The sequence below is a fragment of the Plastoroseomonas hellenica genome (assembly GCF_018129085.1).
GTDB lineage: Bacteria > Pseudomonadota > Alphaproteobacteria > Acetobacterales > Acetobacteraceae > Plastoroseomonas > Plastoroseomonas hellenica.
This window is the reverse complement of the sequence record NZ_JAAGBB010000035.1, coordinates 1-54341: the sequence shown is the minus strand read 5'-3', so window position 1 is coordinate 54341 and position 54341 is coordinate 1. Positions and strand designations below refer to the sequence as shown.

General features: G+C 70.4%; 55 protein-coding genes and 1 tRNA gene (1 of these 56 running past the window's edge). 28 read left to right on the top strand and 28 right to left on the bottom strand.

The window, feature by feature from the left end; translation table 11 throughout:
* The 5 genes in view from GXW71_RS24205 to GXW71_RS24185 are tightly spaced (at most 31 nt apart) and all read left to right on the top strand, a layout consistent with a single transcriptional unit that may run on beyond the window.
* Positions 1 to 855, top strand: the final stretch of a protein-coding gene (locus GXW71_RS24205) for a TonB-dependent receptor family protein (protein ID WP_211855262.1). 1215 nt of this gene lie to the left of the window's left edge; the window shows 855 of its 2070 coding nt (coding positions 1216–2070); its start codon lies beyond the left edge, outside the window; the stop codon is at positions 853 to 855.
* A 13-nt stretch (positions 856 to 868) separates the two neighbouring features.
* The gene (locus tag GXW71_RS24200) at positions 869 to 1396 is read left to right on the top strand and encodes a YcnI family protein (RefSeq protein ID WP_211855261.1); all 528 of its coding nucleotides are present in this window, start codon (positions 869 to 871) and stop codon (positions 1394 to 1396) included.
* A gap of 1 nt (position 1397) precedes the next feature.
* Positions 1398 to 1742 carry a hypothetical protein gene (locus GXW71_RS24195; RefSeq protein WP_211855260.1) on the top strand — a complete coding sequence of 115 codons (345 nt, stop codon included), beginning with the start codon at positions 1398 to 1400 and terminating at the stop codon, positions 1740 to 1742.
* Between the two features lie 23 nt (positions 1743 to 1765).
* Positions 1766 to 2233: a copper chaperone PCu(A)C gene (locus GXW71_RS24190; protein ID WP_211855259.1), complete on the top strand. Its 468-nt coding sequence runs from the start codon at positions 1766 to 1768 to the stop codon at positions 2231 to 2233.
* Between the two features lie 31 nt (positions 2234 to 2264).
* Entirely contained in the window at positions 2265 to 2984 is a 720-nt protein-coding gene (locus GXW71_RS24185; RefSeq protein WP_211855258.1) for an NAD-dependent deacylase, read from the top strand.
* Here GXW71_RS24185 and GXW71_RS24180 read toward each other — a convergent pair.
* The 4 genes from GXW71_RS24180 to GXW71_RS24165 all read right to left on the bottom strand — a co-directional run bounded on the left by GXW71_RS24180 (position 2965) and on the right by GXW71_RS24165 (position 7334).
* On the bottom strand, positions 2965 to 3396 hold the full coding sequence (locus GXW71_RS24180; protein ID WP_211855257.1) for a hypothetical protein: 432 nt from the start codon (positions 3394 to 3396) through the stop codon (positions 2965 to 2967). The genes GXW71_RS24185 and GXW71_RS24180 overlap by 20 nt on opposite strands.
* Before the next feature lie 2 nt (positions 3397 to 3398).
* Positions 3399 to 5012 (bottom strand): ABC transporter substrate-binding protein, encoded by a 1614-nt coding sequence (locus tag GXW71_RS24175; RefSeq protein ID WP_211855256.1) that lies wholly within the window; start codon positions 5010 to 5012, stop codon positions 3399 to 3401.
* 21 nt (positions 5013 to 5033) lie between these two features.
* Complete coding sequence (locus GXW71_RS24170) at positions 5034 to 6575, bottom strand: serine hydrolase domain-containing protein (protein ID WP_211855255.1); 1542 nt, start codon at positions 6573 to 6575, stop codon at positions 5034 to 5036.
* A gap of 366 nt (positions 6576 to 6941) precedes the next feature.
* On the bottom strand, positions 6942 to 7334 hold the full coding sequence (locus tag GXW71_RS24165) for a metallopeptidase family protein (RefSeq protein ID WP_211855254.1): 393 nt from the start codon (positions 7332 to 7334) through the stop codon (positions 6942 to 6944).
* A 50-nt stretch (positions 7335 to 7384) separates the two neighbouring features.
* On the opposite strand from GXW71_RS24165, the gene GXW71_RS24160 reads away from it, so the two are divergent.
* Entirely contained in the window at positions 7385 to 7672 is a 288-nt protein-coding gene (locus tag GXW71_RS24160) for a 4a-hydroxytetrahydrobiopterin dehydratase (protein ID WP_211855253.1), read from the top strand.
* Positions 7673 to 7681: 9 nt separating this feature from the next.
* On the opposite strand, the gene GXW71_RS24155 is transcribed toward GXW71_RS24160, so the two are convergent.
* Together GXW71_RS24155 and GXW71_RS24150 are read right to left on the bottom strand one after the other, a co-directional pair.
* Entirely contained in the window at positions 7682 to 8368 is a 687-nt protein-coding gene (locus GXW71_RS24155) for an extensin-like domain-containing protein (RefSeq protein WP_211855252.1), read from the bottom strand.
* 198 nt (positions 8369 to 8566) lie between these two features.
* Positions 8567 to 8740, bottom strand: coding sequence for a hypothetical protein (locus GXW71_RS24150; protein ID WP_211855251.1), 174 nt, complete (start codon positions 8738 to 8740; stop codon positions 8567 to 8569).
* Positions 8741 to 9168: 428 nt separating this feature from the next.
* On the opposite strand from GXW71_RS24150, the gene GXW71_RS24145 reads away from it, so the two are divergent.
* The 7 genes from GXW71_RS24145 (at position 9169) to GXW71_RS24115 (ending at position 17395) form a co-directional block, all read left to right on the top strand.
* Positions 9169 to 10254 carry a methionine ABC transporter ATP-binding protein gene (locus GXW71_RS24145; RefSeq protein ID WP_211855250.1) on the top strand — a complete coding sequence of 362 codons (1086 nt, stop codon included), beginning with the start codon at positions 9169 to 9171 and terminating at the stop codon, positions 10252 to 10254.
* Positions 10255 to 10257: 3 nt separating this feature from the next.
* Complete coding sequence (locus GXW71_RS24140; protein WP_211855249.1) at positions 10258 to 10923, top strand: methionine ABC transporter permease; 666 nt, start codon at positions 10258 to 10260, stop codon at positions 10921 to 10923.
* Between the two features lie 14 nt (positions 10924 to 10937).
* Positions 10938 to 11762, top strand: a complete 825-nt coding sequence (locus GXW71_RS24135; RefSeq protein ID WP_211855248.1) for a MetQ/NlpA family ABC transporter substrate-binding protein — start codon at positions 10938 to 10940, stop codon at positions 11760 to 11762.
* Between the two features lie 58 nt (positions 11763 to 11820).
* The gene (locus GXW71_RS24130; RefSeq protein ID WP_211855247.1) at positions 11821 to 12621 is read left to right on the top strand and encodes a MetQ/NlpA family ABC transporter substrate-binding protein; all 801 of its coding nucleotides are present in this window, start codon (positions 11821 to 11823) and stop codon (positions 12619 to 12621) included.
* An 82-nt stretch (positions 12622 to 12703) separates the two neighbouring features.
* Positions 12704 to 14116 (top strand): LLM class flavin-dependent oxidoreductase, encoded by a 1413-nt coding sequence (locus tag GXW71_RS24125; RefSeq protein WP_246526848.1) that lies wholly within the window; start codon positions 12704 to 12706, stop codon positions 14114 to 14116.
* Between the two features lie 91 nt (positions 14117 to 14207).
* Positions 14208 to 15815, top strand: a complete 1608-nt coding sequence (locus GXW71_RS24120) for an ABC transporter substrate-binding protein (RefSeq protein WP_211855246.1) — start codon at positions 14208 to 14210, stop codon at positions 15813 to 15815.
* Entirely contained in the window at positions 15812 to 17395 is a 1584-nt protein-coding gene (locus GXW71_RS24115) for an ABC transporter substrate-binding protein (RefSeq protein WP_211855245.1), read from the top strand. Before GXW71_RS24120 ends, GXW71_RS24115 begins: the two co-directional genes overlap by 4 nt.
* 66 nt (positions 17396 to 17461) lie before the next feature.
* Here GXW71_RS24115 and GXW71_RS24110 read toward each other — a convergent pair whose 3' ends face one another.
* The 4 genes from GXW71_RS24110 to GXW71_RS24100 are packed head-to-tail and all read right to left on the bottom strand — an operon-like array spanning position 17462 to position 20917.
* On the bottom strand, positions 17462 to 18190 hold the full coding sequence (locus GXW71_RS24110; protein WP_367617361.1) for an ABC transporter ATP-binding protein: 729 nt from the start codon (positions 18188 to 18190) through the stop codon (positions 17462 to 17464).
* Between the two features lie 35 nt (positions 18191 to 18225).
* Positions 18226 to 19269, bottom strand: a complete 1044-nt coding sequence (locus GXW71_RS34960; protein ID WP_246526846.1) for an ABC transporter permease — start codon at positions 19267 to 19269, stop codon at positions 18226 to 18228.
* The gene (locus tag GXW71_RS24105) at positions 19266 to 20351 is read right to left on the bottom strand and encodes an ABC transporter substrate-binding protein (RefSeq protein WP_246526845.1); all 1086 of its coding nucleotides are present in this window, start codon (positions 20349 to 20351) and stop codon (positions 19266 to 19268) included. Before GXW71_RS24105 ends, GXW71_RS34960 begins: the two co-directional genes overlap by 4 nt.
* A gap of 2 nt (positions 20352 to 20353) precedes the next feature.
* A complete protein-coding gene (locus GXW71_RS24100; protein WP_211855243.1) occupies positions 20354 to 20917 on the bottom strand; it encodes an OsmC family protein in 564 nt (187 codons plus the stop codon).
* Positions 20918 to 21431: 514 nt separating this feature from the next.
* Between GXW71_RS24100 and GXW71_RS24095 the strand changes: the two genes are divergently transcribed.
* The 11 genes from GXW71_RS24095 (at position 21432) to GXW71_RS24045 (ending at position 33719) form a co-directional block, all read left to right on the top strand.
* A complete protein-coding gene (locus GXW71_RS24095) occupies positions 21432 to 22277 on the top strand; it encodes an ABC transporter permease subunit (protein ID WP_211855242.1) in 846 nt (281 codons plus the stop codon).
* 2 nt (positions 22278 to 22279) lie between these two features.
* Complete coding sequence (locus GXW71_RS24090; RefSeq protein WP_211855241.1) at positions 22280 to 23017, top strand: ABC transporter ATP-binding protein; 738 nt, start codon at positions 22280 to 22282, stop codon at positions 23015 to 23017.
* Between the two features lie 83 nt (positions 23018 to 23100).
* On the top strand, positions 23101 to 24207 hold the full coding sequence (locus tag GXW71_RS24085) for an LLM class flavin-dependent oxidoreductase (protein ID WP_211855240.1): 1107 nt from the start codon (positions 23101 to 23103) through the stop codon (positions 24205 to 24207).
* A gap of 72 nt (positions 24208 to 24279) precedes the next feature.
* Complete coding sequence (locus GXW71_RS24080) at positions 24280 to 25233, top strand: ABC transporter substrate-binding protein (RefSeq protein WP_211855239.1); 954 nt, start codon at positions 24280 to 24282, stop codon at positions 25231 to 25233.
* Positions 25234 to 25237: 4 nt separating this feature from the next.
* Positions 25238 to 26188 carry an ABC transporter substrate-binding protein gene (locus GXW71_RS24075; RefSeq protein ID WP_211855238.1) on the top strand — a complete coding sequence of 317 codons (951 nt, stop codon included), beginning with the start codon at positions 25238 to 25240 and terminating at the stop codon, positions 26186 to 26188.
* 12 nt (positions 26189 to 26200) lie between these two features.
* Complete coding sequence (locus tag GXW71_RS24070; protein WP_211855237.1) at positions 26201 to 27505, top strand: O-acetylhomoserine aminocarboxypropyltransferase/cysteine synthase family protein; 1305 nt, start codon at positions 26201 to 26203, stop codon at positions 27503 to 27505.
* A gap of 14 nt (positions 27506 to 27519) precedes the next feature.
* Positions 27520 to 28545, top strand: a complete 1026-nt coding sequence (locus tag GXW71_RS24065; protein ID WP_211855236.1) for an isopenicillin N synthase family dioxygenase — start codon at positions 27520 to 27522, stop codon at positions 28543 to 28545.
* A 227-nt stretch (positions 28546 to 28772) separates the two neighbouring features.
* The gene (locus GXW71_RS24060) at positions 28773 to 30440 is read left to right on the top strand and encodes a hypothetical protein (protein WP_211855235.1); all 1668 of its coding nucleotides are present in this window, start codon (positions 28773 to 28775) and stop codon (positions 30438 to 30440) included.
* Positions 30441 to 30560: 120 nt separating this feature from the next.
* Positions 30561 to 32033, top strand: coding sequence for a UbiA family prenyltransferase (locus GXW71_RS24055; protein ID WP_211855234.1), 1473 nt, complete (start codon positions 30561 to 30563; stop codon positions 32031 to 32033).
* Positions 32034 to 32044: 11 nt separating this feature from the next.
* Entirely contained in the window at positions 32045 to 32413 is a 369-nt protein-coding gene (locus GXW71_RS24050; RefSeq protein ID WP_211855233.1) for an SMR family transporter, read from the top strand.
* Entirely contained in the window at positions 32397 to 33719 is a 1323-nt protein-coding gene (locus GXW71_RS24045; RefSeq protein WP_211855232.1) for a glycosyltransferase family 87 protein, read from the top strand. Before GXW71_RS24050 ends, GXW71_RS24045 begins: the two co-directional genes overlap by 17 nt.
* A gap of 16 nt (positions 33720 to 33735) precedes the next feature.
* Here GXW71_RS24045 and GXW71_RS24040 read toward each other — a convergent pair whose 3' ends face one another.
* From GXW71_RS24040 to GXW71_RS24030, 3 genes are read right to left on the bottom strand one after another with little or no spacing between them, the layout of a single operon-like run.
* Complete coding sequence (locus GXW71_RS24040) at positions 33736 to 34422, bottom strand: ABC transporter ATP-binding protein (protein ID WP_211855231.1); 687 nt, start codon at positions 34420 to 34422, stop codon at positions 33736 to 33738.
* A complete protein-coding gene (locus GXW71_RS24035; protein ID WP_211855230.1) occupies positions 34419 to 35663 on the bottom strand; it encodes an ABC transporter permease in 1245 nt (414 codons plus the stop codon). Before GXW71_RS24035 ends, GXW71_RS24040 begins: the two co-directional genes overlap by 4 nt.
* Positions 35660 to 36682 (bottom strand): efflux RND transporter periplasmic adaptor subunit, encoded by a 1023-nt coding sequence (locus GXW71_RS24030; RefSeq protein WP_211855229.1) that lies wholly within the window; start codon positions 36680 to 36682, stop codon positions 35660 to 35662. Before GXW71_RS24030 ends, GXW71_RS24035 begins: the two co-directional genes overlap by 4 nt.
* A 135-nt stretch (positions 36683 to 36817) precedes the next feature.
* On the opposite strand from GXW71_RS24030, the gene GXW71_RS24025 reads away from it, so the two are divergent.
* Positions 36818 to 36889, top strand: a tRNA-Thr gene (locus GXW71_RS24025).
* 106 nt (positions 36890 to 36995) lie between these two features.
* Here GXW71_RS24025 and soxA read toward each other — a convergent pair.
* The 9 genes from soxA to GXW71_RS23980 form a co-directional block, all read right to left on the bottom strand.
* Positions 36996 to 37754 carry a sulfur oxidation c-type cytochrome SoxA gene (gene soxA, locus GXW71_RS24020; RefSeq protein ID WP_367617360.1) on the bottom strand — a complete coding sequence of 253 codons (759 nt, stop codon included), beginning with the start codon at positions 37752 to 37754 and terminating at the stop codon, positions 36996 to 36998.
* Complete coding sequence (locus GXW71_RS24015) at positions 37751 to 38074, bottom strand: thiosulfate oxidation carrier complex protein SoxZ (RefSeq protein ID WP_211855228.1); 324 nt, start codon at positions 38072 to 38074, stop codon at positions 37751 to 37753. The genes soxA and GXW71_RS24015 overlap by 4 nt, the downstream gene beginning before the upstream one ends.
* Before the next feature lie 166 nt (positions 38075 to 38240).
* On the bottom strand, positions 38241 to 38678 hold the full coding sequence (locus tag GXW71_RS24010) for a SoxY-related AACIE arm protein (protein ID WP_211855227.1): 438 nt from the start codon (positions 38676 to 38678) through the stop codon (positions 38241 to 38243).
* Entirely contained in the window at positions 38675 to 39103 is a 429-nt protein-coding gene (gene soxX / locus GXW71_RS24005; RefSeq protein WP_246526844.1) for a sulfur oxidation c-type cytochrome SoxX, read from the bottom strand. Before soxX ends, GXW71_RS24010 begins: the two co-directional genes overlap by 4 nt.
* Entirely contained in the window at positions 39090 to 40325 is a 1236-nt protein-coding gene (locus GXW71_RS24000; protein WP_211855225.1) for an NAD(P)/FAD-dependent oxidoreductase, read from the bottom strand. The genes soxX and GXW71_RS24000 overlap by 14 nt, the downstream gene beginning before the upstream one ends.
* Entirely contained in the window at positions 40322 to 40591 is a 270-nt protein-coding gene (locus GXW71_RS23995) for a c-type cytochrome (RefSeq protein ID WP_211855224.1), read from the bottom strand. The genes GXW71_RS24000 and GXW71_RS23995 overlap by 4 nt, the downstream gene beginning before the upstream one ends.
* 5 nt (positions 40592 to 40596) lie before the next feature.
* Complete coding sequence (locus GXW71_RS23990; protein ID WP_211855223.1) at positions 40597 to 42792, bottom strand: xanthine dehydrogenase family protein molybdopterin-binding subunit; 2196 nt, start codon at positions 42790 to 42792, stop codon at positions 40597 to 40599.
* Positions 42793 to 42805: 13 nt separating this feature from the next.
* On the bottom strand, positions 42806 to 43267 hold the full coding sequence (locus GXW71_RS23985; protein ID WP_211855222.1) for a (2Fe-2S)-binding protein: 462 nt from the start codon (positions 43265 to 43267) through the stop codon (positions 42806 to 42808).
* A 231-nt stretch (positions 43268 to 43498) separates the two neighbouring features.
* On the bottom strand, positions 43499 to 43972 hold the full coding sequence (locus GXW71_RS23980; RefSeq protein ID WP_211855221.1) for a glutathione peroxidase: 474 nt from the start codon (positions 43970 to 43972) through the stop codon (positions 43499 to 43501).
* 155 nt (positions 43973 to 44127) lie between these two features.
* On the opposite strand from GXW71_RS23980, the gene GXW71_RS35260 reads away from it, so the two are divergent.
* Positions 44128 to 44253, top strand: coding sequence for a hypothetical protein (locus GXW71_RS35260; RefSeq protein WP_281417409.1), 126 nt, complete (start codon positions 44128 to 44130; stop codon positions 44251 to 44253).
* Positions 44254 to 44268: 15 nt separating this feature from the next.
* Here GXW71_RS35260 and GXW71_RS23975 read toward each other — a convergent pair whose 3' ends face one another.
* Both GXW71_RS23975 and GXW71_RS23970 read right to left on the bottom strand, forming a co-directional pair.
* Positions 44269 to 45510 (bottom strand): CaiB/BaiF CoA transferase family protein, encoded by a 1242-nt coding sequence (locus GXW71_RS23975; RefSeq protein WP_211855220.1) that lies wholly within the window; start codon positions 45508 to 45510, stop codon positions 44269 to 44271.
* Positions 45511 to 45514: 4 nt separating this feature from the next.
* Positions 45515 to 46516 (bottom strand): Bug family tripartite tricarboxylate transporter substrate binding protein, encoded by a 1002-nt coding sequence (locus GXW71_RS23970; RefSeq protein WP_246526843.1) that lies wholly within the window; start codon positions 46514 to 46516, stop codon positions 45515 to 45517.
* A 202-nt stretch (positions 46517 to 46718) separates the two neighbouring features.
* Between GXW71_RS23970 and GXW71_RS23965 the strand changes: the two genes are divergently transcribed.
* Positions 46719 to 47615: a LysR family transcriptional regulator gene (locus GXW71_RS23965; RefSeq protein WP_211855218.1), complete on the top strand. Its 897-nt coding sequence runs from the start codon at positions 46719 to 46721 to the stop codon at positions 47613 to 47615.
* A 375-nt stretch (positions 47616 to 47990) separates the two neighbouring features.
* On the top strand, positions 47991 to 48746 hold the full coding sequence (locus GXW71_RS23960) for a response regulator transcription factor (RefSeq protein WP_211855217.1): 756 nt from the start codon (positions 47991 to 47993) through the stop codon (positions 48744 to 48746).
* Positions 48747 to 48764: 18 nt separating this feature from the next.
* Here the strand turns inward: GXW71_RS23960 and GXW71_RS23955 are convergent, their stop codons facing one another.
* The 4 genes from GXW71_RS23955 to GXW71_RS23940 all read right to left on the bottom strand — a co-directional run.
* Positions 48765 to 49439, bottom strand: a complete 675-nt coding sequence (locus GXW71_RS23955; protein WP_211855216.1) for an ankyrin repeat domain-containing protein — start codon at positions 49437 to 49439, stop codon at positions 48765 to 48767.
* A 65-nt stretch (positions 49440 to 49504) separates the two neighbouring features.
* Positions 49505 to 49852: a hypothetical protein gene (locus GXW71_RS23950; RefSeq protein ID WP_211855215.1), complete on the bottom strand. Its 348-nt coding sequence runs from the start codon at positions 49850 to 49852 to the stop codon at positions 49505 to 49507.
* Between the two features lie 66 nt (positions 49853 to 49918).
* Positions 49919 to 51997 carry a hypothetical protein gene (locus GXW71_RS23945; protein WP_211855214.1) on the bottom strand — a complete coding sequence of 693 codons (2079 nt, stop codon included), beginning with the start codon at positions 51995 to 51997 and terminating at the stop codon, positions 49919 to 49921.
* 73 nt (positions 51998 to 52070) lie between these two features.
* Positions 52071 to 54341 (bottom strand): DUF4159 domain-containing protein (locus tag GXW71_RS23940; RefSeq protein WP_211855213.1); only part of this gene is annotated, 2271 nt, incomplete at its 5' end.

The following is a 54341-nucleotide window of genomic DNA, read 5'->3' as shown; positions in this document are numbered from 1 at the left end:
CAGGCGGGCGAGGCCTATCGCGCCAGCCGCGACCGGCTGCTGACCGATAGGGACGGGCGGCCGGACGATAGCGGCAGCGGACGCTGGCAATGGGTGAACCCACGCATCGGCCTGCTCTGGGACACCACGCCTTCCACGCAGCTCTTCGCCAACCTCTCCTGGAGCACGGAGCCGCCGACACTCTCGGACCTGACGCCGCTGGTGGTCGCGGGCGGCTTCACCCGACTGAAGGCGCAGCGCGCGACGACGCTCGAACTGGGCACCCGCGGCAGCATCGGGGACCTCCGCTTCGAGGCCGCGATCTACCGCGCCTGGCTGCGCGACGAGATCCAGCTCATCAGCACCGGGCCTTCGACCTCGCTGGCGCTGAACACCGACCGCACCATCCATCAGGGGCTGGAGCTCGGTGTCGATTGGACGGCGGCGCGCAACGCAATCACGGAGGGCGACAGCCTGACCTTGCGCGGCGCCTACACCTTCAGCGATTTCCGCTTCGACGGCGATGCCGTCTACGGCAACAACCAATTGCCCGGCGCACCGCGCCACTTGCTGCGCGCCGAGCTGCGCTATGCGCATCCGGCGGGCGGCTGGATCGCACCCAATCTCGAATGGGTACCGCAGGCCTTCTATGTCGATAATGCAAACACCACCCGCACCAGCGGCTACGCCTTGCTCGGGCTGCGCGCCGGATGGAATTTCGACCGCGGCATCAGTGTCTTCGTCGACGCCCGCAACCTGACCGACAAGCGTTACATCGCGAGCGCCAGCGTGGCGCCGGTCGCCAATGCCAGCGCGCTGCTGTTCGAGCCGGGCTTCGGCCGCTCGGTCTATGCCGGCATGCAATTCACATTCTGAGAGGGACAAGCCCATGAAGCGCCTGCTGCTTCCCCTTGCTGCGCTGGCCCTAGCGATGCCCGCGGCCGCGCATGTCACGATCGATCCGCCGCAAGCCGTGGCGGGTGGCTATCTCCGCGCCACCTTCCGGGTGCCGCATGGCTGTGACGGTGCCGCAACCGAACGCCTGGTGGTGAGTTTCCCCGAAGGCGTCACCATCGCGCGCCCGATGCCGAAGCCCGGCTGGCGCCTGACCATCACGCGCGCGCCGCTCGATCCGCCGATCGACAATGGCCATGGCGGGCAGATCCGCGAACGCGTCACCAGCATCGCCTGGGAAGGTGGACCGCTGCCCGACGAGCAGTACGACGAATTCACCGTGATGTTCCGCGTCCCGGGCCATGGCGGCGAGGTACTGCATCTCCCGACCGTGCAGCATTGCAGCGGCGGCGCCACCGCCGCCTGGACCGAGGTCCCGGAGACCGGCCGCCGCGCGACCGACTACCGCCATCCCGCCCCCGCACTCCGCGTCACCCCGCCACGCATTCCCGGGAGCAATTGACATGCGCCACATCCGCCATGCCGCCCTGCTGGCGGCGCTCACCCTCGCAGCACCCCCGCTGGCGCGTGCCTGCGATCCGGAGGAGATGAGCCGGCAGCTCACCATCGTCTGCCGCGGGGCGTTCGATCCCGCCGCGGCCTGGGTGGGCACGCTGCGCGACCGCGCGACGGCAGCCGAACGCGGTGCCATCGATGCCGCGCTGCGCAACGCCGAGGAGGCCTGCGATTCCGGTGACCCGACCGCCGGGGCGCGCGAATCCGTCCGGCTGGCACGGCTCGCCGGCCGCATCGAGGCACGGCTCGGCGAGGCCGCGCCGATCTGGCCGGATCGACTGGCTACCCGCTGAGTACACATGCAAAGGATCACGCCATGACCGCCACACGCCGTAGCCTCCTCATCGGCGCCGCCCTGCTGGCCGCGCTGCCGGCCGCCGCGCAGGACCGTCGCGCCGGCGACCTCGTCATCGAACGCCCATGGTCGCGCGCCGCCGGTGCCAATGCGACCGGCGTCGGCTTCCTCACCATCCGCAACACCGGCGCCGCGCCCGATCGGCTGCTCTCCGCCAGCTCCCCGATCGCGCGGCGGGTCGAATTGCACACCATGTCGATGGACGGCGCGGTGATGCGCATGCGGCCGGTCGAGGATATCGCGGTGCCGGCCGGCGGCACCGTGCAGCTCGCGCCGGGCGGCCTGCACATCATGCTGATCGGGCTGACCCAGCCGCTGGCGCAGGGCGGCCGCGCCCCCCTGACCTTGCGCTTCGAGCGGGCGGGCGAAGTGCAGGTGGAGCTCTCGGTGGAAGCCGCCGGCGCCCGTGCGCCGCAGCACGCGCATTGAGGCCGCGCGAGGTGGGTATTAGCCTTTGGGCATGACCCCTCTCGTCGATCCGATCGTCGTACTGACCGGGGCCGGCATCAGCCGGGAATCCGGGCTCTCCACCTTCCGCGACCCGGACGGGATCTGGGCGCAGGTGCGGATCGAGGATGTCGCGACGCCAGAGGCCTTCGCACGCGATCCCGCGCGCGTGCATGGCTTCTACAATGCACGCCGCGCCCAGCTCCGTGACCCCGCCGTGGTGCCGAACGCCGCGCATTTGGCGCTGGCGGAACTTGAACGGCGCTGGCCGGCCGAGGTGCTGATCGTCACCCAGAATGTGGATGATCTGCATGCCCGCGCCGGATCGGTGCGGCTGCTGCAGATGCATGGTGCGCTGGGGCGGGCGCGCTGCCTGCGCTGTGCCGCGGCGATGCCCTGGGAGGAGGATCTCTCGACCGCGACGCCCTGCCCGCTCTGCGCCGAGGCCGGCGGGCTGCGGCCGGACATCGTCTGGTTCGGGGAGATGCCGATGCACATGGACGCGATCGAGACAGCACTCGGCGATTGCGGGCTGTTCCTCTCGATCGGCACCTCCGGCCATGTCTATCCGGCGGCGGGCTTCGTGGCGGAGGTGCGCGGGCATGCCCGCACGGTGGAGCTGAACCTGGAGCCGAGCCAGGGCAGCGCGCTGTTCGACGAAGCGATCCACGGGCCGGCGACCGCCATCGTCCCGGCCTTCGTGGACCGGTTGCTCAAGGCCGCGGGTGCATAGCTTCGGCCGGCCTGGTCCAGGCGGCGAAGAGCCAGGCGGAGGCCAGGCCGGCGCCGGTGCCCACCAGGATCACCACCAGATCCGGATTGATCCGCGGCGCCGCGGTGAGGCCGATGACACCGGTCAGCCGCGGCGCGGCGATCATCCAGAGGGCGCTGGCCACAGCGGCCGGCAGCAGCAGGGGCGCGCCGCGCCGGCGCAGGATCGGCAGCAGGACCAGCGTGATGGGCGCCGCGAAGAACAGGCCGATGATGGGCCCGAGCGTCAGATAGACCCCCATGTACTTCGCCATGGGGCGCAACAGCATGGCGGCAAAGGGCAGCATGGCAGCCGTGCCGGCCGCCGCCGCGCCGATGGTGAGCACCAGGCCACGGGCGAAGAGGCCGACCCAGGACGGAGACTTCGGAGCCATGCCTAGCGCGCGCTCTTCTCGATGTTCCAGAATACCATGACCGGCGCGTTCAGCATGCCGCGGACGCTGCTGCGCCGGGCATAGGGCTGATCCACCTGGCCCAGCACCCGATAGGGCTGGGTCTCCGCCAGGCGGCGGTGCAGCGCGTCCAGCAGCCGGATGCGCTCCGGGCCTTCCGGCGCGTCCAGAACCGCGTTGCGCAGCCGCTCCGCCTCTTCATCGCAGGGCCAGCCCGACCAGTTGCGGCCATCGCAGGCCATGTTGGTCCCGATATTGGTCAGCGGGTGCTGCATGGTCGGGCCGGAGGCGAAGGTCACGAAGAGGTTCCACCCGCCCTGGTCCGGCGGATCGCGCCGCGGCTGGCGCGTGATGACGGTGCCCCAGTCGTTCACCTGCAGGTCGATGTTCATGCCGATGCGCCGCAGGCTGGCCGCCGCCACCTCCGCCATGCGGCCGATCGGCGCGATATCGGTGCTGGTGATGAAGACGATCCGCTCCCCGTTGTAGCCGGCCTCGCGCAGCAATTCACGGGCACGGTCGAGATTCGGCCGGGCATAGCCCTCCGCCCCGGCTTCGGTGCCGAAGGGCGCGCCGCAGACGAAATAGGCCTCGCAGCGCCGCCACCAGCGCTCATCGCCCCAGCCGCCGGCCATCGCCTCCGCCTGGTCGGTCGCATAGGCAAGCGCGAGACGGGCGCGCGGATCGTTGAAGGGCGGGAAGAGAGAGTTCGGCCGCAGCATCGCCTGGGTGCTGATGGTGTTCAGCCGATCGACCTGGATGTCGCGCCGCCGCGACAGCACCGGCACCAGGTCCAGCGCCGGCTGTTCCCAGATGTCGATCTCGCCGGTCTGCAGCGCCGCGGCCGCCGTCGCCGCATCCGGCATGATCTGCCACTCGACGCGGTCGACGCGCACCACGCGGCCGCCGGCGAGCCCATCCGCCGGCTCGCGGCGCGGCACGTAGTCCGGGTTGCGGTCGTAGACGACCCGCTGGCCGGAGAGCCAGAGGTCGCGATTGAAGCGGAAGGGGCCGGAGCCGATGGTGGTGGTGATTGGCCGCGACGGATCGGTCTCCGCATCCTCGGCGCGCATGATCGCCGGGATCTGTCCGACCGCGGAGCCGAGCGCATAGGTCACGAAGCCATGCGGGCGCGACAGCCGCATCTCGAAGCTGCGGGCATCGGTCGCCTCCAACGCGGTGACGCGGGCGCCGAGATGGTTGCCGACGACGTCGCGCGCCATCCAGCGCCGGAGGCTCGCGATCACGTCGCGCGTGGTCACCGGCTGGCCGTCATGGAAGCGCAGGCCCTCGCGCAGGGTGAAGCGCCAGGTGAGCCCATCCGAGCTGGTCGTCGTGCTCTCGACCATCTGCGGCTGCGGGCGGAGCTGGCTGTCCCAGGCGAAGAGCGTCTCATAGATCATCAGCCCGTGCATGCGGGTGATGGTGACGGAGACCGCGACGGGATCGAGGGTGCGCAGATCAGCATGCGGCACCACGCGCAGCACGCGATCCGATGGTAGCGCGGCCTGCGCCGCCGCATCGCCGACCGACAGCGCGAAGGGCAGCGCCGCGGCGGCCGCGAGAAGGAGGCGGCGGAACAGGCTGCGATGGTTCATGGACGGCTCCCGAGAGCGATACTAGGCGCGGTGGAAGTCCAGCACGCGGCTCCGATTGGTGACAAGGCGCAGCGTGTCGGGCGCGTGCAGCCAGAGGCAGGCACGTCCGGGCCAGGGCGGACCGCCAACCGGCATCAGCGCCCGCGTGGCATCGAGCGGCGTCAGCGCCACGCGACGATGCAGCGGCCCCACGCCATAGCTGGCCTGCCCGCTGCCGTCGCCCGCGACCTCCAGCATCAGCTCTGCATGCTGCGCATCGGCACGCCATATCCCCGCGAAATCCCGCGACAGCGCAGCATCGGGCCGCACCGGCCGGAAGCGGCGCGATGCATGCCCGATCTCGCCGGCGATCCCCTCGCCATCGCGGCGCAGGCGGATCGGCAGGTAGGGCGAAAGGGACACGGCCTCCTCCGGCGCCTCGCCGACATGGAGCGCTTCCCGCGCGCCGAGGAAGGTCAGGGCGCCGCCGCGATGCTCGATCCAGGCCGGTCCGCCTTCCTCCACGAAGAGTCCGTCCGGCAGCATGTGCTGTGCCGGCTCGGGCAGCGTCGCGCCGAGCAGGGCGGCCATGACGCGCAGCGCCCCGGCATAGGGCTCCGTCTCCTCCCGGTTGGAGAGCAGCAGGACGCCGATGCCGCGCGCGGCATCGAGCAGAAAGTGGTTCTTGAAGCCTGGCAGATGCCCGCCATGGCCGATCAGCGGATGCCCTCCGAGGCTGGAGAGCGCGAGGCCGAGCCCATAGCCGACCGGCCGCCCATCGCCGAGCGTGACCGGCGTCGCAAGGCGCCCCAGCACATCGCCCGCCGGGCCGTCGCCGTGCAGCAGCGCGCCGAGCCAGGTGGCGAGGTCGCGGGCGCCGCCGCAGAGCGCGCCGGAGGCGGAGAGCGCCATGCCATAGGCGCCGATGCGCCAGGCCGCATCCGGGCCGGATCGCCAATAGCCATCGGCGAGGCCCGGCACCGGCTGGTCCCATGCGGCGGGGAAGCGGAAGCCGGTGCCGAGCCCTGCGTTCAGCGCCCCTTCCACCCAGGCGCCGAACCCCGTACCGCGCCGCGCGAGCGCCTGTTCGGCGAGGCGGTAGCCGGTGTTGCTGTAGGAGACCTCGCTGCCCGGCGCGGTATCGAGGCCGGGCAGCGCATTGGTGAAGGCATCGAGCGCAGGCCCATCCAGCGCCGCCGTGGAGGGAACGCCACAGAGCACATAGCTCTGCATCAGGTCGGGAATGCCGCCGGTCATGGAGAGCGCGCGGAACACCGGCACGCCCGCGATGGGTTCCGGCAACCCCGGCAGCAGGCTGCCAAGCGGTGCGTCGAGATTCAGGCCGCTACGCAGGGCGAAGGCGCAGAAGACATGCTTGGTGAGCGAGGCGAAACGCGTCGGGGTGGCGGCGGTGAAGGGAATGCCGTGCACCAGGCTCGCGAGCCCGGCGCTGGCCTCGCCCCGGATGCCGTCGCGGTCGAAGAGCAGCACGGTGCCGCCGGGCGCCGCCGCACCGGGAGGCGCCCATTCCGCCACGACCGCTGCCGCGGCGGCTTCGGCGGCATTCCAATTCGGACAGGTCATGCGGGCCCCTCCCGACGCGCTACACGCGACTCGCGGGCAGCGGCGGGAAGCTTAGTCCCGCGCAGCGGCCCGGCCAGGGTCCTGACGAAGAACGGCCCATGGAGGCCTGCCGAGGGATTTCCGTCCCTGGTGCGTCGGCCGTCGCAGCCGATGCTGGCGGCACTCGGCCCAAGCAGATCCCGTTCGGGCACAGCCCGAGCGGGTGAAAGATGCTTGGCAAAACAAGCTGGCCGGCGTGCCAGGGGCGGAAAAGCCCCGGCAGGCCAGAGCATGATGCGCTCGCAAGCGCTCACGCATCATGCTCTGGCCCATTGTTTGATCGCGTGATTCAGACTTTTCGGCGATTCCGCCTCAAGTCATCACGCTCTAGTCCTCGCTCTCCAGCCGCTCGATCTCGGCATCGGAGAGGCCGAAGTGGTGGCCGATCTCATGGATCAGCACGTTGCGGACCAGGCGGAACAGATCCACCCCGGTCTCGATCCATTCCAGCAGGATCGGCTCGCGGTAGAGCAGCACGGTGTCCGGCATCATCGGCACATCGGCGCCAGTCTTCTCGGTCAGCGGCACGCCGCGGTAGAGGCCGGTCAGCTCCCACGGGCTCTCGAGGCCCATCTCCCGCACCGTCTCGTCATCCGGCACCTCCTCGACCAGGATGGCGATGCCCTGCACCATGCGGCGCAGCGCCGCGGGGATGGCGCCGAGCGCCGTCTCCGCCATATCCAGGATCTCTTCGGTGGTGGGCGGCGTGCCGTGGCGCATGGACCGCAAATGGGGCGCCGCCGCCAGTGTGGTCAAGGGAGGAAGCAGCGATGGTGCAGAAGCTGGATGACACGGCCCGGGCGGGGCTGGCGACGGCGCTGCCGGCGTGGCGGCTGGCGGAGGGGCGCGATGCGATCACCCGTGGCTTCCGCTTCCGGGACTTCTCGGAGGCCTGGGGCTTCATGACACGGGTCGCGCTGCTGGCCGAGACGCAGGACCATCATCCCGAATGGTCGAATGTCTGGAACCGGGTCGAGATCCTGCTCAGCACCCATGACGCGGGCGGGCTGTCGGAGCGCGACCTTCGGCTGGCGAAGGCGATCGACGCGCTGGTCTGACGCTTGCGCTCATCGGCACGCGATCCAGGGACCGCGATCGAGGTGGAAGTGATCGCGGTGCGCGGCGTTGTAGTCGGGGCTCAGCACGGCACGGAACCAGCGGCAGGCGCCGTCGCGGACATCGCGGAGGAAAGCCGCTTCCGGCCCCTGCCCATTCCAGTGCCGCAGCACGGTGATCTCCCGCCCGTCGCGGAGGGTGAAGCCGGCGATGTCGATCGCATTCGCGGTCGCGTGCTGGCTGCGGCGCCCGGCCGCGGCGTGGTTCACGTTGCGGCAGGCATAGGCCCCGAGCTGCCGCACCGCCGCGACTTCACTCCCGAGATGCGCACGGGCGGCCTGCTGCAGCGTGTGCCGTTCGAACAAGGCCCAGGCCGCCGCCATGGGGCAGCTCACGACCGGCCCGCCTGGGGAGAGGCGCAGCGCCGCCGGCAGGCGCACCGCGTCCCGCAGTGCACAGCCATCCTCGGAAGCCCGGTCCGGCACGGGGAAGAGCGCGATGCGGGAGGCCGCGAAGGCGGCCCGGCACTGCTCCGGCTGCCAGGCCATGCGCGTCAGCTTCCAGCCGGTCAGCAGATTGGGCGGCGCGGCGAGGTCGAGCGGCGTACGCGGATCCCATGTGGGCGGCAGGTGGCGCAGCGCCAGGCCAATGACCAATGCCAGGAACAGGAAGCCGAACAGCCAGCGCATCCGCGTCATATGATGCGCCCGGACGGGATGAAAAAAGGGCCGGAGCTTGCGCCCCGGCCCTGAGTTTCAGGAGGAAACATCCGTCACAAGAGCAGCCTAGTCGTCCCCGGACCATTCCGGGGCACTCCGCCGGCTGCGGGCGGAGAAGCTCGGGTAACGAGGCGTCAGGCTGCGCGCCCCGGCCCGAAGAAATGGTGAATCCTGCGCTCAGAGCGCGACGGCGGCGCGCAGCAGCGCTTCCTGAACGGTGCCGGACGCCGGGGGCAGGCTGCTGTGCAAGGCAGCGCCGACCGCGGCCGCGGTGACAGCCATGCCGAGCCCACAACCCTCGGCCGAGGCCAGGAGGGGCGAGAGCAGGGACAAGGCGCCGGCGATGGCCATGGATCTTCCGTCGGGTATGAGGGTGGTTTTAAACGATATGTCGGAGTGGAACAGGTAAATTCCACTCTATTATGTATGTGATATCCCACCTCGCTCGGCGTCAAGCTTCATTCCGCCCCGAATCACGGCAGGCTTGCATGGCTGCCACCCCTGCGTTCCGCAAATCTCATGTTGCAATGCGATTAGCTGGTTTTTACGTTGCGTCGCGTTCCTATCCCTGACCGGAGGGTGGCGCCATGCCGGCGCGCAGCTTGTTGCCCTGTCGGCGCGCCATGCGCCGCCGCCGTCCCGCGGCCTGACCCGGCGCCATCGGCGAGGCGCCCCGATCCGCGCCATAATCGCCTCCCCTTTCCTTGCCCCGGACTGCCGCCAATGAGCCCCGCCTTGCCCCGACCTCTCACCTCCGCCGCCGGAGGGGCCGCCCTCTGATGCCGCGCGACGCAGCAGCGGAACCGGGGCAAGCGGCTGGGCTCCGCCCTCCGGCGGTGCGCCTGCAAAACCTGTCGAAGCGCTTCCCCGGCGCCCTCAAGCCGGCGCTCGATGATGTCTCGCTCGAGGTCGCGCCCGGTGAGGTCTTCGGCATCGTCGGACGATCCGGCGCCGGCAAATCGACGCTGATCCGCTGCGTGAACCTGCTGGAACGCCCGGATGCCGGCAGCGTGGAGGTGGAAGGCACCCTGCTCACCGGTCTCGATGAAGCCGGCCTCCGCGCCGCGCGCCGCCGTATCGGCATGGTGTTCCAGCACTTCAACCTGCTCTCCTCCCGCACCGTCGCGGAGAACATCGCCTTCCCGCTGGAGATCGCCGGTGTTCCGCGCGCCGCGCGCCGCACCCGTGTCGAGGAGTTGCTGCCGCTGGTGGGTCTCGCCGAGAAGCGGGATGCCTATCCGGCGCAGCTCTCGGGCGGGCAGAAGCAGCGCGTCGGCATCGCCCGCGCGCTCGCCTCCGCCCCCGGCCTGCTGCTCTGCGACGAGGCGACCTCCGCCCTCGACCCCGAGACCACGACCGAGATCCTGGCGCTGCTCGGCGATCTCCGCACGCGGTTGAACCTGACCATCCTGCTCATCACCCATGAGATGGCGGTGGTGAAGACACTCTGCGACCGCGTTGCGGTGCTGGAGGCCGGGCGCGTCATCGAACAGGGGCGCGTCTTCGACGTCTTCACCGATCCGCAGGCACCGACCACGCGGCGCTTCGTGGCCGAGGTGATCGGCACCGCGGTGCCGGCGGCAACGCTGGCCGCCCTGCCGGCGCCGAACGCCGGTGAGACGCGCCGGCTGCTGCGCGTGCTCTTCACCGGCACCGCCGCGACCCGCGCGGTGGTGAGCGAGGCGAGCCGGCGCTTCGGGATCGACCTCAACATCGTCTCCGGCCGGATCGATGCGATCGGCGACGCGCCCTTCGGCATCCTGGCGCTGGCCGCCTATGGCGCGCCGGGCGCGGTCGAAGGCGCAGCCGCCTGGATGCGCGGGCTCGGCCTGCATGTCGGCGACCTCGCGGCGGAGGAGGCCTGACCCATGCTGCCCTGGCTCACCCCCACCCTGCAGGACCTGCTGATCGAGGCCGCCTGGCAGACCGCGATCATGGTCGGCGGCGCGGCCGCCGTCTCTCTCCTCGTTGGCCTGCCGATCGCGCTGCTGCTGCATGTCACGGCCACAGACGGACTCAGCCCGCGGCCGGTGCTGAACCGGCCGCTCGGCCTCATCGTCAATGCGGTGCGCTCGACGCCCTTCATCATCCTGATGGTCGCGATCGTGCCCTTCACGCGGCTGGTCGCCGGCACCTCGATCGGCACCGGTGCGGCCATCGTGCCGCTGGCGCTGGCTGCCACCGCCTTCATCGCGCGCCTCTTCGAGAATGCGCTCCGCGAAGTCGATCGCGGCGTCATCGAGGCAGCGCGCGCCATGGGCGCGACGCGCACCCAGATCGTGCTGAAGGTGCTGGTGCCGGAAGCCATGCCGGGGCTGATCGCGGCGGTCACCGTCACCCTGGTCTCGCTGGTCGGCTATTCGGCCATGGCGGGTGCAGTCGGCGGCGGCGGGCTCGGCGATCTCGGCATCCGCTTCGGCTACCAGCGCTTCATGCCGGAGGTGATGGCGACCGTCGTGGTGCTGCTCATCCTTCTCGTGCAGGCCCTGCAGAGCCTCGGCGACCGCCTGGTGCGGCGCGCCACCCATCGTTGATCGGAGATGCCGGAATGATCACCACCACCCGCCGCGCCGCCCTGGCCGCTTCCCTTCTCGCCCCGATCGCGGCGCGGGCGCAGGCGAATGCCATCGGCACCGCGGCGCGGCCGCTGCGCATCGGCGCCACCGCCGGCCCGCATTCCCAGGTGCTGGAACAGGTGCGGGAGATCGCGGCGCGTCCGGACGGGCCGGGTGCCGGCCTCGTCATCCGGATCGTCGAGTTCACCGACTACATCCAGCCCAATGCGGCGCTCGCCGCCGGTGAGCTGGATGCGAATTCCTACCAGCATCAGCCCTTCCTTGATCAGCAGATCCGCGACCGCGGCTACCGGCTGGCCATCGCCGGCAGGACGCTGGTCTTCCCGATGGGCGTCTATTCGCGCCGCTTCCGCACGCTCGATGCCGTGCCGGAAGGCGCCCGCGTCGCCATCCCGAACGACCCGACCAATGGCGGCCGCGCCCTGGTGCTGCTGGCCGGGGGCGGTCTCTTCACGCTGCGCCCCGGCGCCGATTTCCGTGCGACCGTCGCCGACATCGCCGCCAACCCGAAGCGCATCCGCATCCTGGAGCTGGAAGCGGCGCAGATCCCCCGCGCGCTGGAGGAGGTGGACGCGGCGGCCATCAACACCAATTTCGCGATCCCCGCCGGGCTCAACCCGGTGCGCGATGCGATCCGGCTGGAGAGCGCGGACAGCCCCTATGCCAACCTGATCGCGGTGCGCGAGCAGGACCGGGAGGCGCCCTGGGTGCGGCGTCTGGTCGGGGCCTATCAGACCGATGCTGTCAGCGACTTCGTCCGCACCACCTTCCAGGGCGCCGTGGTGCCTGCTTTCTGAGCGTTTGATGGCCGGAAGGTCTGACTCGAACGCTCCGCTTCTTATGAGGATCCGAGCGATGCTTCTCACCCGACGCGGCTTCACCGCCGCCGCGCTGCTGCTGCCGGCCGCGGCGCGCGCCCAGGAATTCGGCTCCGCCGCGCGACCGCCCCGCGTCGGCGTCACCAGCGGCGTGCATGCCCAGGTGCTGGAGAAGGTGCGTGACGTGCTGGCGCGCGACGGCTTCACCATGCGCATCATCGAGTTCGGCGACTTCATCCAGCCGAACGCGGCGCTGGCGGCCGGCGAGATCGACGTCAATACCTATCAGCACCTGCCTTTCCTGGAAGCGCAGAAGGCCCAGCGCGGCTATGACTTCGTGCCCGTAGGCCGCACCGTGCTGACCCTGCTCGCGATCTTCTCCCGCCGGCACCGCAGCCTGGATGCGCTGCCACAGGGGGCGCGCATCGCCATCCCGAACGATCCCACCAATGGCGGCCGGGCGCTGCTGCTGCTGGCGCGCGCCGGCGTCATCACCTTGCGCCCGGGCGTCGACTACCGCGCGACGGTCGCCGACATCGCGGAGAATCCGAAGCGGGTGCGCATCCTGGAGCTGGAGGCGGCGCAGATCGCGCGTTCGGTCGCCGATGTGGACGCCGCCGCCATCACCGGCAACTACGCGGTGCCGGCCGGGCTGAACCCGCTGCGCGACGGGCTGATCGCGGAAGGCGCCGACAGCGTCTATTCCGTGCTGGTCGTGGTGCGCCGCGCCGATGCCGAGGCGCCCTGGGCGCGGCGCCTGGCTGCCGGCTATGCGCATCCGGAGGTGAAGGCCTTCGTCGAGCAGAGTTTTGGGGGCGCCGTCATCCCGACGGCGTGACATCGGGTCGGCCCTGGTGGCTGCGGATGCGCCGGGTGCAAGGCGTCGTCTGATACAGTGATTCTCGTGAGGGAGGGCTCTGATGACCGCGGATCCCGGCAGCCCGCGACTCCAGCGGGAGATCCTGCTCAATGCCTTCACGATGAACACGGTCGGGCATGTCTCGCCCGGGCTCTGGACGCATCCGCGCGACCATTCGCCCGACTACCGCAGCCTGCGGTACTGGACCGAGCTCGCGCGGCTCTGCGAACGCGGGCTGCTCGACGGGATCTTCATCGCCGATGTGCTCGGCATCTATGACGTCCACCAGGGCGGTCCGGAAGCCGCGCTGCGGCACGCCACCCAGGTGCCGATCAATGATCCGGCCATGCTCGTCTCGGCGATGGCGCTGGTCACCGAGCATCTCGGCTTCGGCATCACCACCAATCTGAGCTGGGAAGCGCCCTATCTGCTGGCGCGACGCATGTCGACCCTCGATCACCTGACGGAGGGGCGCATCGGGTGGAACATCGTCACCGGCTATCTCGACAGCGCCGCCCGCGCCATGGGCCTGCCGCGGGTGATGGCGCATGACGCCCGTTACGACCTGGCCGAGGACTACATGCAGGTCGTCTACAAGCTCTGGGAAGGCAGTTGGGAGGATGGCGCAGTGCGGCGCGACCGCGCGGCGGGCATCTTCGTCGATCCCGCACGTGTGCATCGCATCCGGCACCAGGGTCCGCATTTCGACGTGGATGCCATCCATCTCTGCGAACCCTCGCCGCAGCGCACGCCGGTGCTCTACCAGGCCGGCACCTCCTCTGCCGGGCGCGGCTTCGCAGGGCGGCATGCGGAGTGCGTCTTCGTCAGCGGCCCTTCGGCCGCGGTGATCGCGCCGCGCGTCGCGGCATTGCGCGCCGCGGCCGCGGCAGCCGGCCGCGCGCCTGAGGATCTCCGGGTGTTCAGCGGCATGGCCGTGATCGTCGCCGCGACCCGCAGCGAGGCCGAGGACCGCCATGCCGAGTATCTGCGCCATGGCAGCCCGGAGGGTGCGCTGGCGTTGATGTCCGGATGGACCGGGCTCGATTTCGGCGAGCTCGGCCTGGATGACGAGGTGCGCCGGATCGAAAGCGACGCCATGCGCACCGCCTTCGATAATATTGCCCGCACCGATGCCAGCCGCGCCTGGACGGTGCGGGAGGTGGCGGATTTCACCACCATCGGCGGCATCGCACCGGTGATCACCGGCGATGCCGCTGGTGTCGCCGATGCGGTGGAGGCCTGGGTGGAGGCGACCGGCGTCGATGGCCTGAACCTGAGCTCCGTGGTGATGCCGGAAACCTTCGAGGCCATTGTGGAGCATCTGGTGCCGGAGCTGCAGCGACGCGGCCGCTATAAGCGCGCCTATGCGCCGGGCACGCTGCGGCGGAAGCTGTTCGGGCGGGACCGGTTGGAGGCGCCGCACCCGGCCGCCGCCTGTCGCGCAGGGGGCAAGGCGCTGGGTTTGCTGGACTGAGATGAGCCACGCCGGGCCGCACCAGGTGGTGAATGGCGTTGACGCATCGTTCTTGCGCATCCTTCTTTTGGCCGCCGAACCGGAGCCCGCCATGCCGCATGTCGACCCCCGCTCTGCCCGTCCGCGACATCGCTTCGGCTTCTGTGCCGCCTTGCTGGCCGGCCTCGCGCTGACCTCCACGGCGCTCGCGCAGACGCTGACCATCGGCCTCGCCAATCCGGTCAACACGGTCGACCCGCATTTCACCAACACCACCGCGAACTTCGCGCTCTCCGGCCATGTCTTCGAAACGCTGATCGCCCGCGACGCCCGTAACCGCCTGGTGCCGGGGCTCGCCGAAAGCTGGGTGCCGGCCGGCGAGACGGTCTGGGAGTTCAGGCTGCGCCCGGGCATCACCTGGCATGACGGGCGGCCCTTCACCGCGGATGATGTCGCCTTCACCATCGCGCGCGTGCCGCATGTGCAGGGCAGCGCCGGCGGCTACAGCGGCGCGGTGCGCACGATCACCCGGGCGGAGGTGGTCGACGCCGCGACCATTCGCTTCCATTCGGCGCAGCCGAACCCGCTGCTGCCGAACGAGTTGAGCACGGTGCAGATCATCTCTCGCCATGCCGGCACCGACGCCAATCCGCCGGACTACAACAGCGGTCGGGCGATGATCGGCACCGGCCCCTATCGCTTCATCCATTACCGGCCCGGCGAAGGCGCCGCCTTCCAGCGCAACGACGCCTATTGGCGCGGCGCCGAGCCCTGGGCACGCGTCAACTACCGCTTCATCGCCAATGACGGCGCCCGCACCGCGGCGGTGCTCGCGGGCGATGTCGACGTGATCGAGCAGGTGCCGGGCAACGACCTGCCGCGGCTCCGGCGCGACCCACGGGTGAGCATCGCGGAGATCAGCGGCATAAGGCTGATCTACCTGCAGGCCGATTTCTCCCGACAGGGCGGCGACGTGCCGGGCGTTACCGACAACAATGGCCAGCGCCTGGCGCGCAACCCCTTCCTTGATCTTCGCGTCCGCCGGGCGCTCTCGATCGCGATCGACCGGCATGCGCTGGCGGAGCGCATCATGTCCGGCACCGCGGTCCCGACCGGGCAGTGGCTGCCGGAGGGCAGCTATTCGCATAACCCGGCGGTCGGCGTGCCAGCCTTCGACCCCGGCCAGGCGCGGCGCCTGCTGGCGGAGGCCGGCTTCCCGCAGGGCTTCCGCATGATGCTGACCACGCCCAATGACCGCTATCCCGGTGATGCCACGACGGCCCAGGCCGTGGCGCAGTTCTGGACCCGCATCGGCGTGCGCACCGAGGTCGAGAGCCTGCCCTGGTCGAGCTACCAGACGCGCGGGCGGCAGCAGGAATTCGGCTTCCGCCTGGGCGGCTGGGGCAGCAGCACCGGTGAGGCGAGCTATCTGCTGCGCAACGTTATCGGCACCTATGATCGCGCGCGCGGCTGGGGCACGCCGAATTACGGGCGCTACAGCAACCCCGCGCTGGACGCCATGACCAGCCGTGCCATCGCCACCATGGACGATGAAGTGCGCGAGACGCTGCTGCGCGAGGCGGTGCAGGCCGCGGCCGAGGATCTCGGTATGCTGCCGCTCTTCCTGCTGAAGAATGCCTGGGCGGTGCGCCGCGGCTTCCGCTACGAGGCGCGCGCCGATGAACAAACCCTCGCCGCATCCACGAGGCCAGCCCCATGATCCCCCGTCGCACGCTTCTCGGCACCGCCGCTGCCGCGGCCCTGGCCCGCCCCGCCCTCGCGCAGGGCGAGGCAGGGCAGGTGCTGCGCTTCATCCCGCAGGCGGATGTCACCACCCTCGATCCGCTCTCGACCACCTCCTATGCGGTGCGCAACCATGCGCATCTCTGCTGGGACACGCTCTACGGGCTGGACCTCGAGTTCCGGCCGCAGCCACAGCTCGCCGAAGGCCACCAGGTCGAGGATGGCGGGCTGCGCTGGGTCTTCACGCTCCGCGACGGCCCGACCTTCCATGACGGCGAGAAGATCCGCGCCGCCGATGCCGTCGCCTCCATCCGGCGCTGGATGGTGCGCGACACCCATGGCCAGACGCTGGCCGCCCGGCTCGAGGAGATCCGGGTGCTGGACGACCGGCGCTTCGCGCTGCGGCTGCGGCGCCCCTTCGGCGTCATGCTGGATGCGCTCGGCAAATCCTCCTCCTATCCCTGCTTCATCATGCCGGAGCGCTTCGCGAATACGCCGCCGACCACGCCGCTGACCGAGATCGTGGGTTCCGGCCCCTATCGCTTCGTGGCGGGGGAGCTGCGCTCCGGCGCGCAGGTCGTCTATCGCCGCTATGACCGCTACAGCCCGACGCCGCAGGGCGCGCCCGGCGGCACCGCCGGCCCTAAGCTCGCGCATTTCGAGCGCCTCGAATGGCGCATCATCATGGATCCCGCGACCGCTGCGGCCGCGCTGCAGGCGGGCGAGGTCGATTGGTGGGAGCGCGTCGCGCCTGATCTGCGAGACCTGCTCGCGCGCCGGCGCGATGTCGTGGTGGAGCGGCTGGAGACCAACGGCACCGTCGCCATGCTGCGGCCGAACCACCTGCATCCGCCCTTCGACGATCCCGCGGTGCGCCGCGCCTTCCTGCCGGCGCTCGATCAGGCGGAGTTCATGGCGTCCATCATGGGTCCCGACCGGGCGCGCTGGCGCGACGGAGTCGGCTGCTTCCCGCCGGGATCAACACTCGCCTCCGATGCCGGTCTCGCGGCGCTGCAGGGGCCGCGCGACCTGGCCCGCGGCCGGGCGGCGCTCGCCGCCACCGGCAAGGCCGGCAGCCGCGCTGTGGTGCTCAACCCTGGCGATCAGGTGAACAACAACGCGCTGACCCTGGTCGCGATCGACCTGATGAAGAAGCTCGGCCTGGATGCGGTCGACGCGACCTCCGACTGGGGCACCATGCTGCAGCGGCGGAGCCGGAAAGAGCCGCCGACCCAGGGCGGCTGGAATGCCGTCGTCGTCCTCTTTGGCGGCGAGGACCTGGCCAATCCCGGCGGCCATCCGCTGCTGCGCGCCAATGGCGGTGACGCCTGGTTCGGCTGGCCGAGCAGCGCCCGGCTGGAGGAGCTGCGCGAAGCCTGGCTGGAAGCCGCGGACCTCGAGGCGCAACAGCGGATCGGCCGCGACATCCAAACGCAGTTCTTCGAGGATCTGCCATATTGGCCGCTCGGCCAGTACTTCCTCGACAGCGGCTATCGCCGCGGCCTGCAACTCGGCCGCCGCGGTGTCACCCTGCCGCTGAATGTGCGGCGGGGCTAGAGCAGATCGCCGGAGGGCGGGATCGTCCGGAGGCGTGAATCTGCTCGCCAAGCAATGGGCTGACGCTCAGGCGGCTTCCGCCAACCCGAGCAGCCCCAGCACCTCGCTCCGCAGCGCCACCAGCCGCGGATCGTCGCGCCGACGCGGCCGCGGCGTCTCCACGCGGAGGTCGGCGAGGATGCGCGCGGGACGGTCGCTCAGCACCAGCACGCGGTCGGCGAGCAGCAGCGCCTCCTCCACGTCATGGGTCACCAGGAGGGCGGTGAAGCCCGCCCGCTGCCAGAGTGCGGAGAGCTCCCGCTGCATCGCGAGCCGCGTCAGGCTGTCGAGCTTGCCGAGCGGCTCGTCCAGCATCAGCAGATGCGGATCATTGACCAGCGCGCGGGCGAGCGAGGCGCGCTGCGCCATGCCGCCCGAGAGCTCGTGCGGATAGGCGGCCGCGAAATCGGCGAGCCCGACCAGCGCCAACGCCGCATCGATGCGTGCCGCATCGCGCTTCAGCGTGCCGCGCGCCTCCGGCCCCACCGCCGCATTGGCGCGGACCGTGCGCCAGGGGTAGAGCGTCGGATCCTGGAACATGATGATGCGGCTGGGATCGGTGCCGGTGATCGGCTGCCCATCGACCAGGATGCTGCCCTCGCTGGACGGCTCCAGCCCCGCGACCAGGCGCAGCAGGGTGGATTTGCCGCAGCCGGAGGGGCCGAGGAGCGCCACGAACTCGCCCGGCTCGGCCACGAAATCCACATCCTCCAGCACCGGCAGGTCCTGCCCGCGCAGCTCGAAGGCGTGGCGCACGCCACGCACCTCGAGACGGAATCCCCGCTTCCCGCTCACCACCGCACCAGCCCCTTCTGCCAAGAAAGCAACCGGTCGCGCAGGCGGAAGAGCAAGGTCACCGCGCCGGAGCAGAGCGCCGCCAGCACCAGCAGCGCGGCATACATGTTGCCGTAGGAGGCCCAGCCCTGGGCCCATTGCATGTACCAGCCGAGCCCGGCCCTGACCCCCATCATCTCCGCCACGACGAGCACGGAGAAGGAGGCGCCGAGCCCCATGAAGAGGCCGACGAAGACCGAGGGCATGGCCGCCGGCACCGCCACCTTGCGCACCAGGAACCAGGGCGAGGCGCCCATGGTGCGGGCCACGTCGTAATAGGATTTGCCGACCGCCGAGACGCCCGACCAGGTGAGCACCGCGACCGGGAAGAAGCTCGCCAGCGCGATCAGGAAGGTGCTGGCCCCGCGACTGGAGGAGAAGGCGAAGAAGGCCACCGGCAGCCAGGCGGTGGCCGGCAACGGCCCGATCAGCCGGATCACCGGATGCACCCAGTAGCCGACGAAGCGCGACCAGCCCATGGCGACCCCGGTCAGGAAGCCGATCGCCGCGCCGAGCAGATAGCCCGGCACCACCAGCAGCAGCGAGCGCAGCACGCTCTCACCGAGCCGGGCCCAGTCATCGGTGAAGACTTCCAGGATGCTTTGGGGCGCCACGAAGAAGGGGCGCGGCAGCACAGCATACTTCGCCGTCACCAGTTCCCAGGCGACGAGCCCCAGCGCGAGGGCCACGAGCCAGGGACCGGCGGCGCGGAGCTGGCCGATGCGGCTCTCGCGCCGCGCCGGCCGCCGCCCGACCGCCACAACGGCCGCCAGGATGACGACGCCGATCGCCGCCGCCGCCAGGGCGAGAAGATCGGTGCGGCCAAGATCGTCGTCATCCGGCAGCCAATGCGTCAGCCCGGCGGCCGCCAGCCAGACCAGCGCCGCCACGACGCCGCCGGCCCAGACCGGCAACGGCGGGCTGGGGCGGGCGAAGCCGGCGGCGCTGGCGGCACCGTCCAGGCGATTGGCCGACCCGATCCTGTGCGCGATGCTGTTCATGCCGGAGTTCCCAGCACATCCGCATAGATGCGATCGGCCAGGCGCTGCGGGTTGGTGTTGGGCCGGATCACCCGCACCAGCTTCAGCTCCTCGATATAGGCGGCGAGCTGATCGCGCAGCTCGTGATTGTGCGGATGTTCGCCATGGGTGTGGCTGCGCAGCATGGCGGCGAGCTGCGCCGCGCTGGTGCCCCGCGCATTGGTCAGGAAGATCTCCGCCGCTTCGTCCGGATTGGCGTGGACCCAGTCCTGCGTCTCCAGCAGCGCGCCGGTGACGGCGCGGGCGGCGGCGCGGTCCTCGCGCAGCAGGCTGCCGCGGAGGCCGAGGATGCAGCAGGCGCGGTGCGCGTATTCGCCGTTCAGGTTGTTCGCGACCTCATGCAGGTCGTCCCGTTCGCGCAGGATCCAGGCCATGGGGTCGCCCAGCGTGATGGCCTGGACGTCGCCGCGCTTCAGCGCCTCGCCCAACAGATCGGCGGGGAAGGCGCGATAGGTGATGTCGCGCTCGGGATCGAGGCCCAGCTTGGCGGCGACGATGGCGAAGAAATTCTTGTCCGGCGCACCCATATCGGTGACCCCCAGCGTCTTGCCGCGCAGATCGGCCACCGACTCGATGCCGCTGCCGCGCAGCGCGAAGAGCCGCATGCAGCCGCCATGGATGGCGGTGGAGATGCGCACGTCGAAGCCCTGCTCCAGCGGCTTCAGCCAGCGCAGCGCCATGCCGATGCCGGCATCGGACTTTCCGGTCGCGATCGCTTCCAGGAGCTGGTCGGTGGAGCCGCCGAAATTGACCAGCTCCACATTCAGGTTGTTGCGCTCGAAGAAGCCGCGCTGCACGGCGACGAGGGCGCCGACGGTGCAGATGGAGTTGGCGTTGAAGCTGAGCTTCAGATTTCGCCGCGGCCCCGGCGCGGCATAGCCGCCGCCGGCCGCCGCCGATGCCGGCCGGCAGATGACGGAAGGATCGGCGAAGGGATCGGCGACGCGCGCCGCCCGCGGCGCCATGGCGCCGAGCGGCAGGGTCAGGGCGACGGCGCCGGCGGCGCGCAACAGGCCGCGGCGATCACGGGTGGTCATGGACATGGTCAGCCTCCGACGGCGGAAGGGATGGGGTTCGTGGCGATGTCGTCCGCGCGCGTGACCTCGCCTGAGATCGCCTGCGGGTGGCGGAGCAGATTCAGGATGGGACAGACGCGCTCGACCGCGTCGCGCACCTCGGCGACGGCGTCGTCCGGCGCGTCGGTCTGGATGCGCACGGTGTAGCCGATGCCATGCGGCTCCCGCGGGATCACGTCATGTCCCGGCATCCCGGCGCGCTGGTCGATCCGGCCGCGCACCTCCACCTCGATCGCATCGAGCGGCAGGCCGAAGGCGGCGGCCTGGATCAGCCAGGTATGGGTGATCCAGCTCCCGAGCGCGCCGAGCGCGATCTCCGGGGAAGACGGTCCCAGGTCATAGCCCACGAAATCAGGTGGGCTGTCGCTCAGGAACTGGAAGTCGCGGATCCGGATGCGGCGCACCCCGCTGCGGCCCTCCGCCGTGACGGTCGCCTGCAAGGTGGCCGGCGCATAGCCGGGCGCCGCGGCGCGCGCCTTCAGCGCGTGGAAGGCGTCCTGCTTGTGGCGCAGATAGGAGTTGAGCGTGGTCATTCCGGTGCCCTGCATTCCGATGGCGGAGGCCGCGCCCCCGATGCGTCACGCGGAATCACGCATAATTTTAAGTCTTTTGCAATAATACACTTTCTAGAATCGCGTTTTCCTTTCCGACGGTGCCAGGCCTCGCATTCTCGCCGTCGGCGGAAGCCGCGGAGCGCAGATTTTCCTCGGCCGGTTCGCCACTCGGAGATGCCCATCCGCTGCCCTTCTCGTTGTACCGGCCCGCGAGGGATGGGCGGGCATTACGCCATAACCAGAAAATTGATGTGATTTTTTAAGTTTGACGATTTTTATTTGGTAATTTACGGATCGAGGGCCAGGGAACGCGCCCGGGCGCACCTGTCGGGATTTCTGATGAAGCTGAATCCGCCCATGGCCATCGGAGCGTTCCGCGAACCTGCTTCGGCCATGTGTTGCCGCACCGCCTGATCGCCGCCAGCGCCTTCCCGTCAGCCCTAGGTTTCCGTCGCGGCCCGCCCTCGCCGCGCGCCCTGCTTGGAGCATCGCCATGTCCGGCCAGGCCATCGCCGCCACCGCCTCCCCATCTGCCACCCCGGCCAGGGCGCCGCGGCGCGGCCCGCCGTTGCATCGCCGGCTGATCAATGTCCGCCGTTTCCTGGTGCCGGTGCTGCTCGTCATCCTCTGGCAGCTCGCCGCCGATGTCGGGCTGATCTCGACCCGGCTGCTGGCGCCGCCGGCCGCGATCGCGAGTGCCGCCTGGGAGCTGATCGCCTCCGGCGAGCTGCCCTATCACCTGCTGGTGTCACTGCAGCGGGTGGCGATCGGCCTGGCCATCGCGCTCACTGCTCGGGTCTCGCTCGGGCTGATCGCCGGGCTCTCCAAGCTCGGCGAGGATGCGGTGGACGCCACGCTGCAGATGCTGCGCGCCCTGCCCTTCCTGGCCCTGGTGCCGCTGTTCATCCTCTGGCTCGGCATCGGCGAGGCGACCAAGATCGCGCTGGTGGCGCTCGGCGCCACCTTTCCGATCTACCTGACGCTGTTCGGCGGCATCCGCGGCGTCGACCCGAAGCTGCTGGAGGCGGGGCGCATCCTCGGCCTCAACCGTGCCGAGCAGATCCGCCACATCATCCTGCCCGGCGCGCTGCCGCAGGCGCTGGTCGGGTTGCGCTATGCGCTCGGCACTGCCTGGCTCAGCCTCGTGGTCGGCGAGCAGATCAACGCGACTGCCGGCATCGGCTTCCTGGTGATGGATGCGCGGGAATTCCTGCGCACCGACATCATCCTGGTGGGCCTCGTCGTCTACGCGCTGCTCGGCCTCGGCGCCGATCAGCTCGTGCGCGCGCTGGAACGGCGGACCCTCGCCTGGCGTCCCTCGCTGATCCGCGAGGCCTGAGCATGAACGCCATCGTCGAACTCCGTGCCCTGTCGCGCCGCTTCCACGGCCCTGCCTCGCAGCCCGTGCTGGACCGCATCGACCTCACCATCGCGCCCGGTGAATTCGTGGCGCTGCTCGGGCGCAGCGGCTCCGGCAAGACCACGCTGCTGCGCACCCTCGCGGGCCTCGATCCGGTGACCGAGGGCAAAGCCCGCCTGCCACAGCGCCGCGCCGTCGTGTTCCAGGAACCGCGCCTGCTGCCCTGGAAGCCGGTCTGGGAGAATGTGGCGCTCGGCCTGCCCGGCAGCCTCGGCGCCACGCGCGGCCACGCGCTGCGGGCGCTGCGCGAGGTAGAACTGGCGCACCGCGCGCAGGCCTGGCCGCTGACCCTGTCGGGCGGCGAGGCGCAGCGCACCGGCCTTGCCCGCGCCCTGGTCCGCGACCCCGAGCTGCTGCTGCTCGACGAGCCCTTCGCCTCGCTCGACGCGCTCACCCGGCTGCGCATGCAGTCCCTGGTCGGTGAGCTTTGGCAGGCACATCAGCCGGCCGTGCTGCTGGTCACCCATGACGTGGAGGAAGCGCTGCTGCTCGCCGACCGCGTTCTGGTGCTGGCACAGGGCCGGCTGATCGAGGATGTGTCGGTGCCGCTGCCGCGCCCGCGCCGCCGCGCCGCCGCGGACTTCGACGCGCTGCGGCTCCGCCTGCTCGGCGCGCTCGGCGTCGACGAGGACGGCAATGACGCCGCGAAGGCGGCCTGAGATGAGCGTGCATGGATTCCCGGCGCAGCGATGTCGGCGCGGAGGCTGGCCTCACCGAACCGCCACCATCAGGGATGACCACCATGAGCCTGCATATCACCGGCATGATCTGGGCCCACCCCACCTCCGACCTCGAGGTACAGGAAGGCCCGGCCTTCCAGCCCGACCACATCACCCGCATCACCCGCCTGCATGAGGAGGGCGGCTTCGACCGGGTCCTCGCCGGCTATTGGACCAATGCGGCGGACGGCTTCCTCGTCCTCGCCCATGCCGCCGCCGTCACCACGCGGCTGAACTTCCTGCTGGCGCACCGCCCGGGCTTCGTCGCGCCGACGCTCGCCGCGCGCAAGCTCGCGACGCTCGATCAGCTCACCGGCGGGCGCCTCGCGCTGCACGTCATCTCCGGCGGCGAGGATGGCGACCAGCGGAAGGACGGCGACTACGAAACCCACGAGGCGCGCTACCGCCGCACCGACGAGTTCCTGGAGATCCTGCGCCGCATCTGGACCGCCGATGCGCCGATCGACCATGCCGGCGAATTCTACCGCTTCGAGCAGGCCTGGTCGGACATCCGGCCGGCGCAGAAGCCCTATCTGCCGATCTTCTTCGGCGGCGCCTCCGACATCGCGCTACGGGTCGCGGCGCGCCACGCCGATGTCTATGCCCTGTTCGGCGAACCGCTGGCCGAGACCCGCACCGTGCTCGACCGCATGCGCGCGGCGGTGCCTGGGGCGCGGAAGCTCGCCTTCTCCTGGTCGAATCGCCCGATCATCGGGGCGACCGAGAAGCAGGCCTGGGAGAAGGCGCATGACATCCGAGACCGCGCCATCGCCAAGCTGAAGGCCAGCGGCACCACGGGGTTGATCGCCGCCGGCCAGGCGGTGAATTCCCAGCGCCTGGTCAGCCTGTCCCAGCGTGGGGTGGTGCATGACGAAAGGCTCTGGACTGCGATGGCCGGCGTGCTCGGCGGCCGCGGCAACAGCACGGCGCTGGTCGGCACCGCCGAGCAGGTGGCGCGGTCCCTGCTGCGCTACCGCGGCCTCGGGATCTCCCACTTCATCCTGCGCGGCTGGGATCCCCTGCCCGATGTCGCGCAATACGGGCGGGAGCTGATCCCGCTGCTGCGTGAGCTGGCCGATGCCGAGGATCGCCGCCGCGTCTCCGTCGCTATCCACGCTGCTGCCGAGTGAGCCTCCGATGACCGGAGGGCCGAGAGGCCCGGAGGTCTGAATCGGATGCTCCACTGACTTGAAAGGACCGCCATGACCATCGCCATGTCCCGCCGTGCGCTGCTCGGCGCCGCCACGCTGCTCGCCACCCCCGCCATTGCCCGTGCCCAGGCCGCACCACGCACGCTTCGCGTCGGCAACCAGCGCGGCGGGCTGCGGTCGCTGCTGGAAGTCTCCGGCCTCGCCCGCGACCTGCCCTACCGGATCGAATGGAGCGAGTTCCCTGCCGCCCAGCCGCTGCTGGAGGCGTTGAACGCCAATGCCGTCGACCTCGGCAGCATGGGCGACCTGAATTTCTTCAGCGTCTACTCCTCCGGTGCGCCGATCAAGGCGATCGCCGCCACGCGGTCCGACGGTGCGTCGCAGAACATTGTGGTGCGCGGCGACAGCCCGATCCGCAGCGTGGCCGATCTGCGCGGCAAGCGCATCGCCGCGGCGCGCGGTGGCTGGACCCACTATTCGCTGCTCGCAATCCTGCACAAGGCGGGGATCCCCTTCTCCGATGTGCGCTTTGCCTGGCTGTTGCCGGCGGAAGCCGCCCTTGCCTTCCGCACCGGAGAGGTGGACGCTTGGTCGGTCTGGGAACCCTATACTTCACTGGAAGTCCTGAACTTCAACGCCCGGGTGCTGGCCGACGCGCGCGGCCTGACGCCGTCGGCGAGCGTGCTGGCGGTGCACAACGACGCGCTGACGCAGCGGCGGGAGCAGCTTCTGGACTTCGTGCGGCGCAATGCGCGCGGCTGGGCCTGGGCCCAGGGCAACCGGGACGAATATGCCCGCTTCACCGCGCAGATCATCCGCCAGCCGGTGCCGGTGATCCAGCGTGCCTATGAGGTGAGCCAGACCCGCGCGGTGCCGATCGACGATGCCCTGGTGCGCGAGTTCCAGACGGCGGTCGACCAGGCGCAGGCCTGGGGCGTGGTGCCGCAGCGCGTGACCGTCGCCGAGGCCGTCGATCAGAGCTTCAGCCGCGATCTGGGGGCATGACGCCATGACCAGCTTCATCACGCGCCGTAGCCTTGCGGTCGGCACCGCCACCCTGCTCGCGGCACCCTCCATCGCGCGCGCTCAGGCGCCGCCGGTGCTGCGCATCGGCAACCAGAAGGGTGGGCTGCGGTCGCTGCTGGAAGCCTCCGGCACCGCGAACAGCCTGCCCTATCGCATCGAGTGGAGCGAGTTCCCGGCGGCGGCACCGCTGCTGGAGGCGTTGAACGCCGGCGCGCTCGACCTCGGCTACCAGGGCGACCTCGCCTTCCTCACCGTCTTCGCCTCCGGCGCACCGCTGCGCGGCATCGGGGTGGCGCGACCCTCGCCCGCCGGACAGGGCATCCTGGTGCGCGATGCCGCGATCCGCAGCCTCGCCGACCTGCGCGGCAAGCGGATCGCCGGCAATCGCGGCGGTTGGGGGCATTACCTGATCCGCGCAGCGCTCAAGCGCGAGGGCATCCTGCCGGAGGAGGTGACGATCAACTTCCTGCCGCCGACCGATGCGCTGCTCGCCTTCCGCTCCGGTGCCGTCGATGCGTGGGCGATCTGGGAACCTTATATCTCCGTCGAGATCCAGCAATTCGGGGCGCGCACCCTGGTCGATGGGCGCGGCCTGACGCCCTCGATCATGTTCGTCTCCGCGCATGAGCAGGCGATCCGCGACAAGCGGCCGCTGCTCGCCGATTTCCTCCGCCGCTTCGCGACGGGCTGGGACTGGGCGCGGACCCATATCCCGGACTATGCCCGCTACAATTCCGCGCTGACCCGCATCCCGGAGTCGGCGCTGCGCCGCGCCTATGAGATCGAGGCGACGGCGGCCGCGCCGCTCGACGCCGCGCTGGTGCGGGAATTCCAGGCGGCCGCCGACAATGCGCTGGAGTTCGGCCTGCTACAGCGCCGCGTCGACGTGGCGCGCTCGGTCGATCTCGGCTTCACCCATCAGCATGCCGGTTAAGGAGCGCAGGTCATGACCCGTCGTCCGGAAACCCTGGCGCTGCATGCCGGCTGGCGCGCGGATGCCACCAACGGTGCCGTCGCGGTGCCGATCTACCAGACCACCTCCTATCAGTTCGCCGACAGCGCCCATGCGCGGAGCCTCTTCGGGCTGGAGCGGCTCGGCTTCATCTATTCCCGCACCGGCAACCCGACCGTCGATGTGCTGGAGCGGCGCCTGGCGGCGCTGGAAGGCGGCGCCGGCGCGCTGGCGCTCGCTTCCGGCCAGGCGGCCTCGGCCTTCTCCGTGCTGGGGCTGGCGCAGGCGGGGGATAACATCGTCTCCTCCACCGACCTTTATGGCGGCACCTGGAACCTCTTCGCCAATACCCTGAAGCGGCAGGGGATCGAGGTGCGCTTCGTCGACCCCGCCGATCCCGAAAGCTTCGCGCAGGCGACCGACGCCCGCACCCGCGCCTATTACGGGGAGACGCTGCCGAACCCGAAGCTCGCGGTCTTCCCGATCGCCGAGGTGGCGGCTATCGGCCGGCCGCTCGGCATCCCGCTGATCCTGGACAACACGGCGGCACCGCTGATCGCCCGGCCCTTCGACCATGGGGCGGCCATCATCGTCTATTCCGCGACCAAGTATCTTGGCGGGCACGGCACCTCGATCGGCGGCGCCATCATCGATGGCGGCGGCTTCGACTGGACCGCGCATCCCGAGCGCCAGCCCGCCCTGACCACGCCGGACCCGAGCTACCACGGCGCGGTCTGGACGGAGGCGGCACCGAAGCTCGGCGTACCGCCCTATATCGCCGCGGTCAGGAGCTCCGTGCAGCGGGACCTCGGCGCGCCGCTCTCGCCCTTCAACGCCTTCCAGATCCTGCAGGGGATCGAGACGCTGCCGCTCCGCATCCGGCAGCATTCGGAGAATGCCGCGGCCGTCGCGGCCTGGCTGGCGGAACGCAATGACGTGCTGCGGGTGATCCATCCATCGCGGCAGATCGGCGAGCCGCGGGCGCGCGCCGAACGCTACCTGCGCGGCGGCCAGGGCGGCCTGGTCGGCTTCGAGCTGCGCGGCGGCGCCGCGGCCGGCGCCCGCTTCATCGATGCGCTGGAGCTGTTCTATCACGTCGCCAATATCGGCGACGCCAGGAGCCTGGCCATCCATCCGGCCAGCACCACACACAGCCAGCTCCCGCCCGAGGACCAGTTGGCGACCGGCGTGACGCCGGGCTATGTGCGCCTTTCGATCGGGCTCGAGCATATCGACGACATCATCGAGGATCTCGACCAGGCGCTGGCGGCCGCCACCCTGCCGATCGCCGCCGAATGACCATCGGAGCCAGCATGTCCGCCGACATCAGTTTCGCCCTGCCGCTTCTCGATCTCCGCCGCCTGGACGGCGATGCCGCCACCCGCGCGGGGTTCCTCGCCGAGCTTCGGGCGGCGGCGCGCGATGTCGGCTTCTTCTACCTGGCGGGACACGGTGTCGACCCGGCGCTGGAAGCCGCTGTCGTGGCCGAGGCGAACCGCTTCTTCGCCCTGCCGGAAGCCGACAAGCTTGCCGTTCAGATGGTCCATTCGCCGCATTTCCGCGGCTACAACCGCGCCGGTCAGGAGCTCACCCGCGGCCAGCAGGATTGGCGCGAGCAGTTCGACATCCACGCCGAGCGCGAGCCCTGGCCGCAGACGCCGGGCGCACCGGCCTGGACGCGGCTGCAGGGCCCGAACCAGTGGCCGGCCGCGCAGCCCGGGCTGCGCACCGCGCTGCTCGGCTGGCAGGCGGCGCTGACCCAGGTCGCCATCCGGGTGGTGAGCGCCTTCGCCGAAGCGTTGGAGCAATCACCGGACGCGCTGGCCGCGATCTATGACGGCTCCCCCAATCAGACGATGAAGATCATCCGTTACCCCGGCCGTGACGCCGCGGAGAGCGACCAGGGTGTCGGCGCGCACAAGGACAGCGGGCTGCTGACTTTGCTGCTGCAGGATGCGGTCGGCGGGCTGCAGGTGCAGGGCAGGGATGGCTGGATCGACGCCGTGCCGGTTCCGGGCACTTTCGTCGTGAATATCGGGGAGCTGCTGGAGCTCGCCTCCAACGGCTACCTGCGGGCCACCGTGCATCGCGTGGTCAGCCCGAAGGGACGCGACCGCCTGTCGGTCGCTTTCTTCCTTGGCGCGCGGCTGGACGCGACCGTGCCGGTGCTGACGCTGCCGCCGCACCTGGCGGCGGAGGCGACCGGACCGACCGCGGATCCGGACAATCCCCTGTTCCGCAATGTCGGCGAGAACTACCTCAAGGGCCGGCTGCGCTCGCACCCGGATGTGGCGCAGCGGCACCACGCGGACCTGCTCCAGCCCGCCGCCACGCCCTGACCGGCGAGCTTGGCAGGGATCGCCGCAACCGGTCTGTGACGGCCATCACGTCGCAAATTCGATTATTCAGCAAAATATGATACAGCACCGGGCGGCGCAAGAGCGCCGTTCGTGCAAAATGGCGCGCACCATCATGGTGTTTGACGACTTTATTAAACTTAGCGTAACGTTTTGTCTCTCCCAAGTCATAATGACATTCGGTCCAGCCACGCTGGAAAGGACGCGTGATGACGGCAGCGCCGAACGTGGACGGTATTCGCCTCGACAAGCGGCGCGCACGGGCGGAGCCGGCGGCAACGATGCGGTCGGCTGTGCGGCAGCCCGGGCACCGGCTCTATATGGCCCTGCTCATCGCCTGCACCGTCCTCCTCGTGCCGGTCGCGATCGGGATGCAGCGGAGCGGGGAGCTCGGTGGCGATGGCCCCTTTTACTGGGGCGTGCAGCAGGCGCTGCTCCAGCATGGCTGGTTCAGCATTCCCGACGACATCGCCACGGCGGTCGCCAGCATGGAGCGCCGCCCGAATCTGGATGGTGAAGGCCGCCTCATCCAAGGCCTCGACGGCGCGCGCTACGCTGTCCATTTCTGGCTCTATCCGTTGCTGTCGGTACCGTTCGCCCTGCTGCTGCAACTCGCCGGGGTCGCGACGACCCACGCCTTCCCATTGCTGAATGCCGCCAGCTTCGGCGTGGCCATTTGGGTCCTGCACCGCTCACCGAGGCTCGACCTGACCGGGAAATGCGTTGTGCTGACCTCCTTCGCCACGACGACCATCAATTGGTATGTCGCCTGGTCGCACCCGGAGGTCTTCACCGCCTGCCTGCTGCTCATGGCATCCCTGATGCTCCTGGAGCGGCGCCACTTCTGCGCCTCGCTGTTGGCGGCGATCGCGTCGCTGCAGAATCCCTCCGCCATCCTGCTGCTCGGCGCCATCGCCCTGGTGGCGATCGCCGATGCCATCGCCGGCGCCCGCCAGGCGCCGATCGCGCGAGCGCTGCTGCAAGCCGGCCTGCGCATCGGGGGCGGCGCGGTCATCGCCGTGCTGCCCTATCTCTACGGGCTCGCCGTGCTCGGCGTCGCCAACCCGATCCTGGCCAATGGCTATGTCGATTTCAGCCAGATGACCGGGCGCAAGCTGCTGTCGCTGATCTTCGACTGGAACCAGGGCCTGGTCATCGCCTTTCCCTTCCTCCTGACGCTGCTAGTGGGCGTGATTGTCCTGCGGATGCGGCATGCGGGGTGGCGCGGCCTGCTGCGGACCGAGGATGCGCTGCTTCTCGGCATGCTGGCCATGGCCTTGCCGGTGCTGACGCAGGTCAACTTCAACGCCGGCCAATACTATGCGTCCCGATACCTCGCCTGGCTGGTGGCGCCAGGCATCATCTGGGCGGGCCTGCAGGTCCAGGGCCCCTACGCCCGCGGCGGGTTGTGGGCCTGGTTCATCGGCTTCGGCTTCTATGCCGCGAATTTCGGGCTCTTCCTGGCCCAGAAGCTCCACTACGTGCTGACCGTGATGCGCGTGGGCGGGCTGCCTTACGAGGACCAGCTCGTGATGAAGCCCATCGCCGCGCTCCTTCTGGCGGCGATGCCCGCGGCCTATGACCCCTGGCCCGAGATCTTCATCGAACGCACCCTCTACCGGGAACTGACCGTCGAGGAGATCCGCGGAAGCCGCATCGAAGCGGTGGGGTATCCCGCCGGCGGAGGCAGGTTCACGAAGGTCATCACGCGACAGCCTGAGTTGAGCTTCGTGGCGGCGCGGCTGTGCCCGGGCGGAGAAGCCGTCGCCGAAAGCAGCCCCGACGCGCCGCGGTTCTCGGCCGCGGGACCTGGATATTTCTACCTCGATGGCGCGCTGCGGTGCCGGCCGCTGCAACCACCGCGACAGCCCCGATGAGGGCGCCCGTATGATTTGTTTCCGTTGACGCTTCCCGCAACGCAATATAAAAAAAGAGCAACTTTCCATGCTTTGATACCCCGCAACCCCCACCAGCGCCGCTGGACAGGAAGCCTGGAAATGCTGGCATCCCCTGATACTATGGAGTTGATTCGCAGCGGCGACGCTCGAATCGCGACGCCGCTATGTGTCGATCTCGATGGAACTCTCATTTTTAGCGACACGCTGGTGGAGGGGCTGCTCAGCGGCCTGACCCATCCGCAGCAATTGCCGCGCATGCTCGCCGGCAACCGGGCGGCGCTGAAGCGGCGCGTCGCCGAGGTTGCTCCCGTCGATCCGCGGACGCTGCCCTACAACACGGGATTCCTCGCCTTTCTCAAGGAGCAGAGAGCGGCGGGGCGATACCTGGTGCTCGCCACCGCGGCCGACGCGCAGATCGCCCAGGCCATCGCCGGACATCTCGACCTGTTCGACGAGGTGATCGCCTCGGACGGGCAACGGAATCTGAAGGGCGAGGCGAAGGCGGCGGCGCTGGTCGAGCGCTTCGGCGAGAAAGGCTTCGCCTATGCCGGCAACGACCGCAGCGACCTGCCGGTCTGGAAGGCCGCCCGCAGCATCATCATCGTGAACGCATCGCGCAGCACGCGGGAGCAGGCGCGGATCGGCGCCGAGGTGGAAGCCGAGTTCGGCGGCCGCCCCGCCCCGCTGCGTTCCATGATCAAGGCCATGCGGCCGCATCAATGGGCCAAGAACGTGCTGGTCTTCGTGCCGATGGTGACCGCGCATGCGCTCGGCGAAGCCGCGGCCTGGACCGGCGCCCTCGGCATGTTCGTCGCTTTCTGCGTCACCGCGTCGGGCATCTACATCCTCAACGACCTCAGCGATCTCGCCGCCGATCGCCGGCATCCGCGCAAGCGCCTGCGGCCCTTTGCCAGCGGTGCCCTGTCCCCCGCCGTTGGGGTGGCCATGGCGGCGATGCTGCTCGCGCTCGGCATCGGCCTGTCGGCGGCGACGGGGACGCTCGCGATCATCGCGATCTACGCCATCGCCTCGGTCAGCTATTCCGTGGCGCTGAAGGAATTCCCGCTGGTCGACATCTTCATGCTTGCCGGCCTCTACACGGTGCGCGTGCTCGGCGGCGGCGTCGCATCGGGCCATACCGCCTCGCTCTGGCTGCTCGCCTTCTCGGGCTTCCTCTTCCTCAGCCTGGCGCTGGTGAAGCGGGTGGAGGAGATGACGGCGGTCGCGCGCTCGAGCGGCAACCGCACCGCGGCACGGCGCGGCTATTTCCCGGGCGACATCCCGATCCTGCAGACCTTCGGCTGCGCCTCCGCTTTCGCCTCCGCCGTGGTGCTGGCGCTGTTCGTCGGCAGCACAGCGGCCTCCGCGCAATACGGCTCGCCGGAGCTGCTCTGGGGCATCGTGCCGCTGATCCTGTTCTGGCAGTGCCGGCTCTGGCTCTCGACGGTGCGCGGCCACATGCATGACGATCCCATCGTCTATGCGGCGCACGACTGGGTGTCCTGGATCGTCGCCGGCTGCGTCTTCGCGCTGGTGCTGGCCGCCGATTCCAATCTCGCGCATATCCTCTGACCGCGACCGGCATGACCACAGGCACGCTCATCCTCATCCTCGTCAGCGTCACGCTGTCGGCGGTGGCGCAGATCGCCTTCAAGTTTGGCGTCACGGCGGCCGGCGGGCAGGGCAATGGCGGCGGCCCCGCCGCCGGGCTGATCGGCGCCCTGCTGACCCCGGGCGTGCTTGGCGGGCTGGCGCTCTACGGCCTCGGCACCCTGCTCTGGCTGACGGCACTCGGGCGGGTCGAGGTGTCGCAGGCCTATCCCTTCGTCGGGCTCGGCTTCGTGCTGACCGCCGTGCTGGGGGCGATGCTGTTCGGTGATACGCTGAGCGCACAGCGGCTGTTCGGCATCCTGCTGGTCATCGGGGGCATCGTCCTTGTCGCCCGCAGTTGATCCGGGCGCTCCGCCGGCACGGGCGTGGCGCCTGGCGCTGCTCGCGCTCCTGATCCTCGGCGCACTGCTCGGCGGCCGTGACCTGATCCGTGCCGCCGATCTCGGTTATGTCCTCACCGCCGCCTTTGATTCCTGGACGCCGATGATCCGGGCGCTGGACCTGCTGCGGGGGTCGGAAGGTGCTGCGCTCTACGAGCGGCTCTTCTTCGCCGAGCAGACCAAGTTCCAGTACCCGCCGACCAGCCTGCTGCCGATCGACCTGCTGGGCGCGATCATGCCGCTCAGCCTGGCGAACCTGAATCTGCTGAACCTGGCACTGGCGCTGCTCAACGCCGCGGCGCTCGCACTTCTTACCCGGTTCGTCTTCCGCGCCGCGCCGACGCCCGCTTTCGACCTGCGCTGGCTGCCGGCCCTGGCCTTCGCCGCAGCCCTGCTGTTCCAGCCCTTCACCCGCGCCTTCGTGCTCGGCCAGATCCAGATCTGGATCGACCTGGCGGTGACGCTGGCCTGCCTGCTCTGGTGGACCGGGCGCCGGGGCGCCGCCGGCGTGCTGATCGGCCTCGCCTGCGCCATCAAGCCGCAATTCGGGATGCTGCTGCTCTGGGCCCTGCTCTGGCGCCGCTGGGATTTCGTCGCCGGCTTCCTGGCCGCAGCCCTGCCGGTCGCGGCGATCTCGGTCCTGCGCTTCGGCTGGCACAACCACCTCACCTATCTCGAGGTGCTCTCCTTCATCGCCCGGCATGGCGAATCCTTCCATGCCAACAATTCGGTGAACGGCATCGTCAACCGGCTGCTGTTCAACGGGCCGAACCTCACCTGGGACCCGAACGCCTTCGCGCCCTACCACCCGGTCGTCCACGCCGCGACGCTGCTGGCCAGCCTCGCCTTCCTGGCGCTGCCGCTGCTGCCGGCGCTGCTGTGGCGGAGGGGGCAGCCGCGCGTCTTCGATTTCGGCTTCGCCCTGCTCTGCTTCACCATGGCGTCGCCGATCGCCTGGGAGCACCACTATGGCGTGATGCTGCCCCTCTATGTCCTGGCCCTTCGCTTCACCCTGGTCGAGGCACCCGCTGCGTCCCGGCCCCGCCTGCTGACGCTGCTCGCGCTGTCCTGGGTGCTGGCGGCCGGCCGGATCCCGCTTCTCGGCGCGCTCAGCGGCACGCCCCTCAATATCCTGCAGGCGCATCTGTTCCTGGGCGCCGCGCTGTTGCTCGGCGTCCTCGGGGTCGCCGTGTATCGCCGGCAGGATGCGCGCGCGCCGGCCTCGGACGCGCCGCATCGGGGAGGCCTTTCCTCGCCGGCGCGATGACGCCGCAGGCGCCGTCCTATCCCGCGCCCTGCCCTTCATCCGAGACGATCCGGCCATCCACCAGATGGATGCGCCGCGTCGCCCGCCCGGCCAGCTCCGCGTCGTGGGTGACGGTGATCACCGCCCGCTCCCCGCTCCGCGCGAGTTCGGCGAAGATGTCGAACACCGCCGCCGCGTTCTTGGTATCGAGGTTGCCGGTCGGCTCATCCGCCAGCAGCAGCGCCGGGTCGTTGGCGAGCGCGCGCGCGATGGCGACCCGCTGGCGCATGCCGCCGGAGAGCTGCTCCGGCAGCTTCGCCGCCGCATCCGCGAGGCCGAGCATGCCGAGCAGCTCCATCCCGCGCGCCCGGGCCGTGCGCTCGTCCAGCACGCCGCGCCGGCGGATCGGGATCAGCACGTTGTCGAGGGCCGAGAATTCCGGCAGCAGGAAATGGAACTGGAACACGAAGCCCAGCCGCGCCAGCCGCAGCGCCGCGAGCGCGTCGCCCGAGAGCCCCGTGGTGTCGCGCCCTTCCAGCCGCACCCGTCCGACGCTCGGCCGATCGAGCAGGCCGAGCAGATAGAGCAGCGAGGATTTGCCCGATCCGGAGGGGCCGGTGATCGCGACGAATTCCCCGCCACTGACCGAGAGCGTCGCGCCCTGCACCAGGACCGGCCCTTCCGGCAGCTTCCGGGTGACATCCTCGGCGTCCAACAGGGTCATGCGGCGCCTCGCACCACCTGCACGGGATCGAGCCGTGCCGCGCGGCGGGCCGGGATCACCGCGGCGATCCCGGCGGCCAGGATCGCGAAGCCCGAGGCCACCGCATAGATCTGCCACTCCCGCGCCATGATGAAGCGGTCATTGCCCGAGGGCGCGTCGACGCCGAAGCGCACCTGGGCCAGGCCTTCGATCATGAAGGTGCCGATCACACAGCCGAGCACCGCCCCCAGCACGCCGGCGACCAGCCCCTGCAGCAGGAAGAGAAGCTGGATGTCGCGTTCGGTGAAGCCGAGCGATTTCAGGATCGCGATGTCGCGCGTCTTCTCGAACACCACGGTCGAGATGATGTTGTAGATGCCAAAGGCCGCGACCAGCAGGATGGCGCCGGTGACGCTGTACATGATCGCGTTCTGGATCACGAAGATGTTCAGGAAATTGGCGTTCTGCTCCTCCCAGCTCTCGGTGCGGTCGCCGAAGCGCGCTTCGATCTCCCGCGCCAGCGTCTCGGCGCGGGTGACGTCGGCCAGGCGCAGCACGATCTGGTTCACGACATTCGATCGGTCCTGCAGGATCTGGTTCACCTTGAGCAGCGAATAGCCCTGCCCCTGGTCGAGCCCGACGATGCCAGTGCGAAAGATGCCGACGATCTTCATCTGCAAGGCGACGCCGCGCGGCGACACCGCGTTCACCGTATCGCCCAGGACGACGCCGAGGCGCTGCGCGAGGCCGACGCCGATGATGAGGCCATTGGCGGTGCTGCGCAGATCCTCGATCCGGCCCTGGGTCATGTCCTTGCCGAGATTGGCGACCTGCACGTAGCGCTGCGGATCGATGCCGGTGACGGTTGCGGAGACGTCGCGCGAGCCATAGCGCAGCAGCGCCGAGCCGGTCAGGATCGGCGCCGCGGCGACCCCGGGCATGGCTTCGAGGATCGCGATCTTGTCGCCGGCGGCGCGGATGCCGCGGATGCGGTCTACCGGCTTCACGCCGTTCAGCGCGATCGCCGCTTCCGGATAGGCGATCTCGACCGCCTGGGGCAGCGGGTTCCGCCGCTCGTCCTTGATCGTGATGTGCGGCTGCACGTCGATGATCTGGGATACGAAATAGGTCTGGAAGCCGCGCATCAGGGAAGCGATGGCGATGAAGAAGGCGACACCCAGCGCGACGCCGGAGACGCTGACCAGCGTCTGCCGCCGCCGCCGCGCCAGCATCCCGCGCGCAAGGGCGAGCAACAGCTTCATCGCTGCGCGGGCCCGGCGACGGCGCCGCCGGCGCGCAGCCTCACATGCTGGCCATCGGCGAGGCGGGCCGGCGGGTCGAGCACCACCGAGTCGCCGGGGCTCAGCCCATCCCGGATCTCGACCGCGCGGGCCCCTTGCACGCCGATGGTGACCGGGCGGCGGCGCACCAGCTCCTTCTCGATCACGAAGACATGGCCGTCGCGAAGCGCCGCGGGCGGGATCAGCGTCGCGGTCGTCTCCTCCCGCAGCACGATATTGGCTTCGACCGACATGCCGATATGCAGCGGGGTGTCGTCCGGCAACGCCATGCGGACGCGGTAGGATTTGCGCGTGGTGTCGCCCTTGGGCGTGATCTGCGTCACCGTGGCGGGCAGCACCCGGCCGGGAAAGGCATCGGCGCGGAGCAGGACGCGCTGGCCGACGCTGACGCGCGCGATATCCTCCTCATCCACCTCGGCATTGATGCGGAGCGGGCGCGGCTCTCCCACCCAGAACAGGGCATCGGGGACATCGGCGATCTGGCCGGGTTCGACATCGCGGCGCAGCACCGTGCCATCGGCATGGGCGCGCACCACGAGGTCATCGAGGCGGCGGAGGCTGGCATCGAGCAGGGCGCGGGCGGCGCGAGCCTCGCTTTCGGCACGGTCGAGCTGGGCGCGGGCGGCGATGTCGCGCGCCACCAGGGTACGGATGCGCTGCAGGTCTTCCTGCGCGAAGGCGGCACGCGCCTCCGCCTCGGCCACCCGGGCGGCGGCTTCCCGGTCGTCGAGCTGCACGAGGGGCTGGCCGGTGGTGACCCGGTCCCCTTCCTCGACCAGCACCCGCATGACGCGGCCCCGGATGGCAGGGCCTACCCGGGCCCACTGCACGGGCTCGACATTGCCGGTGGCGTAGATGGCTTCGAGCGCCGGCCCGCGCGTCGCGACGGCGATGGCCACGGTGGGCGGCAGGGTCCACCAGAAGGCGGCGGCGCCGACGGCCGATACGAGCAATGAGAGGATCAGCAGGCGACGGCGCATGGCGGGAGGCATGTAGCACGCCCGCGCCGCCAACGCTTGTCGTGGGCGCGGGTGCACGGTATAGGCGCCGCCGGAACTTCGTTTGTTCGTGTGAGTCAGGCTTTCCGGCCTAATCCGGCCGCCAGCCATAACAGGGCCGACATAGCTCAGCGGTAGAGCAACTGATTCGTAATCAGTAGGTCCCCAGTTCAATCCTGGGTGTCGGCATTCCTTTTCAATGGGTTATGGGCTGCGGCCTGTCCCGACTCGCCCGCCTGGGCGGGCTGGGAAATCACGGCCGCCTTCCCTCGCTGCGCAGCGGCCGATCAATCCCTCAGGGCCTGACCGCCGGCGTTTCCACCTCCAATCCTGCGGCGCGGGAGGCGAGGAATAGCTCGATCGCGACGTATTCCGGCGAGCCGTAGCTGAAAGGCTCCGCCCGCACGCCCGTCATGCAGCCGCGCAGCCGGCGCTGCAGCGAGCCGATGGTCTGCCATTCCAGGCGGTACAGCGGATATCCCGTTGGATGCGCCTGCGGGATGGTGCTCCCGGCCAGGCGGCGGCCGGCCTGGTCGTCATGGCATTGCGCGCAGGAGAGATCGAGCTGGCCGCGCCGCTCGGCATAAAGAGCCTGGCCCCGCTCGCGCGCCGCGGCCAGGCGTGGATCGGATGGCGGGCTGATCGGCAGCCCCCGCGACTGGTGGCCGACATAGGTGGTCAGCGCCAGCAGGTCCTCGCTCTCCCGCGCCAGCGGCGGGGCGCGCTGCCGCGTTTCCCGGCACTGCGCGATGCGGCCCGCGAGGTCGATCGGCGCGGCGCCGGCCTCGTCCCAGGCCGGGTAGCGGGCGGCGACGCCGCGCATCGCCGCCGCGGCGTCGCCGTGGCAGCCTGCGCAGGATTGCCCGGCCGGGCCGGCGGGGCGGTTCCACAGCGCCTCCCCCTCCAGCACCCAGAGCATGCCGGGATTGGCTGTATCGTCCTGCTGCATGGCCTGGGTCTCGCGCGCCATGTCCGCAAAGCCGGAGCGGCGCTCCTCGGCGCCGGCGGAGAGGCAGAGCGGCGCCAGCAGGACGAGAGCCAGGGCGCGCCTCACGCCGCCACCGTGATCTCGCGCGTCTCGGTCTGGTCGAAGCCATTGTCGCCCTGCCAACGCAGCACCAGCGGGCCGGTCACGGTCGCGACGAGGGTGAAGGAGAGGAAGGGATTGGCGGCGATGGCCGGCGACAGCTCGGCGGCGAAGATCTCGGCGCCGTCATAGGTGGCGGTGAAGCGGCGGATGATGTCGCGCGGCAGCACCTCGCCGTCTGCGCCGGGGCGATAGCCGGTTTCCATGCCGTGCTGGATCAGCGTGCGGATGGCGACGACCTCACCGGGCCGGACGCTGCGGGGGATGTTGAGCAGGACGCGCGCCATTCTCAGAGCCCGTTTGGGAATGGTGTGGAGGTGGTCTGGCGAGGCATTTTTCGTTCCTGCCGTCTCGGGTGACGCAGCCGATGCTGGTTGCATCGGCAAGGAGGCCGGGGCGGCAGGGGCGGAAAAGGACCGCCAGACCGCCCCACAGCCATTTCCAAACGGGCTCTCATCCCTCCACGCAGGCGGCGAGGGTGACGACCACCTGCGCGCGGTCCGACCAGAAGCTCCCATCGGAGAGCTCCGCCACGGCCAGCAGCGTCTGCGAGGTGGCGAGGCGGATATGGGTCGCCAGGATCGCGCGTCCGGAGCGCGGCCCGAGCCGCACCGTGATGACGTGCGGCTGCGGGTTGCGCTCATTGAAGACGGCGATGGCGCGGACGTGGTCCGCCTCCGTCATCGGGCTGTCCACGATGACCGAGAGCGGCACTGTGTTGCCGTTTTCCACCAGGGGCGAGATGTCCATCGCCACGCGGCCCGCCTGCACCACCGCGCCACCGGTGAAGCTGCGCAGCGCCTCCGCCATCGCCTCGGGCGAGGCCCAGGCGGCGGGCGGGCGGAGCAGCAGCGCGGGCGCTGCCAGGACGAGGCGGCGGGTCGCGTTCATCGGGAATCCCCATCACGCAGGGTGAGCAGGTAGGCCAGCACGTCCTCGATCTCCTGCGCGCTCAGCACCGTGCGCCCGCGGAAGGCGCTACCGACGCGGTTGAGCCCCTCGGTCCGATAGTAGGAAGGCATGATGCTGTCCGGGTTCAAGCGGCGGCTGTCGACGAGGCGCAGCCGGAGCTGTGCTTCGGACCAGCGGCTGCCGGCGCCCGACAGGTCGGGGGCCAGGTTTCCCTGGAAGCGCTCCTCCGGGAAGGGCCCGGTATGGCACAGCAGACACAGGCCGCGCTGCCGGTCCGCAACGATGGCGCGTCCCCTTGCGGCGTCACCGGGCGTCCCGGTCAGCGGCGCCGGCAGGGCGTCTTCCTGGGCCAAGACGGGACCGGCCAGCAGCAGGAGCGCGGCGAAAAGCCTAGCCGAAGGCATCGGCGGTGATCGTCTCGAACCAGTCCTCGGCATAACCGGCCTCGACCTCGCGCACGGAAGCGGGCGCATCGAGCGGGCTGGTGCCGCCGGCGCCGGGGATATCCGCCAGCACGCCCTCGGCCGGGCGGTACACGCCGGCGACCGAAATGCCGTAGCCGGGTGCAACGAGGCTGTAGCAGGTGTTCAGCAGCCGCGGTTCCGGCACGGGCGCCCCGCGGAGCAGCGCCGTGATGGCATCGGCGCAGACGCGCGCCTGCGCATTGGCGGCGAAGGCGGATTTCGGCATGGCGCCGGCGATGGCCGCGTCGCCGATCACGTGCACGCCAGGCAGCAGCCGGGATTCGAAGCTGCCGGGATCGATCGGGCACCAGCCGCTGCGGTCGGCAGCACCCGCGATGCGCGCGATCTCGCCGGCCCGCTGCGGTGGGATGACGTTGACGACGGCGCCGGCGTGATTGCCGAACTCCGTCACCACCGCGCGCGCGGCCAGGTCGACGCCCGTCACGCGCCCGCCCGCCGAGAGCGGCACGTATTCCAGCAAGCCCGGATAGAGCGAAGCCCAGGCCGCCTCGAAGAGCCGCTGTTTGGAGAACACGTCCTTGGCATCCAGCACCAGCAGCTTCGAGCGCGGCTTCCGGGTCTTCAGGAAATGAGCGATGAGGCTGGCGCGCTCATAGGGGCCGGGCGGGCAGCGATAGGGATTGGCGGGGATGGCCATGACGACCGTGCCGCCATCCTCCATCGCATCGAGCTGGGAGCGCAGCAGCTCCGTCTGCGCGCCGGCCTGCCAGGCGTGGGGCAACACCGACGCGGCGGCCTCGTCATAGCCGGGCAGCGCGTCGAAGCGCAGCGTGATGCCGGGCGCGAGGACCAGGCGGTCATAGGCGAGCACGCTGCCATCGGTGAGCGTGACCCGGCGCGCCGCGGCGTCGACACCGGTTGCAGCCTGATGCACCACGGCGATGCCCTGCGCGCGCAGGGCGTCGTAGCCGAAGCGCTGGCGCTGCAGCGGTCGCAGCCCCGCGATGACGGCGTTGCTGAAGGGACAGGCGGTATAGGTCGCATTGGGCTCGACGAGCGTGACGGCCAGCCCGTTCCGCCGCAGCGCCCGCGCACAGCTCGCGCCGCCAAAGCCGCCGCCGATCACCACGACCGCGGGCGCCGCCTGCGCCAGCGCGGGTGTCGCGAGCAGCCCCGCCAGCGCCCTGCGCGTGACCTTCATCGCACCACCCAGGCCGCGATCGTGCGGCTCTCGGCTTCGGTGAAGCCGCGGGCGAGGCGGTCCATCACGGTGGATGGGCGCGTCCCTTCCCGGAAGGCACGCAACAGGGTCGCGACCTCGGCCGGGTCGCGGCCGCGCAGCGAGGGTATCGCCGCATCCGCGCGCGTCGGCGAATGGCAGCCGAAGCAACCGGAGGCGCCTGGCGGCGCCTCCTCCGCATGGGCCGGCACCGCCAGCAACAACAGCAGCGCCAGGCGCGGCGCCATCGCCGTCACGTCCGGCGGAGGCTCGTGTTCTTCAGCGGCAGATCGCGCACGCGCTTGCCCGTCGCCGCGAAGATCGCGTTAAGCACGGCGGGCGCCGCGACCGCGATGGTCGGCTCGCCCACGCCGCCCCAGAAGCCGCCGGTGGGGGCAACGATGGTCTCCACCTTCGGCATCTCGTCCATGCGCAGCACCTGATAGCTGTCGAAGTTGGTCTGCTCGATGCGGCCGTCCTTCACCGTGCATTCGCCGTAGAGCGCGGCTGACAGCCCGTAGACGAAGGAGCCTTCGACCTGGGCCGCGATCTGCTGCGGGTTCACGGCGTAGCCGGGGTCGGTGGCCGCGACGATGCGGTGGATCTTCAGCGCGCCGGCATCGCTGACCGAGACCTCGGCGCAGGCCGCGACATAGCTGCCGAAGCCGTGCGTCTGCGCCAGCCCGCGGAACACCGGCTGACCATTCACCGGCGCGGCCGGCGTGCCCCAGCCGGCGCGCTCGGCCACCGCGTTGAGCACGGCCAGGTGCTTCGGGTGGTTTCGCATCAGCGCGCGCCGGAACTCCAGCGGATCCTTGCCGGCGGCATGGGCCAGCTCGTCCATGAAGCACTCCAGGTAGATCGCGTTCTGGTTCAGGTTCACCCCGCGCCAGAAGCCGGGCGGCACATGCGGGTTGCGCATGGCGTGGTCGATCAGCAGGTTCGGAATGCCATAGCCGATATCCGCCTCGTTGCTGGCGGCGTTCAGCCCCTGGAACACCACGGGATCACGCCCGTCGCGGATGTTCTGCGGGAAGATGCCGGCGACGATGGACTGGCCGGCGATGCGCATCTGCAGCCCCGTCAGATTGCCTTGCGCATCCAGCCCGGCGGTCAGCTTGCACATGGTGACCGGATGGAACCGGCCCTGCAGCATGTCCTCCTCGCGCGACCAGATGAGCTTGACCGGCGTGCCGGGCATCTGTTTCGCGATGTCCACCACCTGGCGCACCCAGTCATGCACCGCGCCGCGTCGGCCGAAGCCGCCGCCGAGATGGATCTTGTGCACCTCGCAGCGCGCCGGCGGCAGGCCTGCGGCCTCGGCGGCGGCGGCATGCGCGGCCTCGCCGTTCTGGGTCGGCGTCCAGACCTCGCAGCGCTCCGGCGTCCAGACGGCGGTGGCGTTCATCACCTCCATGCAGGCGTGGTTCTGGTGCGGGTAGGAATAGACCGCCTCGACCTTTCGCGCGGCCCCCGCGATCGCGGCCGCGGCATCGCCGGCACGGTTGCCCACGGCCGCCTGCGGGGCGTCGAGTGCCGTCTTCATCACCTCGGCGAACCCCGCGGAAGAGGCCCGGGCATGATCGCCTTCGTCCCAGGTGATGGTCACGGCGTCGAGCGCGGTCTTGGCGCGCCACCAGGTGTCGGCCACCACGGCGACGGCGTAGTCACCGACCCGCAGCACGCGCCGCACGCCGGGCATGCGCTCGGCGGCGGCGGAATCGACGCTGCGCACCTTACCACCGAAGACCGGGCAGGCATGGATAGCCGCGTTCAGCATCCCGGGCAGCGTCAGGTCCATCCCGTAGACCTGGCTGCCGTTCAGCTTGGCCGCGGTGTCGAGCCGCGGCACGGGCTTGCCGGCGAGCTTCCAATCGGCCGGGTCCTTCAGCGGCACCTCCGTCGGTACCGGCAGCCGTCCGGCCGCTTCGGCGACGCTGCCGAAGGTGGCGGTGCGGCCGCTCGGCCCATGGGTGATGACGCTGGCCGCCGCGCGGCACTCGCCAGCCGGGACGGACCAGGCATTGGCTGCGGCCTGCACGAGCATCATGCGCGCCGCGGCGCCGCCCTTGCGCACATACTCATGGCTCTCGCGGATGCCGCGGCTGCCACCGGTGGACATGCTCCCCCAGACCCGGCCGCGCGCCAGGTTCTGCCCGGGGGTCGGGTACTCGGTGGTCACCTTCGCCCAGTCGCATTCCAGCTCCTCGGCGACGAGCTGGGCGAGGCCGGTCAGCGTGCCTTGGCCCATCTCGGACCGGGCGATGCGAATGACGACGCTGTCGTCGGGCTTCACCACGACCCAGGCATTCACTTCGGGTGCCGTCGGCGCGGCCGCGGTCTGGGCAATGGCCTCGTTCGGCAGCGGGATGCGGAAGCCGAGGGTCAGGCCGCCGAGGGCAGCGCCGGCCAGGATGCCGCGGCGCGTGGGCGTGCGGATGGCGTTCATCGGATGTCCCCCCTCAACCGGCCGTGCCGGTGCCAGCGGCGCGCTGGATGCCGGCGATCACCCGGTTATAGGTGCCGCAGCGACAGATGTTCGTGACCTCCTCGCGGATCTGCGCCTCGGTCGGCCGGGGCGTCGCGGCCAGCAGGGCGGCGGCGGCCATGATCATGCCGGATTGGCAGAAGCCGCATTGCGGCACGTCCAGCGCCAGCCAGGCCTGCTGGATCGGATGGCTGCTGTCAGGCGACAGGCCCTCGATGGTGACGATCTTCTGGGTGTCGTCGAACGCCGAGACGGGCGTGGCGCAGGCGCGTGTGGCGGTGCCATCGACATGCACGGTGCAGGCGCCGCACTGCGCGATGCCGCAGCCATATTTGGTGCCGGTCAGGCCGAGCTGCTCGCGCAGCACCCAGAGGAGAGGCGTGTCGTCCTCGACCGCGACCTCGATGACGCGTCCATTGACGTTGAGCTTCGCCATCCTGTCTCTCCTGTCCCGAAGGGGCGCGCTTGCCGCGCGGGTGCTCGGTCGATGCCGAAGCATTCTGCGCAAGACTTATCAGGGCGCGATGCCCTCAAACAATCAAATCCAGCCCGGTGAATGTGGACGACTGCGCGTACCGCAGTCATTTCGCTGTTTGTGATTAATAGTAACGCCGCGCCCTCAGTATCCCCGCCAGACCGAATCCTCCGGCGGCGACCGTGCCGCCGGCTACAGCAGCGCCGCCACCTTGCGCGACAGGGCCGCCGGCCTGGTGATCGGCGCGAAACGGCTGCGCGCGGTGCCGGCGCGGTCCACCAGGAACTTCGTGAAGTTCCATTTGATGGCACTGCCGAACAGCCCACCCTTCTGCTGCTTGAGCCAGGCAAAGAGCGGATGGGCATTGCTGCCGTTCACCTCGATCTTGGCGAAGATCGGGAAGGTCACGCCGAAGCGGCGATCGCAGAAATCCGCGATCTCCTGGTCCGACCCTGGCTCCTGATGGCCGAACTGGTCGCAGGGGAAGGCCAGTACTGCGAAGCCGCGCGGCCCGAATTCCTCATGGAGTGCCTGGAGACCCCGGTATTGCGGGGTGAAGCCGCATTGCGAGGCGGTATTGACGATCAGCAGCGCCTTGCCGCGATAGGCGGCGAGGCTGTGCTGTTCACCGGAGGCAAGCTTCGCCGTGAAGTCATAGACCACCATGGGGTTGCCCCTTGCACTTCTGCGGGCTGTCCAGCGGTTGACATGCCGACACAGAGCAAGATCAGCGATGACAGGCGCCGACAAAATCTTAACCCATTGCGCCGGGAAAGCCGCCATGATCGGCCGTATCGCTTCCCCCGGCGAAAGTTCCCCCCATGCGCGAGTTCCTCATCAAGCTTTCGGTCTGCGCGGCGCTGATCTCCGGCGTCGTGGCGCTGAGTTCGGCGCTTGCTTCGAATGCTGCGGATATCCGGGCGTTCCAGATCGCCTCCTTCGACTGAGGCTGACCGGTCGGCTCAGACCACCCCACTCTCCCGCAGGGCCGCGATCCCCGCGGCATCCAGCCCGAGCAATCCGGTGAGCACCGCCTCGTTGTCCGCACCGATCTGCGGGCCCGTCGAACGCGGCGGCGGCGACCGCCCGTCGATGCGCGGCACCACGCCGGGGTGCAGCATGGTGCCGTGCAGGGGATCCTCCACCTCCCGCACCATGCCGCGGGCGCGGAACTGAGGATCGGCCGCGCAATCCGCGATGGTGAAGGCACGGGTGGCGGGGACGCCGGCGTCCTCCAGCAGTCCCTCCAGCACGGAGCCGTCGATCCCGGCGGCCCAGGCGCCGATCATGGCATCGAGTGCTGCGACATGCCGCACCCGCGCCTGGTTGTCCGCGAAGCGCGGCTCCTCCGCGAGGCTTGGCTGCCCCATCAGCGCCGCGAGCCGCCGGAAGAGCGGATCGGAATTGGCGGCGATCAGCACCCAGATCCCGTCCCGCGCGCGATAGGCGTTGGTGGGCGCGGCCGTCGGGATGCCGCCGCCGGTCGGCTGACGGATGCTGCCGAGCGTGCCGAATTCGGGCAGCGCCCCTTCCAGCAGGCTGAAGACGCTTTCGGTCAGCGCGACATCGACCTCCGCCGCGCTTCCGCCGCCGCGCCGTTCCCGCCGCCAGAGCGCGGCGACGACGCCAAGCGCCGCATAGATGCCGGCGACCGAATCGCCCAGGCTGACGCCGACCCTGACCGGCGGCAGGTCGGTGCTGCCTGGGGGATGGTTGGTCAGGTGCCGAAGCCCGCCGATCGCTTCCCCGATCACTCCGAAGGCCGGCTTGTCGCGACCCGGGCCGTCCTGGCCATAGCCGGAGATGCGGGCGATCACGAGGTCGGGCCGCGCGGCCAGCAGCGCATCCCGCGTCAGCCCCAGCCGATCGAGCTGCCCGGGGCGGAAATTCTCGACCAGGGCGTCGCAATGGCTGATCAGGCCGAGCACGATCTCCCGCGCCTCCGGCTTTTTCAGGTCGAGCGTGATGCAGCGCTTGTTCCGCGCATGGACGGACCACCAAGGCGCATGGCCCTGGTGCCGCGCCCCCCATTGCCGCACCGGGTCGCCCTGCGGTGGCTCGACCTTGATGACCTCGGCCCCGAGATCGCCGAGCAGTCGCGTCGCGAAGGGCGCGGCGACGAAATGGCCGAGCTCCAGCACGCGCAGCCCGGCAAGCGGACCGGCCTCCCCGGTGGCGTCAGGCGAGGGCGTGGCATCGGGCATTGGGCTACTCCGGCTGGATCCGCGCCTCACGCACGACGCGGGTCCATTCGTCGAGCTCGCGGTTGACGCGGGCCTGGATCTCGGCCGGCGGCATGATGCGGATGATGGCGCCCTGCTCCTCGGCGCGGCGGCGGAACTCGGGCGTATCCACCACCGCGTTGCAGCCTTCCGTCAGGCGGCGCAGCACCGGCTCCGGCGTCGCGGCCGGGGCGAAGACGGCGAACCAGCCGATCACCTCAAGCCCCGGCAGGCCGGATTCGGCGAGGGTCGGGACATCGGGCAGCGCCGGGTGCCGCGTCGGCGCGGTGATCGCCAGCGCCTTCAGCCTGCCCTCGCGCACGAAGGGCATCAGCGGCGGCGGCGTGGTCATCATCATCTGCACGCGGCCCGCGACCAGGTCCTGGGTGGCCGGGCCGGTGCCGCGATAGGGCACATGGGTCATGTCCGTGCCGGTGCGCAGCTTCAGCAGCTCGGTGCCGAGGTGCTGGAGCGAGCCGGTGCCGGAGGAGGCGTAGTTCATCACCCCCGGATTGGCCTTGGTATAGGCGACCAGCTCCTGGACATTCGCGGCCGGCACCGAAGGGTGGAGGAAGATCACCTGCGGCGCGTCCAGCAGCAGGGAGACCGGCGCGAAGTCGCGGCGCACGTCGTAGCCGATATTCGGCACGATGGCGGGCGAGCCGACATGATAGCCGGAGTATTGCACCAGCAGCCGCATGCCGTCGGGCCGCGCCCGCGCCACGTCCTGGGTGCCGAGTGCACCATTGGCGCCGGCCTTGTTCTCCACCACGACCGGCTGGCCGAGCTGGCGCGACAGCGGCTCGGCCAGCAGCCGCGCCGCGAAATCCGTGGTGCCGGCGGGCGCGGTCGGCACCACCAGTGTGATGACGTTCGACTGCGCCCGGGCGCCGCCGACTGCCCCGAGCATCCCGGCCGCGACGGCCCCGCGCAGCAACCCGCGCCGCTGCAGCAGACCCGTCTCCCTGCCCCGAATCTCCGACCGCATCATATCCCTCCCATGGCGCGCGCGATTGGCGCGGAAGATGAGGGTTCCACGTCGCCGCGCGAAGCCGCATTTGGCGAGGCGAGGCATCGCGACCGGAGATGGCCACGCGGCGGTGCCTGCCCTTCCGCCCCGGTCCAGGCGTGCGATGATGGTTCGCGGATCGACCACGGCAAGCGCCGGCTGCGATCCGGAAGGGGGGCGAATGGCGGTGTGGCGGCTGGATCTGGTCTCGCTCGATCTGTTCCTGAGCGTGGCGGATGAGGGCAGCATCGCCGCGGCGGCCGAACGCAAGAACATTGCCGCCTCCGCGGTCAGTCGCAGGCTGCAGGAACTCGAGTTGCAGATGGACACGCCGCTGGTGCTCCGCCACGCCCGCGGGGTGAAGCTGACGCCGGCCGGCGAAGCCCTGCACCGGCACGCGGCCAGCGTCTTCGAGCTGCTCTCCCGCATCCGGGACGAGATGGGGGAACATGCACGCGGCGCGCGCGGCCATATCCGGATCGCGACCAACAGCTCGGCCCTCGTCGCCTCCCTGCCGGAGGAGCTGGCACGCTATGCTGAGCGATTCCCGGGCATTCGGCTGGAGATCCAGGAACTGGTCAGCCCGGAGATCGAGCGCCAGGTCCGGGACGGGGTCGCCGATCTCGGCCTGCTCGGCGCCGGCGCGCCCTGCGAAGGGCTCGAGACCCTGCCCTATCGCCGCGACCGACTGCTCGCGGTGGTGCCTGCCGGCCATCCGCTGGCGGCGTGCGACGACATAGGCTTCGGGGAGATGCTGGAATTCCCACAGGTCGGGATGGCGGCGGGCAGTTCGATCCAGCAGATCCTGGTCGAAGCGGCCCGGCGGCTGGGCCGGGAGCTGGATCTGCGGGTCACGGCGAGCAGCTTCGATGCGGTGCGCCGCATGATCCAGGCAGGGCTCGGCATTGCGGTCCTGCCGGAGGCCTGTGTCGAACCCTATGAACGGGTCATGGGCCTGGTCGGCGTGAAGCTGCGCGATGCCTGGTCGGAACGGGCACTCAAGATCTGCGTGCGCGACCTGCGCACGCTTTCCGCCCCGACGCGGCTCTTCATCGAGATGATCGCGGCGGAGCACTGATCGGCCTGGATGCGGTGATGGCACCGCGAGGCCACGCCGGCACGATCAACCACAGCGAGCACATATCTTGGTGATCACCATCTTCGGTTAGGCGCCGTTAACGATTTCCTGATACAGAATCGTATCGGAATTCGGGCTTGCGAGGACACAGCGACCTTGGTTGACCGATGCCCTCAACGAGATTCAGGTCTATTTTAAAGTACTTCGGCTCCACTCGACAATAATCCCTGAGAGCTTCAGGAATATGTTGCCCCTCGTCAGCAATGATGCGGTATCCTTTTCTCGGCCTCTGACTGCATTTTCTGTTTTTCTTTTATGTTTTCATTTATTGTTGACCATTGGTAGGCTCATCTCGACGCTTCCAGGGGACCAAACATGCGCGCGCTGATTGTCGAGAAGGACCCGCTGAGCGTCATTGGTGCAATCCGGGCCCTGCAGCACGCGACCATCACCGTCGACACCGTGAAGAGTGGCGAGGACGCGGTCGATATGGCCCGGCACTACGACTACGATGCCGTCGTCATCGGACCATCGCTGTCGGACATGGATGGGCTGGAAGCCGTCCGCCGTTTCCGCGCCCGCGGCCTCAACATCCCCATCATCGCGACGACCAGGAACGATGATCTCGCGGCCCGCGTCCAGGCGCTGGACCTCGGCGCGGATGACTGCATCACCCGCACGACCGACAAGACGGAGATCGTGGCCCGTATCCGCGCGGTCATCCGGCGCTCAAAGGGCTATGCCAGATCCACCCTCGTCTCCGGCAACCTGTCCTTGGACATCCAGAGCAAGGAAGTCCATGTGAACGGCAGCTACGTCAATCTGACGGGCAAGGAATCGCTCATTCTGGAGCTCCTCATGCTCAGGAAAGGGGTCATCCAGAGCAAGGGCGCCATCCTGACCCACCTCTACAACGGCATCGACGAGCCGGAGATGAAGATCATCGACGTCTTCGTCTGCAAGCTGCGCCGCAAGCTGGCCGAAGCCGGCGCCGCCAGCCTCATCGCGACCGTCTGGGGCCGCGGCTATGTCCTGCGCGATCATGCGGACCAGCAGGCACCCGACGACGCGAAGCCGGCCGTCCAATATGGCGCGCGGACCGGCCGACAGAACGCCTTCGCCGCTGCCTGATCGGACCCCGCTCCGGAGCTAGCCGCCGCGGCGGCGCGGCGCCCGCTCGGACGCCGGAGCAACCGTGCCCTGCGGCCGCCCGGCATCGAAGCCCAGGAAACCCACTTCGGGGCGCGGCGTGCCGCCATCGCCGGCGAAGAGCCGGGCACTGGCAGGCGCCACCTCGCGCGGTGCCGGTGCCTCGCGCGCCGCCCGCTCCGCCGTCGCGCGCGCGGCCTGTTGCGCACGCTCCCGCGCCTGGCGCTCACGCGGGCTCTCGCGTGCCTCGGGCGGGGGCGGCGCCGGGCTGCGTGCGGTGCCACGGGCCGAGAGCAGGTAGAACAGGATCTCGTTCCGCCCCTGGTCCACCGCCGCATCCACCGGCGTCAGCCCCAGCACGTTCCGCGCATCGAGGTCGGCGCCGCGCGAGACGGCATCGCGCGCCGCCGGCAGGTCGCCGCGGGTGATGGCATCGAACAGCGCCGCATTGGGCGACAGCACGCGGCTGGGATCGGCGGGAATCGGCTCCGGTGCGCGCCGGGCCGCGAGACCGGGCAGCGCCGGTGGCGGGCTGTTGGCGGCTGGGCGCTGCGGCTGCTGTCCACCGCTCCGGGGGGCGGCGGGGCCACCGGCCGGTGCATTGCCGAGGCCCTGAGCAAAGACCGGCAGGGCGGCCAGCAGCAGCGGGACGGCGAGGATCGGAAGGATGCGCATGGCCGGAAGTCTTAGAACAGATCCCTGGCGAGTGAAATCACTTCGCCTCAGTCCCAAGCAGGCTCTCACCCGCAACTGCCGCGCGCCGTGAAGCCCTGGGCCCGCCCGTTGCGCAGCGACCAGGTTACGTCGCAGAAGGCCAAACCATAGGCCGACCCGGCATAGCCACCGCGCCAGCGGCCGTAGGGCCCATAGAAGGGAAAGGGATCGGGCGCCGGGTAGAGCACCGTCCGCCGTTCCTCGAACTGCAGGAAGCGCTGGCCGTCCGCCTCGTGGGTCCGCACCGGCACGCCGAGCGCCTGCACGAGATCGGCTTCGCTATGCCCGACCAGCGTCGCCATCCGCTCGGAGAAGCTCGGCCCCGTGGCACAGGCCCCGAGCGCCAGCAGCGGCAACAGCAGCACGGACCGCATGGGAACCTCCTCGACCCGCATTGATGGGCAGGGTGGCGGCGCCTCTGAGTCGCCCATGCGCGACTGTCAGCGCCCTTCCCTTCGCCATGCGATAATGGCGACGCCGAGCACCAGCGGCAAGGCGAGCCAGGGCGGCAGCAGCGGCAAGGCAGCGATGCCGGTAACGGTGTGATCGGCATTGCGCCGGAGCCCGATCCAGCCTGCGCCGCTGGCGTCCCGCCCGGCCGCGACACGGCGGATTTCGGGCAGCGCCGGTTCCGGCCCATCCCCCATCCAGCGGATGCTGCCGCCGGTCGCCTGCGCGATCGGGCGCAGCCGGGCATCGTCGGCGCGCAGATCGGCGATCTCCAGCGGATTGGCGGCAACGGCGGCGGCGAAGGCGGTGCGACGGCCATCGCTCGCCTGCCAGACGCCGGGCTGGGTCGCCGGCAGGGTCAAGGTGGCGCGGCCGCCCTCGACCGCCTCCGGCCGCGACCGGGTCACCGTGCCGTCCGGCGCGGTCACCGCGATCTCCGGCGGCGGCCCGGCTTCCAGGCTGCGGCGGGTGACCGTCAGGCGCCCCGCCTCGATCCGGGCGGCCAGATCCTCCTCCTCCAGCTCCGGCTCGCGCATCAGCCAATGCGCCATGCGGCGCAGCAGCTCCTGCTGCGGACCGCCGCCATCATGGCCGCGCGACCAGAGCCAGATGTGATCGGACAGCATCAGCGCGACGCGCCCTTCGCCCACCCGATCGAGCACCAGCAAGGGCGCGCCTCCCGGTGCTTCCATCACCGTGCTGCCGGCCCGCTGATCGGCACGCAGGAAGCGGTACCAGCGGCCCCAGGCCGGCTCCGCCTCCGGCGCCGTGGTGGTCAGCCCCTCGGTCACCGGGTGTCTGGCGCCGAGCGCGCTGATGCGCGGGCGGAAAGCGCCTTCCGCCACCGCCTGCGCGCCGGAAGGCCGCGCCGGAAGGACCGGCCCCAGCGGCGTCAGAGCGAGGCTCGCGGGACCGCTGAACTCCGGCCCGACCGACATCAGCAGCGCACCGCCGCCGCGGACGTAATCGGCGATGTTGCGCAGATAGGCCGGCGGCAGGATGCCGCGATTGGCGAAGCGATCGAAGACGATGAGGTCGAATTCGCGCAGCTTCACCTGGAACAGCTCGCGCACCGGGAAGGCGATCAGCGCCAGCTCGTTCAGCGGCGTCAGGTCGTCGCGCTCCGGCGGGCGCAGGATGGTGAAGTGGACCAGGTCGACATTCGGGTCCGCCTTCAGGAGCCGCCGCCAAGTGCGCTCCCCGGCATGCGGCTCACCGCTGATCAGCAGCACGCGCAGCCGGTCGCGCACGCCGGTGATGGTCACCACCTGGCGGTTGTTGAGCGTGCTCACCTCGCCCGGCCGCGGCTCGGCCGCGATCTCGACCACGGTCGGGCCGCCGCGCTCGATCGGCACTGTGATCCGATGCTCGCGCCCCAGCGCCACGCTCTCCTGCCGCGGCGGCTGGCCGTCGCGCCGGATGGTCAGCATCGCGGCGCCGCCTGGTTCGCGCGCGCCGAGATCCTCCGCGATCACACGCAGGTCGACGCTGCGGCCGACGATGCCGAAGCCCGGCGCCTCGACCACGCGCAGCCGGCGATCGGTCTCGCCAGGACGCCCAGCGAGCAGCGCGTGGAACGGCGCGTCCATCGGCGGCGCCGCCGGCACGTCATGCGCCTGCCCGTCGGTCAGCGCGACCACCCCCGCGAGCCGCGCGCGGGGAATATCGGCCAGCGCCTGCTCGATCGCGGCGAAGAGCCGGGTGCCCTGGTTGCCGGCCTCCGGCACCTCGACGGTGCGGAGCTCCATCTCCGGCAACCGGCGGATCCGGGTCTCGAGCGCCGTGCGCGCCGCCTCCATGCGAGTGTCGCGGCCGTTGATGACGGCGCTGTCGGAACGGTCGACCGCGAGCAGCGCGATGTCCGGCCGCGTCTCCCGCGTCTCCTCCACCAGGCGCGGATTGGCCAGCGCCAGCAGCAGCAGCACGAAGGCGGCGGCGCGCCAGAGCAGGCCGCGCGCCCGGCGCAGCAAGCCCGGCAGCAGGGCCAGCAACGCCAGCACCGCCAGCGCCAGCAGCAGCCAGAGCGGCAGGATCGGCGCGAAGTCGATGCCGGCGATCGCCTGCCTCATAGGCGCCGTCCCCGCAGCGCGCGATGCAATTCACACGCGCATGACAGTCCCGGTCGGAAGACGGTTTGATGCATCAATTGCCGAGCCTTTCCAGGATCGCCGGCACATGCACCTGGTCGCCCTTGTAGTTCCCGGTCAGCGCATAGATCACGAGGTTCATGCCGAAGCGGTAGGCCAGGATGCGCTGCCGCGCGCCGCCCGGGATCACCGCATGCGGGTTGCCGCCGCGTTCATCCACCGCCCAGGCCGCCGCCCAGTCATGCCCGCCGATGATGACGGGCGAGACGCTGTCATTGGCGCGATCGACATCGCGCGCCACCCAGACCTGGCCACCCGCGAAGCGCCCCGGCAGGTCCTGCAGCAGATAGAAGGCGCGCTTCAGCACGTGGTCGTCGGGCACCGGCGCGATCGGTGGGACGGAGAGGTCGCGGGTGATCCGGCGCAGCGCGGCGCGGGCGCCCGGCGCATAGCCTTCGCCGCTGCCCTCGTCACGCGTGTCGAACAGGATGATGCCGCCATTGCGCATGAAGCCGTTGAGCGCCGCGACCGCCTGCGCATCGGGGGCCGGCGCGTCGGGCAGCACCGCCCAGTAGATCAGCGGGAAGAAGGCGAGGTCGTCCTGGCCGGGCGCCACCGCGATCGGATCCGCGAGGGCCGCGGCGCTGCGGCGGTTCACGAAATCGGAGAGCCCGACCAGGCCCGCGCGCACCGTCTCGTCCACCGCCGGATCGCCGGTGCGCACATAGGCAAGACGCGTCGCCAGCGCCGGGCTGCCTTCCCCCTGCTGGGCGAGGGCCGGCAAGGTCAGGAACAGCAGCCCGACTGCCGCCGCCGCCGCACCGCCCCGCCGCCAGCCAAGCAAGCCCCGCAGCCCCAGCGAGACCAGGAGGTCGATCGCCAGCAGCAGCAGCGCCGCGGCGAGCAGCCAGGGGCCGAGGTCGCGCTCGGCCGCCAGGACACCGATGCCGACCACCGCCGCGCCGCGGGGAGCCGCGGCCGCCGGTACCGGCGGCGCGACCCCCGCCGAGAGGTTGAGCGCGCGGCGATAGGCCGCATCCTGCCCCACCTGTCCCGGTGCGCCGTACCAGCCGGGCGGCTGACGCGGCGAGGGTCGTGTCGCTTCGATGCGGCTGGCCGCGACCGCCGCCGCGGCCGGCGGTGCCGGGCCGAGATGCCCGAAGCCGTCCAGCGCCTCCAGCGGCGCCAGCATCGCATCCCCCTCCGCGCCGGTGACGCCGGCCGAGAGCGCGACCAGCCGCCGCAGCATGTCGACGAAGAGGCCGGAGAGCGGCAGGTTCGACCATTCGGCCTGGGCGGTGACGTGGAACAGCACGAGGCGCCCGGCGCCCCGGTTCTCGAAGGTGACGAGCGGCGTGCCGTCGGCCAGCCGTGCCCAGGAATGCTGCGAGAGCTGCGCCGAAGGCTCGGCCAGCACCTGACGCTCCACCGTCACTTCAGGCGGCACGGCCAAGCCGATGAAGGGCGAGCCCTCCGGGAAAGGGGCGAGCGGCTGCGCGCGTTCCCAGGTCAGCGCGCCGCCGAGCTGCCGTTCGCCCACGCGCAGCGGCACCGGCAGCAGCGGATCCGGGCGCTCGGCCATGCGCGGCCCGGCGAAGCGGATCAGCGTGCCCCCCTCCTGCACCCAGCGCGCCACCGCCTCGAGCTCGCGCGGATCCGAGAGGTCGCGGTCGGCCAGCACCAGCACCGCGAGCCGCCGTGCCAGGAGTTGATCGAGCGGGCCGCGCCGGATCTCGGCGTAGGGGGAAAGCGCCCGGTCGAGGTAGTAGAGATCGCCGATCAGCGGCACATCCGCATTGGTGTCGGTGCCCGCCAGCAGCCCGACCGGCCGGCGGCGGAACCGCTCGTCGAGCAGCACCACGCCGCCGGCGCCGGCCTCCGGCTCCAGGTCGAGGCGGGTGATCTGGTTGCGGATCTCGATCGGCAGTTCCAGCACCGCCTCGCCCTCCCGCGCACCGGGGGCGAAGGCGACCGAGGCGCTGGCGAGCGTCCGGCCATCACCGGTGCGGGCCAGCACGGTCGCGGTGGTGGCGCCCGGCAGCGGCAGTTGCGCGACCCGCAGCGCCAGGCGATCCGCTTCGGCGCGCGGCGGCAGCAGCAGCCGGGTGGGCGCCGCCTCGGCGCGCGCCATGGTCAATGCCCCGCCCTCGGCCAGCGCGGCGGCGAAGGGGGCGAAATCGTCGGCGGCCGGCGCCGACGCGTGCGCGACGCCATCGCTGACGTAATGGGCGGCGAAGGGGCCGGGATTGCGGGCGCGGAACTCGGCCAGCGCCGCCAGCGCGGCGGCGCGGTCCGGCGCCCAGGGCTTCGGCCGCAGCGCCGCGAG

Bases quoted from the DNA above. Each gene is read 5' to 3' on its own strand.
- GXW71_RS24065 (WP_211855236.1), top strand. From the start codon at position 27,520: ATGTCCGCCGACATCAGTTTCGCCCTGCCGCTTCTCGATCTCCGCCGC.
- GXW71_RS24085 (WP_211855240.1), top strand. From the start codon at position 23,101: ATGAGCCTGCATATCACCGGCATGATCTGGGCCCACCCCACCTCCGAC.
- GXW71_RS24090 (WP_211855241.1), top strand. From the start codon at position 22,280: ATGAACGCCATCGTCGAACTCCGTGCCCTGTCGCGCCGCTTCCACGGC.
- GXW71_RS24125 (WP_246526848.1), top strand. From the start codon at position 12,704: ATGACCGCGGATCCCGGCAGCCCGCGACTCCAGCGGGAGATCCTGCTC.
- GXW71_RS24145 (WP_211855250.1), top strand. From the start codon at position 9,169: ATGCCGCGCGACGCAGCAGCGGAACCGGGGCAAGCGGCTGGGCTCCGC.
- GXW71_RS23985 (WP_211855222.1), bottom strand. From the start codon at position 43,267: ATGGCGAAGCTCAACGTCAATGGACGCGTCATCGAGGTCGCGGTCGAG.
- GXW71_RS24150 (WP_211855251.1), bottom strand. From the start codon at position 8,740: ATGGCCATCGCCGGCGCCTTGTCCCTGCTCTCGCCCCTCCTGGCCTCG.
- GXW71_RS24015 (WP_211855228.1), bottom strand. From the start codon at position 38,074: ATGGCGCGCGTCCTGCTCAACATCCCCCGCAGCGTCCGGCCCGGTGAG.
- GXW71_RS24165 (WP_211855254.1), bottom strand. From the start codon at position 7,334: ATGCGCCACGGCACGCCGCCCACCACCGAAGAGATCCTGGATATGGCG.
- GXW71_RS24100 (WP_211855243.1), bottom strand. From the start codon at position 20,917: ATGACCACGCTCAACTCCTATCTGCGCCACAAGCAGGACGCCTTCCAC.
- GXW71_RS24120 (WP_211855246.1), top strand. From the start codon at position 14,208: ATGCCGCATGTCGACCCCCGCTCTGCCCGTCCGCGACATCGCTTCGGC.
- GXW71_RS23945 (WP_211855214.1), bottom strand. From the start codon at position 51,997: ATGAGGCAGGCGATCGCCGGCATCGACTTCGCGCCGATCCTGCCGCTC.
- GXW71_RS24075 (WP_211855238.1), top strand. From the start codon at position 25,238: ATGACCAGCTTCATCACGCGCCGTAGCCTTGCGGTCGGCACCGCCACC.
- GXW71_RS24135 (WP_211855248.1), top strand. From the start codon at position 10,938: ATGATCACCACCACCCGCCGCGCCGCCCTGGCCGCTTCCCTTCTCGCC.
- GXW71_RS23990 (WP_211855223.1), bottom strand. From the start codon at position 42,792: ATGAACGCCATCCGCACGCCCACGCGCCGCGGCATCCTGGCCGGCGCT.
- GXW71_RS24095 (WP_211855242.1), top strand. From the start codon at position 21,432: ATGTCCGGCCAGGCCATCGCCGCCACCGCCTCCCCATCTGCCACCCCG.
- GXW71_RS24105 (WP_246526845.1), bottom strand. From the start codon at position 20,351: ATGTCCATGACCACCCGTGATCGCCGCGGCCTGTTGCGCGCCGCCGGC.
- GXW71_RS23950 (WP_211855215.1), bottom strand. From the start codon at position 49,852: ATGCGGTCCGTGCTGCTGTTGCCGCTGCTGGCGCTCGGGGCCTGTGCC.
- GXW71_RS23960 (WP_211855217.1), top strand. From the start codon at position 47,991: ATGCGCGCGCTGATTGTCGAGAAGGACCCGCTGAGCGTCATTGGTGCA.
- GXW71_RS24070 (WP_211855237.1), top strand. From the start codon at position 26,201: ATGACCCGTCGTCCGGAAACCCTGGCGCTGCATGCCGGCTGGCGCGCG.
- GXW71_RS24185 (WP_211855258.1), top strand. From the start codon at position 2,265: ATGACCCCTCTCGTCGATCCGATCGTCGTACTGACCGGGGCCGGCATC.
- GXW71_RS24180 (WP_211855257.1), bottom strand. From the start codon at position 3,396: ATGGCTCCGAAGTCTCCGTCCTGGGTCGGCCTCTTCGCCCGTGGCCTG.
- GXW71_RS24030 (WP_211855229.1), bottom strand. From the start codon at position 36,682: ATGCGCCGTCGCCTGCTGATCCTCTCATTGCTCGTATCGGCCGTCGGC.
- soxX (WP_246526844.1), bottom strand. From the start codon at position 39,103: ATGCCTTCGGCTAGGCTTTTCGCCGCGCTCCTGCTGCTGGCCGGTCCC.
- GXW71_RS24175 (WP_211855256.1), bottom strand. From the start codon at position 5,012: ATGAACCATCGCAGCCTGTTCCGCCGCCTCCTTCTCGCGGCCGCCGCG.
- GXW71_RS23970 (WP_246526843.1), bottom strand. From the start codon at position 46,516: ATGCGGTCGGAGATTCGGGGCAGGGAGACGGGTCTGCTGCAGCGGCGC.
- GXW71_RS23995 (WP_211855224.1), bottom strand. From the start codon at position 40,591: ATGGCGCCGCGCCTGGCGCTGCTGTTGTTGCTGGCGGTGCCGGCCCAT.
- GXW71_RS24035 (WP_211855230.1), bottom strand. From the start codon at position 35,663: ATGAAGCTGTTGCTCGCCCTTGCGCGCGGGATGCTGGCGCGGCGGCGG.
- GXW71_RS24040 (WP_211855231.1), bottom strand. From the start codon at position 34,422: ATGACCCTGTTGGACGCCGAGGATGTCACCCGGAAGCTGCCGGAAGGG.
- GXW71_RS24050 (WP_211855233.1), top strand. From the start codon at position 32,045: ATGACCACAGGCACGCTCATCCTCATCCTCGTCAGCGTCACGCTGTCG.
- GXW71_RS24000 (WP_211855225.1), bottom strand. From the start codon at position 40,325: ATGAAGGTCACGCGCAGGGCGCTGGCGGGGCTGCTCGCGACACCCGCG.
- GXW71_RS24140 (WP_211855249.1), top strand. From the start codon at position 10,258: ATGCTGCCCTGGCTCACCCCCACCCTGCAGGACCTGCTGATCGAGGCC.
- GXW71_RS24080 (WP_211855239.1), top strand. From the start codon at position 24,280: ATGACCATCGCCATGTCCCGCCGTGCGCTGCTCGGCGCCGCCACGCTG.
- GXW71_RS24170 (WP_211855255.1), bottom strand. From the start codon at position 6,575: ATGACCTGTCCGAATTGGAATGCCGCCGAAGCCGCCGCGGCAGCGGTC.
- GXW71_RS23975 (WP_211855220.1), bottom strand. From the start codon at position 45,510: ATGCCCGATGCCACGCCCTCGCCTGACGCCACCGGGGAGGCCGGTCCG.
- GXW71_RS24155 (WP_211855252.1), bottom strand. From the start codon at position 8,368: ATGACGCGGATGCGCTGGCTGTTCGGCTTCCTGTTCCTGGCATTGGTC.
- GXW71_RS24115 (WP_211855245.1), top strand. From the start codon at position 15,812: ATGATCCCCCGTCGCACGCTTCTCGGCACCGCCGCTGCCGCGGCCCTG.
- GXW71_RS23965 (WP_211855218.1), top strand. From the start codon at position 46,719: ATGGCGGTGTGGCGGCTGGATCTGGTCTCGCTCGATCTGTTCCTGAGC.
- GXW71_RS24195 (WP_211855260.1), top strand. From the start codon at position 1,398: ATGCGCCACATCCGCCATGCCGCCCTGCTGGCGGCGCTCACCCTCGCA.
- GXW71_RS24060 (WP_211855235.1), top strand. From the start codon at position 28,773: ATGACGGCAGCGCCGAACGTGGACGGTATTCGCCTCGACAAGCGGCGC.
- GXW71_RS24055 (WP_211855234.1), top strand. From the start codon at position 30,561: ATGCTGGCATCCCCTGATACTATGGAGTTGATTCGCAGCGGCGACGCT.
- GXW71_RS34960 (WP_246526846.1), bottom strand. From the start codon at position 19,269: ATGAACAGCATCGCGCACAGGATCGGGTCGGCCAATCGCCTGGACGGT.
- GXW71_RS35260 (WP_281417409.1), top strand. From the start codon at position 44,128: ATGCGCGAGTTCCTCATCAAGCTTTCGGTCTGCGCGGCGCTGATCTCC.
- GXW71_RS23955 (WP_211855216.1), bottom strand. From the start codon at position 49,439: ATGCGCATCCTTCCGATCCTCGCCGTCCCGCTGCTGCTGGCCGCCCTG.
- GXW71_RS24200 (WP_211855261.1), top strand. From the start codon at position 869: ATGAAGCGCCTGCTGCTTCCCCTTGCTGCGCTGGCCCTAGCGATGCCC.
- GXW71_RS24130 (WP_211855247.1), top strand. From the start codon at position 11,821: ATGCTTCTCACCCGACGCGGCTTCACCGCCGCCGCGCTGCTGCTGCCG.
- GXW71_RS23980 (WP_211855221.1), bottom strand. From the start codon at position 43,972: ATGGTGGTCTATGACTTCACGGCGAAGCTTGCCTCCGGTGAACAGCAC.
- GXW71_RS24010 (WP_211855227.1), bottom strand. From the start codon at position 38,678: ATGAACGCGACCCGCCGCCTCGTCCTGGCAGCGCCCGCGCTGCTGCTC.
- GXW71_RS24190 (WP_211855259.1), top strand. From the start codon at position 1,766: ATGACCGCCACACGCCGTAGCCTCCTCATCGGCGCCGCCCTGCTGGCC.
- GXW71_RS24160 (WP_211855253.1), top strand. From the start codon at position 7,385: ATGGTGCAGAAGCTGGATGACACGGCCCGGGCGGGGCTGGCGACGGCG.